Raw genomic sequence first — 57,671 nt, 5'->3', positions numbered from 1 at the left:
GGTGTGGGTGCACAGATTTTACGTGATTTAGGTGTTGAGAAAATGAAGTTGTTGAGTTCTCCACTTCGTTTCAATGCTTTATCCGGATTTAATTTAGAGGTAGTGGAATACATCACTGCCGATCAAATCACAGCAAAATAATCGAGGTTGCTATGGCAATTCGCCGAATTGAAGGTTTATTACATCTCGCAAGCGAAGGTCGTTATGCGATCTTAGTCGGTCGTTTCAACAGCTTCGTTGTTGAACATTTACTTGAAGGCGCAATCGACACTCTAAAACGCCATGGCGTTGCAGAAGAAGCGATTACTGTTATTCATGCACCAGGTGCATGGGAACTGCCGATTGTTGCGAAAAAATTAGCAGCTTCAAATAAATTTGATGCCATCATTGCATTAGGTGCAGTAATTCGTGGCAGCACACCTCACTTTGACTTTGTTGCAGGTGAATGTGCAAAAGGCTTAGGCGTGGTTGCTCTTGAAAGCACAATGCCTGTAATCAATGGTGTATTGACTACAGACAGCATTGAGCAAGCAATCGAACGTTCTGGTACGAAAGCAGGAAACAAAGGTAGCGAAGCTGCATTGACTGCAATCGAAATGGTTAACTTATTAAAGGCAATTTAAAGCATGTCGCAAACACTTCAGGCCGCTTATGCAGCGAAACGCAAAGCACGTCGTTTTGCTGTACAAGGGATTTATGAATGGCAAATGAGTCAGAACCCAGTACATGAAATTGAAGCACGCACGCGTGTAGAAAATGCCATGCACAAAGTTGACCTTAACTATTACCATGAATTACTCACTCAAGTGATTGCTCAACATGAAGCTTTAGATGAGTTGCTCATTCCTGTACTTGATCGTGAATTAAGCGCATTGGATGGTGTCGAGCTTGCAACCCTACGACTCGGTGCCTATGAATTACGAGATCATCTCGAAGTTCCATACCGTGTTGTACTTGATGAAGCAATTGAGCTAGCTAAACACTTTGGTGGCGCAGATAGTCATAAATACATCAACGGTGTATTAGACCGTCTTTCCTCAAAGCTTCGTGAAGCTGAAAAACAACAAGCAAAATAATAGGCTTGATGTTGTATGGCTGAGTTTTCCATTATTGAACGTTACTTTAAACGTACATCAAAATCTGATGTCAGTTTAGGTATCGGAGATGACTCAGCCATCGTTACCCCCCCTCCTTCACAACAATTGGTGATCTGTGCAGATACGCTGGTTGCTGGTCGTCATTTCCCCTTAGACACTGCTGCTCATGCCATCGGCTGGAAAAGTGTCGCTGTCAATTTATCGGACTTGGCGGCAATGGGAGCAAAACCTCATAGTATTTTACTCGCACTGAGTCTCCCGACTGTTGATCATGACTGGCTGGCTGGCTTTAGTCAGGGCTTGTTTGATTGCTGCGATCAGTTTGGTGTCAGTCTGATCGGTGGTGATACCACTCAAAGTGCTCAACTGACCATTAGTGTGACTGCCTTAGGCTGGATTGAACAGGGCCAGGCCATTACTCGCGCAGGCGCTCAAATCGGTGACTATATTTGTGTCAGCGGGCAAATTGGCGATGCCGCGTTTGGATTACAGCATCTAGGCCATAGACTACAACAACGCCTAGATTATCCAACCCCACGTTGTCATTTGGGTCAACAACTCAAAGGTTTGGCATCGAGTATGATTGATATCTCAGATGGATTGGCTCAAGACTTAGGTCATATTTTAAAAGCATCCGATGTTGGTGCAAAATTACAGCTAGATCAGCTTCCGATAGATGCGTCACTCAAACAGCTTGATTTGCAACAGGCTTGGCATTATGCACTTGCAGGCGGTGATGATTACGAATTATGCTTTACAATATCACCGCAAAACTTCAAAGAACTGTCGCGACAACAATTAGATGTTCCGCTTACAATAATTGGCGAAATTACCCAACAAACTGGATTGTTATTTGAGTATATGGGCAAAGCACACCCATTACATGTTCATGGATACCAACACTTTGCATAAGCCTCCCATTCACTTTAACCAAATGACTTGGTTTGACCGCTTCATCGTATTCTGCGGTGTCGGTTTTGGCTCTGGTTTGGCACCTAAAGCACCTGGAACTTTTGGTTCTGCCTTTGCGCTGTTATTTGTCCCACTGTGGTTATATCTGGGTTTGCCTGCAAGCCTCATCGCAATCATATTCATGTCCTTAATTGGCATTTATATCTGTGGTCATACCGCAAAGGTCATCAATGTTCATGATGACGGACGTATTGTTTGGGATGAGTTTGCAGGTCAATCAATCACCCTGTTACCTTTGCTGTATTTACAGCAAATGAATTGGCTGTGGGTCATTGTTGGATTCGTATTATTCCGTATATTTGATGTCTGGAAACCTTTTCCAATTAGTTGGGCAGATCAAAAAGTGTCTGGCGGCTTCGGAATTATGCTGGATGACATTATTGCGGGAATTTGGGCAGCGCTCTGTATTTTTATTCTTCATTTTATATTTTGACTTAAGCCATTGAATTAGAGTTAGTTATGTCAACGACTGTTATTATTCTTGCAGCAGGGAAAGGAACGCGAATGCGTTCACAACTACCAAAAGTATTACAACCACTTGCAGGTCGTCCACTGCTTGGACACGTGATTCAAACGGCAAAAAAACTCCATGCCCAAAATATTATTACCATTTATGGACATGGCGGTGAACTGGTTAAACAAAACTTTGCTGCCGAACAAATCGAATGGGTTGAACAAGCAGAACAACTCGGAACAGGTCATGCCGTGCAAATGACTTTGCCTGTGCTACCGCAAGAAGGTGTCTCACTGATTTTATCAGGCGATGTGCCCTGTATTCAGGCAGATACGCTGCAAAAATTATTGGATGCATCAACCCAAACAGGCATTGGCTTAGTCACACTCACTGTCGATGATGCAACAGGTTATGGTCGTATTGTTCGCAAAGATGGTAAAATTCAAGCCATTGTTGAACATAAAGATGCCAACGAAGAACAACGCCAAATTAAAGAATTTAATACGGGTATTTATTGTGTCAGTAATGCAAAACTGCATGAGTGGTTGCCTCAACTTTCCAATGAAAATGCACAAGGCGAATATTACCTCACCGATATTGTCGCAATGGCAATTGCAGATGGTTTAGAAGTTGCCTCAGTTGAACCAGAACTTGCGTTTGAAGTCGAAGGTGTGAATAACCGCTTACAACTTGCAACTTTAGAGCGTCAGTTCCAACAACAGCAAGCCAAAGAATTGATGCTGCAAGGCGTTCACCTTATTGACCCAAATCGTTTTGATTTACGTGGCAGTTTAAAATGTGGACAAGACGTACAAATTGATGTCAATGTCATCATCGAAGGCGACTGTGAACTAGGCGATAACGTACAACTCGGTGCAGGATGTATTTTAAAAAATACCCGTATTGCTGCGGGCACCAAAGTTCAAGCCTATAGCATTTTTGAAAATGCAGTGGTTGGTGAAAGTGCTCAAATTGGTCCTTTCGCGCGTTTACGCCCAGGTGCCAATCTTGCCAATGACGTACATATCGGTAACTTCGTTGAAGTAAAAAATTCAAATATCGGACTCGGCTCCAAAGCCAACCATTTCACCTATTTAGGTGATGCCGATATTGGTGCGTGTTGTAATATTGGTGCAGGCACCATTACCTGTAATTATGATGGTGCGAACAAACATCGTACTATTATCGAAGACAATGTATTTATTGGTACCAATAACTCATTGGTTGCACCAATCAAAATTGGTCAAGGCGCAACAACAGGTGCAGGATCAACCCTCACCCGAGATGTGGCTGAGCATAGTTTAGCTGTCGAACGATCAAAACAGTTTGAAAAAGCAAATTATCAACGTCCCCAAAAGCTGAAAAAATAAGAGGATAAAATTATGTGTGGTATTGTTGGTGGCGTTGCTGAACGTTGTGTAACCGATATTCTTATTGAAGGCCTTAAACGTCTTGAATACCGTGGCTATGACTCTGCAGGCTTAGCTTTATTAAATAATCAAAAAATCTTACGCGAACGTCGCGTTGGTAAAGTTGCCAACTTGGCTGAAGCCGTGTCAGAACAGCACTTAACAGGAAATGTCGGGATTGCACACACGCGTTGGGCAACTCATGGTAAACCGACTGAAAATAATGCACATCCTCATGTTTCAGGCAACGTGGCTGTGGTTCATAACGGGATTATTGAAAACTACCAAGAGCTGAAAGATGAATTACAAGCGCTAGGCTATGTGTTTAGTTCTCAAACGGATACTGAAGTTGTTGCGCACCTCGTTAACGATGCATTGAAGCAAACAGACAGTCTGTTAGAAGCTGTACAAAAGATTACACCGCGCCTGAAGGGTGCTTATGCACTTGGGATTGTCCATACGGCACACCCAGATGAACTCATCACCGTTCGTGAAGGTTCACCACTCGTCATTGGTGTTGGTATTGGTGAAAACTTTATCAGCTCAGACCAATTGGCTTTATTGCCTGTGACCAATCGTTTCGTGTATTTAGAGGAAGGTGATATTGCTCGCCTTACACGTACTAGCATTGAAGTTTTTGCAAAGGGTCAACGTGTTGAACGCCCAGTCAAAGAGTTGGATGCAACGGTTAGCAATGTATCTAAGGGTGAATATAAGCACTTCATGCTCAAAGAAATTTATGAGCAACCAGAAGCAATTCAACAAACCATTTCTCAAGCATTAAATGGCAACAGCTTACGTGAAGATTTCCTCAGCCATGCCAATGCTGATTTTGACAAGATTCAGCAAGTGCAAATCATTGCCTGTGGTACCAGTTATCATGCAGGGATGATTGCTAAATATTGGTTTGAACAGCTGATTGGCGTACCTTGCCAAGTTGAGATTGCAAGTGAGTTCCGTTACCGTACACCAGTGATTGTGGCAAATACACTGTATATCTGTATTTCACAATCTGGTGAAACAGCCGATACTTTAGCTGCGTTACGTGAAACCCAAAAGCGTGCCAAGGCAAACAACATTGACATCAGCACCATGACGATTTGTAACGTTGCAACCTCATCTATGGTGCGTGAAACAGATCATCATTTACTGACGCTTGCTGGTCCTGAAATTGGGGTGGCATCAACCAAAGCCTTTACTACTCAGCTTGCAGCGTTGATGCTGTTAATCTTGAAAGTTGGTCAAGTCAAAAATCGCCTGTCTGATGCCCAACTGAATGAAATCACCACTGCCTTATGGCATTGCCCGAAAGTAATTTTAGATACCTTACAAGGTGATACTGAGATTCTACGTTTATCGGCATTGTTCGTTGAGAAAAATCACTGCTTATTCTTGGGTCGTGGAACACACTTCCCAATCGCACTTGAAGGCGCATTGAAGTTGAAAGAAATTTCATATATTCATGCGGAAGGTTATGCTGCAGGCGAGCTTAAACATGGTCCACTAGCTTTGGTGGATAATGAAATGCCTGTCGTGATTTTAGCGCCACAAGATGACATGCTTGATAAACTCAAATCGAATATGGAAGAAGTACAAGCACGTGGTGGTGAACTGTTTGTCTTTGCAGATGAAAACAGCGGTATTCATGGTAAAGACCGTCAACATGTTGTACACATCCCTGCGGTAAATGAATGGTTAGCACCGATTGTTTATAGCGTGCCTGTGCAGTTGTTGTCTTACCATGTCGCAGTGTTACGCGGTACAGATGTCGATCAGCCACGTAACCTCGCGAAGAGTGTCACTGTAGAATAATATTTTAACTCGAAGGAGGGTTTACCCTCCTTCGATTTTTCTTTATATTTTTTAGTTAATTAGAATAAAAATCTTAAGTTTAAGCCACGTATCTTGTGGTTTTATGATTCAGTAAAACAATCGAATTAAGAATAATCACGCCTAAAATTGAAATTAGAATTAATTTCCAATCCACAAAGAACAATGAAGCCAACAAGATAATCAGATCAATGCCCAACTGTACTTTTCCTGCGGCAATATTAAAGCGCTCCTGTAAATACAGCGCCAGTAAATTGATACCACCTAGACTAGAACGATGTCTAAAGAGAATCAAAAAACTCACACCCATTAAGACATTGGCAAAAATCGTTGCGTAAATCGGATTAACATCCGAAAGGTGAAAAAATTGTGGGATCATTTCAGTAAATCCCGCCAATAATGCAACAGCAATAAAGGTTTTCACCACCAATGCGATGCCCATTTTTTTATAGGCAAAATAATAAAATGGGATATTGATCAGGAAAAACAAAACACCAAATTTGATGTCGGTAATGTAGTGAAGCAATAAAGATAAACCTGCTGTACCACCTGTCATGATCCCTGCTTGCTGTAATAACGTCATGGCAAACGAAAGAATGAATGTTCCGATCAACATCGCCAATGCATCTTCAATTTTAGAGTGCTGGTCAATCACAGGCATGACTGGACTTACCAGAGATACATTTTGCTCGGTATTCATAATGGTACAACTCAATAGGAGAACAGCTAAAGGGAGAGACGTCTTTCACGGAAAGACATGGCATATTTGATCATTTTTATTGAAATTTCGCAATTTATTCTTATCTTTTTGCCATAAATGCAATTTATATTCAAAATCATGCATTTTGAATATTGTATGGCTGTCAATCTCTCAGTCTGTTATTTTGTATAGAATCAAGCCGCAACCAGCTTAGCCTTTATTTAATCGCGATCCCATTTTCTTTTAATTTTTCAAGCACAATAGAGGTATTCAGATTACTGACGCCAAAGTTTTGTGAAGATAGGATACCGATCAACTTGACCATTTCATCCAAGTTCTTAACTGCAACTTTCAGTGCAAAATCATAACTGCCTGTCAATTTATGAATATCTTTAACCGCAGGCTCATGCATCAGAAATTCAACAAAACGATCATGCGTGGCATCATGATAATTCTGCAGTTTCACTTCAATAATGCCCATGATCGGCGCAGGATCAGCACTCAACGCAATTTGTGCATAATAGCCTGTGATGATTTTTTTCTGCTCCAGTTGAACACGACGGCGTGAACATTGCGAGGTCGACAAACCCACCAATTCAGCGAGCTCCTGATTGGCCAAACGTCCATTCATTTGTAAATGATGAATAATTTTCTGATCAAAATCATCGAGTTCGACTGTCATAAAACGCTCAATTCTGCCTGAAGTCATGGTTTAGCTGATACCGATGCATCAGTTTTAGAAGTTTAACGCCTTTAGATCAATCAGCTCAAGCTTGTGCCAAAATTGTAGCTGACTGAATACGTTGAACGCCTTGTTCTAACATATTGTGCCATGCGTTTTGCAATGAACCATTTAAATCAATAGCTTTACAGGCATCGTCAATCACATAAGTTTTAAAGCCCATCTGTGCAGCATCCAGTGCCGTCCACGCTACACAAAAATCGGTGGCAATCCCCACAATATAGACCGTATCAATTTGATGTTCTTGAAGATAACCCTTTAATCCTGTCGGGGTTTTTCGATCCGCCTCCATAAAGGCCGAATAGCTATCAATATTGACGTGAAAGCCTTTGCGGATAATCAGTTGCGCGGTTGGAATATCAAGATCGGGGTGAAATTCAGCATCGTGTGTGCCTTGTACACAATGTCTTGGCCATAACACTTGAGTTCCATAGGACAATTCAATGGTTTCAAATGGCGCTTTATTTTCGTGATTGTCAGCAAAAGAAATATGCTGATCAGGATGCCAGTCTTGTGTCAGCACCACCGTTTCAAACTGGCGCGCCAGTTGATTAATCACAGGGATAATCTGATCAGCATCAGTGACTGCCAAGTTTCCACCCGGGGTAAATCCATTTTGCACATCAACAACAATTAAGGCACTGTGTTTAGAGTCTGTACGCATCTCATTATTCAATCTAGATCACTTCTTGCTATACCATACGCTGCCAGCCTTCGCCTGACTAGCCATGCATCAACATTTCATAAGATGAAAATCATTCAGGACAAAGATGAATGAAAGTTTTCAGCTGTTTGACTAAAGCATATTGTTCTTATGCCGCTGATCAGTCATAATTTGCATAATTGTCATTCAATCGAATTCATTATTGAACGGCGAATCAAAATACTGCAACCATCCAATATTTCGTTTCAACTAATTCAATCTCGGATGGGAAAATAGGATAGTTTTTTAAAATGACTCAGCTAGCACAGAATATTCAAGGTTCAATTGTCGCACTCGTCACCCCTATGTTTGAAGATGGTCGCGTAGATTGGAAGAGCCTTGAGAAGCTCGTTGAGTGGCATGTCCAACAAGGTACACATAGTATTGTTGCTGTTGGCACAACGGGCGAAGCGTCTACATTAAGCATGGAAGAACACACACAAGTCATCAAAGAAGTGATTCGTGTAGCCAATAAACGCATCCCAATTATCGCGGGCACAGGTGCAAACTCAACTCACGAAGCAATCGAACTCACTAAAGCAGCAAAAGAACTCGGTGCCGATGCGGCATTGCTCGTTACGCCATATTATAATAAACCAACACAAGAAGGCTTATATCAACACTATAAAGCAATTGCTGAAGCAGTTGATATTCCACAAATTCTTTATAATGTTCCAGGTCGTACTGGCGTTGATATGCAAAATGAAACTGTCATTCGTTTAGCCGATGTTAAAAACATTGTTGGGATTAAAGATGCAACAGGCGATGTACCACGTGGTCAAGCCCTCATCGAAGGTTTAAATGGTAAAATCGCGGTTTACTCAGGCGATGACGAAACTGCTTGGGAACTGATTTTATTAGGTGCTAAAGGTAATATTTCTGTAACAGCCAATGTTGCACCAAAACAAATGAGCGAAGTTTGTGAAGCTGCCTTGGCGGGTGATAAAGCAAAAGCGCAAAATCTGAATCAACAAATTGCAAATCTACACAATATTTTGTTTTGCGAATCAAACCCAATTCCTGTGAAATGGGCGTTGCATGAGATGGGATACATTAGTACAGGTTTGCGCCTGCCACTAACCGCTCTCGCAGAACAATATCGTGAACCGCTCCGCACAGATTTAAAAACTGCGGGCATTATTTAATACGAGCAATTTATGATGCAATTACGTCTTGGTGTTGTCCTAGTCATTTCAGCTTTAAGTTTGGCTGGTTGTGGTCGTTTTGCCCTCAATAATCATTCTTTAGATTATAAAAAAGCGCAAGCGCTTGAACCACTCAAGTTCCCTGAGAATGCAACGGTAAGACCATTCACGCCATTGTATCCAGCACCGACGGTTGATCCACTAGCGATTCAACATGCGCCAACATTTGAAAGCAAGACTGGCAACCGTTATGCATTACCTCGCCCAGAGTCAATGCAAACTACAAGCAATACCACTGAAGCGACAGCAACCAGCTTGGGTCGTCCACAACTGGTGATGGATGGTAATAAAAACCCATTACTGAAAGTGGAAGGTCCAACAGCAAGTGCTTGGCAATATGCCTTTGCAACGGTCAGCAGCCTCAACTACAAAGTCATCTCTCAAGCAGATCATGGTTATGAAGCAACCATTCAGGTTGACAATCAAAACTACGTATTGAAGCTTTCTGCTGTTGGTTCAAGCAATACCATTGCCCTCTTCAAACCTGACACCACCTTTGCCGACCCTAAAGTTGCAACTGAAGTGTTAGCTCAGATTTACCAAAATTGGCCAGCCTAGTCGTTTACTAGGCATATTTTTCAAAAGGTTCCTCCATGTTAAAACAAACCTTGCTCTATACTGGTAAAGCAAAATCTGTATACGAGACAGATAACGCTGATCACCTGATTTTGGTCTTTCGTGATGATGCCTCGGCATTTAATGGCGAAAAAATTGAGCAACTCGATCGTAAGGGCAAGGTCAACAACCGTTTTAACGCCTTCATCATGGAAAAACTGGCTGAAGCAGGTATCGAAACGCATTTTGAAAAATTGCTTTCTCCAACTGAAGTGCTGGTTAAAAAACTTCAGATGATTCCAGTTGAATGTGTCATTCGTAACTATGCTGCTGGTTCACTTTGCCGTCGTTTAGGCGTTGAAGAAGGCAAAGAATTAACACCGCCAACATTTGAATTATTCTTTAAAGATGATGCACTTGGCGATCCAATGGTGAACGAATCTCAAGCGATTGCTTTAGGTTGGGCAACGGCGGAACAACTTGAAAAAATGAAAGAACTCACTTACCAAGTGAATGATGTACTGAAAGCATTATTCGATGCAGGTAATATGATTCTGGTTGATTTCAAACTTGAATTCGGCGTATTCCATGACCGTATCGTATTGGGTGATGAATTCTCTCCAGACGGTTGCCGTTTATGGGACAAAGACACCAAGAAAAAACTTGATAAAGACCGTTTCCGCCAAGGTTTAGGTGGTGTGGTTGAAGCGTATGAAGAAGTTGCTGCACGTTTAGGCATTAACTTAGACAATATCTAAGCCTGGCTAGGCATTTAGCACATATAAAACCAGCTCAATCGGGCTGGTTTTTTATTGCCTATTCAAAAATGAGAAACTTCATTTTAAATATCAATATCATATAAATCATCAACTTAAAATTCATAAATATAGCTTTGCGAGTTTTGTTCTAACCTTATGTTTTTATATTGTTTTTGAATTTTTTTTGATGCTCCTACCATGTTCACAAATGTTTACAGAACTTGAGTTAGAAGATCAAAATGAATACTCCTATTTTAAGAAATTTTCCTTTAAGTCTGAGTGCTAGCCTGATTTTGCTTGCTCTATACAGCAATGTGCACGCAGCTGAAAACAATCTAAACGAACCCGAACAAGTCAAAACACTCGCGACCATTGTCGTCACAGGAACCCGTGCCAACAATCGTTCACAAACAGAGTCCTTACAGCCAATTGATGTGATTAGTGCCAAAGAGCTGACCGAACGAACGGGCTCCAATGAACTCGGCACGGCGCTATCTCGAATTATTCCTTCAATTAATTTTCCACGTCCAACCGTGGTGGATGGAACTGAACTGGTTCGGCCTGCTCAACTGAAAGGACTTGCACCTGATCAAGTACTGGTTCTGGTTAATGGTAAGCGTCGCCACACAGGTGCCTTTATTAACCTTGGCGGAACCATTGGTCGGGGCTCTGCCCCAACCGATTTAAATGCGATCCCGATCTCAGCGATTAGCCGTGTCGAAGTACTCCGTGAAGGCGCATCGGCTCGCTATGGTTCCGATGCAATTGCAGGCGTGATTAATATTATTCTGAAATCCAACCCTACACATGGCGAAGCAGGTATTAAATACGGGGTTTATAACAAAGGAGATGGTGAACAGAAGCAATCCTTTGTTTCAGGTGGCACCAAACTGAATAATTATGGTTACGCGATCTTTTCAGGGGAATGGCAGGATAGCCAAGCCACCAATCGTGCTGGCCCTGACCTGCGTGATCCCAAATCAAGTACCTATGGACAGCGTACTTTCCGTTTTGGTGATCCAGATTCCGATGAGGTAAAAGCAGCCTTGAATTTAGGTTATGACCTCAGTGATCATGCCGAGCTGTATTCTTTTGCGACCTATAGCCATCGTAATGCAGAAACTGCTGGATTCTATCGTTTAAGCAACGCCTCCAATAATATTCCTGCCTTGTTTCCCAATGGCTATCTACCCATCATTCAGGGCCAACTCGATGATTTTGGCGCAGTTGCAGGGATCAAAGGCGATTGGTCAGATTGGCATTATGATGCCTCGGTGAATTATGGTTTAAATCGTTATGATGTCGATACCAAGACCATTAATGTCGATCTTTATAAAGACACAGCCACGACACCTTTCGGCTTCCAAAATGGCACACTGAAAAATGCACAAACGGTAGTGAATTTTGATCTTTCTCGAGAGTTTAATCTTGCAGCACTCACCAGCCCACTGAATGTTGCCTTTGGTACGCAATATTTGAATCAAAAGTATCAAATCCAAGCAGGTGATCCAGCGTCCTATTATAAAAGTGGTTCTTCTGGATTAGCGGGCTTTCGCTCTGCCGATGCTGGTGAATGGTCACGCGACAGTTATGCGGCTTATCTGGATTTAGAGGCCAATTTAACTGAAAAACTCTCAGCATCTACAGCCTATCGCCATGAATATTACAATGATTTTGGTCACACCGATAATGCGTCATTGTCTTTACGTTATGCGATTCATCCAGCGATTGCGGTACGTGGTAGCGCCTCCACTGGTTTCCGCGCCCCAAGTCTTGCCCAACAATATTTCACCCAAACCTCTTCACAGCTGATCAATGGTCAATTTGCTGAAGCAGGTACCTTTCCCACCACGTCATACGTTGCTCAACTACTTGGTGCGGAACAACTTAAGCCAGAGAAATCTAAAAACTATAGCGTGGGTTTAGTCTTGACGCCTACAGATCAACTATATGTGACTCTAGATGCTTATCAAATCGACATTGATAATCGGATTAGCCTATCCTCCAATATCAATGCCAGCAGTGCGACCGTTCGCCAATACCTGAATTCAAAAGGGATCACCGACACCAACTTCAACACAATTCGTTATTTCAACAATGCCAGCGATACCCGCACGCGTGGCGTTGACTTAGTTGCGACCTATAAATGGACTGCATTGCCTTATGGCGAACTGAATACCTCACTGGCCTACAACTACAATAAAAATAAAGTGACCCATGTGGATGGCAATCCAGCCATCTTAGATGCGTTGGGCATTAACCTTACGCGTCTGGATCGTCGAGAGCAATACGGTTTATTGGCTGGCAGTACTCCTGAACATAAATTCAGTTTAGCGAATGACTATAAGCTTGGAAACTTCACTGTGAATACCAATGTCACACGTTATGGCAGCTTTAAAACCTTTAGTAATTCTGGCGAAGCCAAAGACCAAAAATTCTCCGCCAAATGGTTACTCGATTTAGCGTTGTCTTATCAATATCAAAACTGGAACTTCACGGTTGGTGGCGACAATATTACCGATGTATATCCTGATAAAGATGTCTACGATATCAACCAACCCACAGGCGGCAGCTTGCCTTATAGCCAGTTCTCGCCTTTTGGCTTTAATGGTGCGTTCTATTACGGCAAGATCAATTATCGTTGGTAGTAATCAAAAACCGAGCCTTCTGGCTCGGTTTCCAGTTTAATTCTGCGCGTTCTGATAAATCAGTTTGCCTTCTTTATAGGTAGCCAGCACTTTAATGTTTTTAATCTCACGACTCGGTACAGTCAGCGGGTTCTGATTCAGAATGACTAAGTCCGCTAATTTACCTTGGCTTAAAGTACCCTTGGTCTGATCCTCAAAGTACTGATACGCAGCCCAATCTGTCATCGACTTTAATGCCAGGTAAGGACTAATGCGCTCATCTGCACCCAAAACATAATTGCTCCGCGTTACTCGGTTCACGGTCGCATCCAGCATCATCATACTACTCGGTGGCACTACAGGTGCATCATGATGCTCCGTAAAGATCAGATGCTTTTTTAAAGCCGTTGCAGTTGGTGAAATATGGGCAGCTCGAGTTTCGCCTAAGGTTTGTTGACGATGCCAATCGCCCCAATAAAAGGTATGCAACGAGAAGAACGAAGGAATAATATCTAAGGCCTTAAGCTGATCCAGCTGATCATCGCGAATCGTTTGTGAATGAATCAATACGCTACGACGATCTGCTAGTCCTTGTTTTGCTGTGGCATCTTTCACTGCCCCAATAAACTGATCAATCGCTGCATCCCCATTGGCATGGGCAAGCACCTGCCAACCATGCTTAAAGGCTAAATTGATATAGTCCTTGACCTGCTGATCATTACTCATGGCAGGATAGCCCTTATACGTCTTATCTTTACCCTCAGGCGGTACCAGATAAGGCTGGGTCAGCCAAGCTGTTTTCCCTTGAGGTGAACCATCTAAACTGATTTTCACTCCACCAATACGAAAATGATGATCATACTCTCGCTGGCTGCCTTGCTTAAGCATATAGTCTTGGCTGGTGGTGATATCTGGATAAGAAACGACATCAATTGGCAGTCGATTTTGCTTGGCTAAAGCGTGCCACATTTCCGTGGTCCCTTGATCCGCCCGTCCTTCTTGTACTGTGGTAAAGCCATTTTTTACGTAAGCATCAATGCCTTTTTCTGCAATTTGGAACATCACCGCAGGGGGTACATCTTTAAAAATTGAGCCAATTACGGTAAATAAAGCGGACTCTTCTAACACGCCATTTGGAACATTTGAATTGGCTTCACGGCGAATCACGCCACCTGCTGGGTTTGGGGTATTTTGATTGATCTTCAGTAATTCAAGTGCTTTATGATTCACAGAGGCCAAATGCCCCGATTGATGCAAAATCATCACCGGTTGGTCTTGGGACACCCGATCTAGATCGGTTGCCGTCGGATGACGCTGCTCATTCAGTTGTGCGTCATCATAGCCATTTCCCAAAATCCAGCCGCCCATAGTTTTAATCACGGATGAATTTTGGACTTTCCAACTATTCAGCACATTCACCAAAGAGTTGATATCTGAGACCTGACCATCAGGCATTGGGTAGAGATTAGCCACCATTTGATGGAAACCGACCATATTCACATGACTATGCGCGTCAATAAAACTTGGCAATAAGGTTTGATTTTTTAGATCAATCGATTGAACTTTTTTATCCGCCAAGCGTTCAGCCTGCTGCTTTGAGCCGACAAAAATAATTTTTCCATCCTTTACCAACAGAGCTTCTGCATATTCAGGACTGTTGCCTGACATGGTCAGAATGGGGCCACCATAAAACAGTTGTTCTGTTGCAGTGACAGGCACTGCCGTGGTTGCACAGCCCACTACAGCCAGTGAAATAGAAGTGAATAAGGCGCAGCGTTTGAGATAAGTACGGTTCATGAATTAAAACCCATATTTTTATTATGTCTTTTTTGATTAAAGCGGATTCCGCTTGTAATAGAAAGCGTTCACTGATTATTTTTGTAATGTTTGGTCAAGTTCCGAGCAGCCCTACATAGGCTCTGCACACGACTTAGTGTGCGGTTCAAAACATTTTTGCCAGTTTATTCGAGACTTTAATCGCAAGATCATCGACATAATGACTATACGGCTGTGCCAACACAATGCTCAATAACACACTTAATAGGCTTGCCAATAATCCTGCATTTAAATAGGAGAAACCCCATTGCACATGCAATAGATTAAACAATGGAATCCCCAAAGCATAAAGTACAGCAAGATGAATTAAATAAATGGAAAATGAGATTTTGCCTAGAAATACCAAAACAGACCGATCAAAAAACTGTGCTAACCACTTACCTTTCAGCACCGCATAAACAATACAAAAGCCGCCAATAAAGTTGAGGTAGTCATATGTTTGTTCACCGAGGAACTGGCTAAAAATCTGATAGCTTGAGCTACTGTTATGGGCGCCACAAAAATACAATCCCAACAAAAATAGCAGTACTGAAACTACTGTACTCAGTTCTGCGGCATAGAGAAACAGTGCCATCCCCAAAACAAAACTGAGAAGACCCAGCAACACGGTTTGCGAGATCATATACGCGGTCACAATGCTGATGATGAGAAATAGACCGCATAGAATTGGCAGCTTGCCATAGAGATAGCAAGCCAGATAAATCACCAGTGACCCAAGCAACTCAATTTGCATAGTCCACAGCACCCAGTTATAACTTGAATCGCCAAATAAGAATGCGCCAATACTGCCTTCATATAAGGCGGTGCCCAGTTGCGGATGTGGGTTGGCGAGTGCGGCTCCCCATTCGGAAACATGCGACACATCCACAGGTACAAAACACACCAGATAAGCGATGATACAAGAGACAAAGGCTGGAATCGCCAAGCGTGGGTAACGTTTGACCAAAGAATTTTTCAATTGTGCTGCGGTATTGTGCTTTTTAAAACTGGATAATGTCAGTACAAAGCCACTTAAAACAAAGAACACAAAAACCGCGCCTGTACCTGAATAAAAGAAGGCCAAGGGCGAGTGATGTAACTGCGCAAAAAAATCATATTGCGGTACAGCACTGACATCAAAATTATGCAGTTGCGGAAAAAAGGTCAGTGATAGATGTGACAACACAACGGCGAGACATGCCAAGCCTCGGATACTTTCCGCAGCATTAATTTTGTTTGTGGTCATGGTGGAGCTTGATCATCCTTGATAAGCGGGATGATGCGACCTTTTATCTGTAGTGTCTAGAGGTCGCTTACAAAAATACAGTGACTGTTCAGCGCATCAACAAGACCAAGCTAAATCAAGAACCGTTTTAGTGTTTTTTCTGCGTTGCTAACCAGCATAGAATCGAGCCTAAACACACCATAAATGCGCCGTACCAGAAAGAAAGGCCTAATGGCGTACTGAGTAAAATTGCCGAGAAAAAGGCAGATAAAACTGGAATAAAATAGGATGCACCAGCCAATAACGTCACATTGCCATGTAAAATCCCAACATTCCAAGCGGCATAACCAAAGCCCATCGCTGCTGCAGCAAAAAACAATGAAATTGAAGAAGACCCATCAAAATCAAAACTGCCGCCCCCCATCAATGCATATTTAATCCACAGCACCACCGAGACGAGGATAAAAAATAGAGTGATACCATTCGTTCCCTGCGCAATTCTCGCTGTGAGTGTGCAGTAGGCAGCCCAGAGTAATGTTCCAATAAAGGCAAGCCCATAACTAAATGGATTGTGCTGGATGTTTTGCAGCATCCCTGCCAAATCCAAGCCCTGCTCGCCACCGAGCACCCAACAGATTCCCAATATTGAAAGGATAAAGCCAGGAATAATCAGGGAATTGGCTTTTTGCTGATTAAAAATAATGGCAGCCACCATAGTAAAGGTTGGCCATAAATAATTGACCATTCCCACTTCAATCGCCTGTCGATTATTACTGCTATAGCCAATCGAAAGCGATAAACAAATTTCATAGGCAACAAATAGAATACTGCCCCAGATCAAATAGGCTTTGGGAAAGCTTTTGAGGCTGGTCCAACCAACCGAGAAAAACAGGAAAATTGAGGCCAGTGTATAAATCAGTGCTGCACCGCCCACTGCGCCAAAATGACTACTGACATCCTTAATCAAGGCAACGATCAAACTCCAGAGCAAGATCGCGACCAATCCAATCAATGTTGCTTTTTTTGCGTTCATTTTTATACAAATAGAATATTGAGGCCAAAGCAGAATCTATCGATGCGATTCGGATTCTTGCTTTGGACAATTTTAAAATGCTCGGTGAATTTCACCGAGTTTTGATTACTGCTGCTGTTGTTCCTGCTGCCAACGACGTTGCTGCAAACGTTCGCCTTCGACTTCACGTTTATTTAAGGCTCGTTCGTACAGTTTGGTACCACGTAATTCTGGAGGCAAATAGTCCTGTAACACAAAGTGTTCAGGATAGTTATGCGGATACAGATAATCCACGCCATAGCCTTGCTGCTTCATCAGCTTGGTTGGCGCATTGCGTAAGTGCAAAGGCACTGGCAGGTTTGCGGTTTTTTCTGCCAGTTCCAAGGCTTTGTTAATCGCGAGATAGGTGCTATTACTTTTCGGACTAGTGGCCAGATACACGGCACATTGTCCAAGAATAATGCGCGCCTCAGGCATCCCCACCGCTTGGACTGAACGGAAACACTCTCCCGCCAGCAACAAAGCATTTGGATTGGAATTGCCAATGTCTTCTGATGCCGCAATCAGCATACGACGCGCAATAAAGACTGGATCTTCACCACCTTTCAGCATGCGTGCCATCCAGTACAGGGTTGCATCTGGATCACTACCGCGAATCGATTTGATAAATGCCGAAACCAGATCGTAATGCTGCTCACCCGATTTGTCATAACGCGCAATATTTTGCTGCGCGACTTTAACGACGATGGCATTGGTTACGATATTCTCAATGTCAGGCTCAAAGGTACTGGCAATCAAATCAATCAGATTGAGTGCCTTACGTGCATCACCTGCCGCAAATTGAATCAGCGCATCATATTCTTCAATCTGGATAAAGCGTTCTTTTAAAAACTTATCCGTTTGAATCGCTTTATTCAGTAGGGTTTGAATCGCCTCAGCACTCAGATTATTCAGGGTATACACCTGACAGCGAGACAGCAAGGCACTATTTACTTCAAAAGAAGGATTCTCTGTGGTTGCCCCAATCAAGGTAATTTTGCCTTTCTCAACCGCATTGAGTAAGGCATCTTGCTGCGATTTATTGAAGCGATGAATCTCGTCAATAAACACCACAGGGGTCAACAAATCCCCACTTTCCGCAATCACCTCACGGAGTTCTTTCACGCCGGTATTGAGTGCAGAAAGGCTGATAAAAGGACGATCTACCGCCTGCGCCAATAACAATGCAATCGTGGTTTTTCCAACCCCTGGAGGCCCCCAGAAAATGATCGAAGGCAGATGCCCTTGATCAATCATCTGACGTAAAGGGGCATTTTCACCCAGCAAATGATCTTGTCCGATAATTTCGGACAAGTCACGAGGGCGTAAACGTTCAGGTAAAGGAATATGCGTATCTGACATCATCACTGGCTTTATGATCTTTTACCCTAGTCTATTGTGTCTAGCTCAAATCTACAATTTGAATCTGCACTCACGCGACATTCTATTGCGCGCTGTTGCTCTGAACCAACTGTTGCATCACGCGATAGCTGGCTTTGATCCGCTCTTCATTGGGAAAATTGGTATTGGCTAACATGACAATTCCAATTTTTTGCTGCGGAATAAAGGCGGCATAAGCACCAAAACCATTACTTGAGCCTGTTTTATTAAAATAGGTCGCGGGTGTGGCAAGCTTCGGTTGTTTAATCGCTGTGATTGCATGACTTTCTAAAGCCATTTTGCTCGAGTTGCCCTGTAAAAGTGTTTCAAGTGGTACTGGATAAGCATACTGTTCCCAGCCCAAACCTTGGGTCATTGCACCCACTTTAAAATAGCCCACATGAGTATTTTCAATCGCTTGGCGAAGTGATTGTTTGAACTGCTGCGGATTGATTTGCGCATCGAGGAATTTCAGCATATCCGCACTGCTACTTTTCACCCCATAAGCTTCTGCATCAAACATGCCTGGTGAAACACGCATGGCTTGATCGGCTTTGTATCCCCAAGCATATTGCGGCATGTGCTGCTCAGGTACTCGAATAAAACTTTGTGTCATTCCCAATTGCGGCAGCAAGGTTTTTTCAATCAGTTCGTTATATGGTTTTTTCATTGCCAAGGCGGTGACATAGCCCATCAAACCGATACTTGGATTGGAATATTGACGAGCAGCACCGATTTTGGTTTTTGCTTGCCAAGTCTGAAAATATTTCAACATATCCTGTTGCTGCACTACCTCATTAGGGAATTGCAACGGAAAGCCACCTGCACTATAAGTTCCGAGATTTAATAATGTGGCACGATTCACTGCTGTATTTTTCAGTTCAGGGAAATATTTGGCAGGATGATCCGACAAAGACAGTTGCCCTTGTGCCTGTGCATAAGCCGCTAAAGTCGCATTAAAGGTCTTACTGACCGAACCAAGTTCAAATAAAGTACTGTTGCTCACTGCTTGCTGATTTTGCTTAGAAGCAAGTCCATAATTCACAAAGTAATGTTGGCCATTCAAGGTCACAGCAACGGCCATACCTGGAATTTTATATTGTGCCAATAAAGGCTTAAATTGCTGATCAACAATGGTTTGAACTTGTTGCTCGGTCAAATTTCCAGCCCAAAGCGCTGAATTGCAGGACAACAGTCCTGTAAGTACAAATAGTTTTTTTAAAGTCATAGAAAAGGCTTTCGGCTGATTCATGATGTGTATCACTTGAAGTTAAAATTTAATTGGCATGAAGTTTAAGTAGCTTGGCTTTAGGTCCATCTTCGATCACCCAGATTGAACCATCTTGCGCCTGATGTAGACCACGAATTCGTTGTTTCATCTCAAGTCGTTGAACTTCTTGGACTGGTTTTGCAGCTAAATCCACCACGATAATTGCTTTGGATGATAAGCCACCAATCAACGCTTTGTGTTGCCACAAAGGAAATTGCTGACCTGAATAAATAATCAAGCTAGACGGTGAAATCACAGGTGTCCAATCGATTTCAGGGGCTTTAAATTCTGGACGGGTATCATGATCAGGAATAGGCAAGCCTGAATAATGGTCGCCATTCGAAACTGTTGGATAGCCATAGTTTTCCCCTTTCACAATACGGTTTAATTCATCACCGCCTTTGGGGCCCATTTCAACCACCCACAGTTGCCCTTGCTGATCGAAAGCCATTCCCAATGGATTACGATGACCCAGCGACCAAATCTCTGCCGTTACACCACCCTGCTGATAAAATGGATTATCTTCCGCAGCAGTTCCATCTGCATTTAAACGTAAAACCTTACCTAAATTACTGTTTAAATCCTGAGCAGGATCAAATTTTTGGCGCTCACCCGAACTGACCCAAAGTTTGCCATCGGAACCAAACTGCATACGATGACCATAATGACCTTGCCCAGACACTTTCGGTACTTGTTGCCAGATGGTTTTTAAATCTGTGAGCTTGGGTTGCTTGGGATCAGATAAATCCAGTTTTGCATGTGCAATCTCTGCACCATAGCCACCTTGACCTTTGCTGGCATAGCTTAAATATAATTCATGATTCTGCTGAAAATCAGGATGCAAAATCACATCGCCTAAACCACCTTGCCCGCCATAACTGACGGTTGGAACGCCAGCGACATTGATACTGCTCTTGGTTTGCGGATCAAATAATTTTAATTGCCCTTTGCGCTCAGTAATCAATAAACGTTGGTCTGGCAAACTTGCCATCGCCCATGGCTCATCAAATTCAGTAACGCTCTCAATCCGATACTTTTGTGCAATGCGCTGGCTTGATGCTTGTTGCGCTGTATTCTGTTCTGGCGTTTTAGAGTTGCTTTCGTTGGCACCACACGCAGCCAAAAATAAAATGCCACTGTAGAGCAAAGGTGTCATCAACAGTTTGTTCATGGCTTATCTCCCTCGTTTATTCTTCATCTTAGGGAACATCGCCAATAAAAATACTGCAAAAGTGTTGTTTTTATGATCATCATGTCTTATTGATTTGCTAAACGCGATTAACGAATCCAACGCACAATATAATCTTCAATTTGTTCTTCATCGATTTCAGTTTCTGAAATACAACGCCCTGCGGCAGACTTTTTCGCCTTGATCACACTTTGACGTGAACCTGTATTGAGGTAATGCCAAGAAGGTAAATTCTTGCCTTCACTTAAGCGACGGTACGCACAGCTCGGTGGCAACCAAGAAATGTTGCTGAGCCGCTCAGGCGTCAGCTGGATACAATCAGGCACTTGCTGCTGACGGTTAGGGTAATCGGAACAACGCGCGGTTTTACAGTCCAGTAATTTACATGCCACTTTGGTATACGCAACCTCGGCTGTCTCTTCATCTTCTAACTTAATCAAACAACATAAACCACAGCCGTCACACAATGCCTCCCACTCCGCATTGCTGAGCTGATCAAGCGGATAGTGTTTCCAAAAGTTGGGACGCAGTTCGACGGACATACAGAGCTTTCAATATTAAAAAATGAGCTTCTTATTATAGCATTCATCTTTGCTTTGCTGACTTCAATCTCTTTTAATTGATTTAACACTTCTTTAAGTATTAAACATTTAAACCACATAAACACCACATTTCGTTCAAAAAACACACGCTATAGTGAACGCATAACGAAAAATTAGGAGGACACGACATGTTCCGTTGGGCCATTATTTTTGCAGTCATCGCACTCATTGCCAGTTTATTAGGTTTTGGTGGCGTGGCAGGTTTATCCAAAGATTTCGCGGTAATCTTATTGGTTGTTGCCGTCATCTTAGCAATCGTCGGCTTCTTATCCAGAGGCAAAGTCTAGTAATTTCGACCTACGCAAAACATAAAAAGAAGAATCTTGGTATTCTTCTTTTTTCATTTTTGATCATCGCTAAAACAAGCGTATTTATTATGTTTTTACGATGCCATCCATTTTCTTTTTTATGTTTTAATCAAGGCATTCTAAAAATACAGATCAGGATTATAGAATGAGCTTCCCGATTAACACACGTGAAATTGAATATACCGCTCCCGATGGTCAACGCCTAATTGGCTATTTCGCTGCACCTGCAATTGATATGCCCGTTGCTGGTGTGATTGTGGCCCCTGAATGGTGGGGTCGTAATGCGTATACCGAGCAACGTGCTCGTGAACTTGCAGAACATGGCTTTGCCGCTTTAGCCATTGATATGTATGGTGATAAGAAAGTTACAACCAATGTGCCACAAGCCTCTGAATGGATGAATCAAACTTTTGAGCATGCTGATACTATTGTTGACCGCGCTCAAGCAGGCTTAAATGCTTTAGCGGCTCAAGCAGAAGTGAATGCCGAAAAATTAGCAGCGGTTGGTTTTTGCTATGGCGGTAAAGTGGTGCTAGATTTGGCGCGTTCAGGTGCAGATATCAAAGCCGTTGCCACGTTCCATGCGATATTAAGTCCGAAAGCTGCTGCTGAGAAAGGCAAAGTTAAAGCCGAGATTTTAGTCCTGCATGGTGAACTCGATAGCATGGTGACCTTGGATAATGTGGCAAGCTTCCGTCAGGAAATGCATGATGCTGCTGTGGATCATGAGGTGATTATTTTTGAAGATGCCAAGCATGGTTTTAGTAACCCGCTTGCAGATGAGCGCGCCAAGGCCAACAATGTTGACTTAGGCTATAACGCGGAAGCAGAACGTCAAAGTCTTGAAGCGATGTATGAGCTATTAGATAAACATTTAAAATGATTTGAAAAGACTAACTATGTGGAATTGAACAAATATATCGTTTGTTAAAACCCTAGATATTTTCTACTCGTGCAAGGCGACATGATGTCGCCTTTGTAAAAGCCAATCTTAATCAGCATTTAATAACGAATTTGTTTGTATACATCAACTCCTCTCCCTATTTCCGCTATACTACGCCTCTGCTTTTTACTGTTCTGATTCATGTCTGACTTCTCATTTTCTGATGCACTACTTACATGGTTCGACCAACACGGTCGTCACGATCTACCATGGCAAGTGGCCGATGATCCCTACAAAGTTTGGGTCTCAGAAATCATGCTGCAACAGACGCAAGTCAAAACTGTACTACAATATTTCGACCGTTTTATTGAGCGATTCCCGACCGTAGAAACCCTAGGAACAGCCGGTTGGGATGATGTCGCACCTTATTGGGCAGGTCTCGGCTACTATGCCCGCGCACGCAATCTGCATAAAGCAGCAGGCATTGTCAGTCAACAAGGGAAATTTCCAAAAACACTCGAACAATGGATTGAGCTGCCAGGCATTGGTCGCTCCACTGCTGGTGCGCTCATGTCACTTGGCTTACGTCAGTACGGCGTGATTATGGACGGTAATGTGAAACGTGTACTGGCACGTTTCCTCGCCATCGAAGATGATCTGTCCAAGCCGCAACATGAACGGGCACTCTGGCAAATTGCGGAACAGCTCTGCCCAGAAGAACGCAATCATGATTATACCCAAGCGATCATGGATTTAGGTGCAACCGTTTGTACTCCGAAAAAACCGCTGTGTTTATACTGCCCAATGCAGCAGCATTGCCAAGCCTATCAACAAGGCATGGAACAGGAACTACCGTTTAAAAAAGCCAAGAAACCTGTTCCCGTCAGAACGGCGAATGTGCTCCTGATTCAGTCTGGTGATGAATGGCTGTGGCAACAACGTGAAGCGCATGGCCTCTGGGGGGGACTGTATTGCCTCCCTATCATCGAGCAAGCAACCGAATTACAACAGATTGAGCAACACTTCAAACTACAAGCTCAAGTATCATCATTGCAGATTAGCCATAGCTTTACTCACTTTACTTGGTTACTGCATGAAAAACTGTTCCACGTGGAACACGATCAAAAAGAACAGTTGAGTATCGAATTAAATGGCATATGGCTAAGTCCAGAAAATGCGATTGCCAAAGGCATTCCAACAGCCATGAAAAAACTGATTACAGCCAAACAAAAGGTTTAACGCCTAAAATGCTGTAGATCAAACGCAAGGAGTTTATGTGCGTCATTCGATTTCCTATACCGTTGTTGGCGTGTTGATGATTCTACTTTCAGCATGTACCACTGCCCCCAAAAAACCAACGCCCTTGCCCAATGCACAGGTCAATAAACTTAAAATGATGCGTTTAGACAGTCGCCTGCCAGTCCCAGTTAAAGGTGTAAGTCGAAACGAATTACGGGATACTTGGGGTGCGGCACGTAGTCAAGGTCGTAGCCATGAAGGCATCGATATCATGGCAGAGCGTGGTACGAAAGTGTATAGTGCGACCGAAGGCTTAGTTGCTGATTTACGTAATAATAATTTAGGCGGCAAAGTGATCTGGATTATTGGGCCAGCAGGCTCTTGGCACTATTATGCGCATCTGGATGGTCATAAGCGTGGCCTCAATGTTGGCGACTATGTGCGTAAGGGTGACCTGATCGGTTATGTAGGAAATACCGGCAATGCTCGTTATACCTCTCCGCATTTACACTACGGAATTTATTTAAATGGCAAAGGGCGTGGTGCAGTCAATCCATACCCGTATTTACGTTAGGAATCTACAATGTCAGAAGCATTGATTGAACGTCTGGTTGAATTTGCAGAGTCTGGAAATCAACAGAAAATCATCATGGGTGGTACCAGCTATCAAGGTTGGATCATGGAAATTACCGAAGATGCTTTGTTGATTAGTACAGGCTTTGCCGATAAATCAGGTAAAGACTTTTGGCTTAAGTTTACTGATTTAAATAGCGCAGAACTGTATTATTGGGATACTCGCCCAAATGAATGGGTGGCATTCAAACTTTAAATTATACTGTTCAAATAACAACAAGGAGCATCAAATATGTCAACTCAACGCTGTGGCTGGTGCTCCGATGATCCTCTCTATATTGCCTACCATGATCAGGAATGGGGCAAGCCGCAACATGATGAAAACCATTTGTTTGAGATGCTCTGTCTGGAAGGACAGCAAGCAGGACTTTCTTGGATCACGGTACTGAAAAAACGCGAACACTACCGCTCACATTTCTTTCAACATTCCATCGCAGACGTCGCAGCACTCACAGATGATCAACTCGAACTCAAACTCAGTGATGCAGGTTTAATTCGTCATATCGGCAAACTGAAAGCCATCCGCGACAATGCTATTGCTTGGCTCAAGCTTAAGGATGAAGTCGAAGATGTCCCTGCTTGGTTATGGAGTTTTGTCGATCATCAAACCGAAAATAATGATGTGGCGAATTACCGCGAAGCACCCGCACAAACTGAACTTAGCCAAAAACTATCCAAAACCCTAAAAAAGCGTGGTTTTAAATTTGTGGGCCCGACCACCTGTTATGCTTTTATGCAAGCGGTTGGTATGGTCAATGACCACGAAAATCATTGCCAATTTAAATAACAAATCATCATCGATTTTCCTTGAATGGGAGTTCCAATGAGCAATAATCAAATTCGCGCTTATGCTGCAATGCAAGCAGGCGAGCAAGTGGTGCCGTACCAATTTGATGCGGGAGAATTACAAGCCCATCAAGTTGAAGTCAAAGTTGAATATTGTGGTCTGTGCCACTCCGATCTATCCGTGATTAATAATGAGTGGCAATCATCGGTTTACCCTGCGGTGGCTGGACATGAAATCATTGGTACTATCATTGCATTGGGATCAGAAGCCAAAGGACTACGCGTCGGTCAACGTGTTGGCATTGGCTGGACAGCTGAAACCTGTCAAGCCTGTGATCCATGTATTGGGGGTAATCAGGTCCTATGTACTGGTGAAAAAAAAGCAACCATCATTGGCCATGCAGGCGGTTTTGCCGATAAAGTCCGTGCAGGTTGGCAATGGGTCATTCCCCTTCCAGACGATTTAGATCCTGAAAGTGCTGGCCCGCTACTGTGTGGTGGCATCACGGTATTTGATCCCTTACTGAAACACAAAATCCAAGCCACACATCATGTGGGTGTGATTGGTATTGGCGGTTTAGGTCATATCGCGATTAAATTACTCAAAGCATGGGGCTGTGAAATTACGGCTTTCAGCTCTAACCCAGATAAAACTGAAGAACTCAAAGCCATGGGAGCCGATCACGTGGTCAATAGCCGTGATGCCCAAGCCATCAAAGCACAACGTGGCAAGTTTGATTTATTACTCAGTACGGTGAATGTCACCCTGAACTGGCAAGCCTATCTCAATACTTTGGCACCAAAAGGTAGTCTACATTTCCTAGGTGTGACTTTGGAACCGATCCCTGTTTCTGTCGGTGCCATCATGGGTGGTGCCAAATCTGTCACCTCATCACCAACGGGCTCACCGTTAGCCCTGCGCCAACTTTTACAATTCGCTGCGCGCAAAAATATCGCACCACAGGTTGAGTTATTTCCAATGTCACAGCTAAATGAGGCGATTGAACGACTGCATTCAGGCCAAGCACGTTATCGCATCGTACTCAAAGCAGACTTCGACTAATTCATACTCTGCCGTACCCAATCCGCCAACTGTTGAATCGCTTGGCGGATTTCTGCTGTTAAAGCATGACCCGCATTTAAACGCAAAAAGTGTTGATAACGGCGGTCTTCACCGAAGACTTCACCAGGTACGATATTGATCCCTTTACCTTGTGCCAAATAATACAATTCCAAACCGGTAATACTATTGGGCAGTTGCATCCATAAAGCATAGCCACCTTGTGACTGGCTTAATCCAATCGGAACCCCCTGAAACACGTCGAGAATATAAGCCCGATACTGTTCAACTTGCTGCATCAGTTTAGGTCTTAATTGATCCAAATGTTCTCGATAACCACGACTGTAAATAAAATCGGCTAAACCAAGTTGCAAAGGCGTATTCACCCCCACATTGTTGGCCAATAATTGGGGTCTTAAATATTGCAGCTGTTGACCTAAGCAAAACCAACCGACGCGATAGGCGGTTGATAATGACTTGGAGACCGAGCCACACCAGATCACATAGCCTTCCTGATCCCAATAGCGAATGGGTAAAGGTCGTTCCTTTTGAAAGCTGCATTCGCCATAAATATCATCTTCCAAAATAAAACATTGATATTTTTGTGCCAGTTGAGCAATGTGCTGTTTCTGTTCATTGCTGAGACAATAGCCCAAAGGATTCTGAAAATTGGCGGTGAGTAAACACAGTTTGGCATCACCCTGTTTCATAAAAAATTCTAAGCGCTCTAGATCAATACCACGATGATCCGCTGGAATCTCAATAATTTTACGTTTCAGGCTAGCCAGCATTTGCAGCTGACCATTAAAAGTGGGCGTCGGTACTAAAATACTATCCCCCTCTTTGCTGATCTGTTGAATCAGTAGCGATAAGGCAGGCATACAACCGTTGGTAATAAAAATATCATCGGTCGCAACATAGATACCATCCTCACGCCAATGATCAGATAAGGCTTTACGAAGTTGCTGATGTCCCTGTTTATTACAATATAAAAAATCTTCAGGCTGACAGTGTTTCAGTGCACGTTGCAAGGAACGGCGTAAGCCATCCACAGGAATCAAATGTGGGGATAATTGAATCGCGCCCAAAGGCGTTAAATGGTTCTGGATCGAAGCGGTTTGAATCTGGTTTTGCAGGTCTAAATTTGAAACCTGCCGGGCTTTGGACTCAAAGTTCGGACTGTCTGGTACGGCACTTTGATATTGTCTTGAATTGACAAAATAGCCCGATTTGGCTTTTACATAGATCAGCCCTTTTGCTTCCAGCAATTCGTAACATTGCTGTGCCGTACTTAAACTAATACTTTGCTGACGTGCAAATTCCCTTAAAGAACTCAACTTTTGTTGGGGCTGTAACTCATGCTGATAAATCTTGTGCGCCAATTGTTCTGCCAAGCGCTGATAGTGAAAAGTCATATCTGTACTGCTTTTTTATAAATTTCTGTATCTGTATTGGTTTATACAACACCTTTAAGCTATAAAAATCAACAGCCAAAGGATAAGACCATGAAAAATAATATCTTATTTATATTAAGCGCCGTTTTATTTACAGGCTGCAATCTGACTGACCAAGCCAGCTACCAGCAACAACAGGTGTGTAAATCGCTTTCTCAGGGCTATCTGCAAATTCAGAACCAACCGACCTATGAGTTATGGAAAATGGAGAAAAGCGACGCGCCAGAACAGACCCGTATCATCAAAATGACCTATAAGAAACCCAATGAAAATGGTCTGATGCTCTCAAGCAACTTTCTGCCAACGGTCGAACTTGAATGCAAGTTACAACAGCAACATATTGTTGTTTCAGTGATACAAAAAACTGGACCATCAATTCCAGTGCTGAATGTACAACTGCAAAATGATGCTATTGGCAAACCGAGAAGCCCTGACTTAGTTGCTCAGTCAAAAACTCAATAAATAAACGGACACGTTTCGGCAAGTGCTCTTGTTGATAATAAACAGCATGGATGCTTTGATAAGAATGTTCGATTTGATCTTCAAATAGGGCTTCAAGACGCCCTTCTCGAATGTCCTGCCAGATTTCAAATTCAGAGAGCCGAGCAATACCCTGCCCACGTAAACACAGTTGTCGGACGGTTTCACCACTGGATGCTCTTACTTTAGGTTGTGCTTGAAAATACTCACCCTCAATTTTAATCGGCCAAGTGTTGATATAGGTTGGACGGGTAAAACCAATCACATCATGTTCAGGCAATGCTTGAGGTTGTAAAGGCGTGCCCTTGCGTTTTAAATATTCGGGACTGGCAACAATATAGATACGACTTTTACACACCAATTTTGCGTGTAAGCTGGAATCATGTAATTCACCAAAGCGAAACGCCACATCGGTTTTATGTTCGAGTAGGTCAATCACCAAATCATTACTATTCAACTCGACTTCAATATTGGGATAACACTGCCGAAACTTATGTACCAATGGCGTAATCACATGCAGAATAAAAGGTGTGGCTGAGTCAATCCGAATCACTCCCGAAGTATCTTGATCTGATTTTTGTAATGCTTCTTCGGCTGCATTCAAATCACTCAGGATTTTACGGGCCTGTTGTAAAAACTGCTGGCCTTCTTGGGTGAGTTTTAATTTTCGCGTGGTTCGTTCTAGTAAAGTGACTTCGAGCTTGGACTCTAAACGGCTGAGCGAGCGACTCAGTCCTGATGCCGTCTGTCCCAGTCGTTCAGCAGCGGCAATAAATGAACCTGTATCGACGATGGTCATAAAAGCAAGTAGTTCTTCTACCGTAGATTTCATTACCACCCTCTCAATTATTGATATTTAGTCAACTGTATTTTGCAAATTCATCTATGTTTTAGCAACAATAATCATCGCAAAATAACAGCCATCCACAAAACAGCTCTTTTGAGCATGAAAAAAGATTAGGTGAAAAATATGCGTATCCCTCAATTCGGTTTAGGTACTTTCCGTCTTAAAGAACAAGCAGTCATTGACTCAGTTAAAACCGCCCTGGAAGTGGGTTATCGTGCCATTGATACCGCACAGGTTTATGAAAATGAAGCAGCAGTGGGTCAAGCCATTGCTGAAAGTGGTGTAGCTCGTCAAGACCTGTTCCTCACTACAAAAATCTGGGTCGACAATTTTGCTGAAGATAAATTCATTCCCAGCTTAAAAGACAGTCTGCAAAAACTACGTACTGATGCCGTTGATCTCACCTTGATCCACTGGCCAGCTCCAGCACTGGGTGTCTCCATCCCAAGCGTGATGCAATTGTTATTAGAGGCGAAACAACAGGGTTTGACTAAACAAATCGGGATTTCAAACTTTAATATCGCCTTGACCCAACAAGCGATTGATAGCATTGGTGTAGAACACATTGCCACCAACCAGATTGAACTCAGTCCTTATTTGCAGAACCGCACCTTGGTCAATTTTTTACGTGAGCAAAATATTGATGTGACTTCATACATGACTCTGGCTTATGGCAAAGTACTGCAGGACCCAACCTTAATTGAGATTGCTGCACAGCATCAAGCAACCACCGCACAAGTCGCTTTGGCTTGGGCCTTACAAAATGGTTTTGCGGTGATTCCATCATCAACCAAACGTGAAAACCTGATCAGCAACTTAAAAGCGCAAGACTTAACTTTAAGTGCAGAGGAAATGCAGTTGATCGCTCAACTTGAACGTAATGGTCGAGAAGTAAGTCCTGAACCATTTGCGCCTGAATGGGACAAATAACATGAGCAGCCGCATCAACCTTCCTTTGCTGGCACTGGCGATTGGTGCCTTTGCAATTGGCACAACAGAGTTCTCTCCAATGGGGCTGTTGCCCAATATTGCCAATGATCTTGGGGTATCGATTCCAAGTGCGGGCATGTTGATTACAGGTTATGCACTGGGCGTGATGCTCGGAGCACCGATCATGACTTTATGGTTTGGTGGCTTTGCCCGTCGTAATGCACTGATTCTACTGATGGCAATCTTCACCATCGGTAATCTGATCGCAGCCTTTGCACCCAATTACATGAGCTTAATGGGTGCCCGATTAATTACCAGCTTAAACCACGGTGCCTTCTTCGGGATTGGTTCTGTGGTGGCGGCCAGTGTTGTTCCAGCAAATAAACAGGCCAGTGCGGTGGCAACCATGTTTATGGGCTTAACCATCGCTAATATTGGCGGTGTACCACTCGCAACATGGGTGGGACAAAACATTGGTTGGAGAATGTCTTTCCTCGCAATTTCAGCCCTTGGTGTCATCACTATGCTGTCACTTTGGAAAGCCCTTCCTGTTGGATCGGTTGGACAAAAGCCAAATGTAAAAATGGAGTTAAGCGTTCTTACACGCCTACCCGTGGTATTGGCATTGCTTACAACCGTGTTTGGTGCCTCAGCGATGTTCACCTTGTACACCTATATCGCACCAAGTCTGGTTGAGTTCACTCATGCCTCTCCGACCTTTATCACTATAATGTTGGTCTTGATCGGAATTGGTTTTTCAATCGGGAACCATTTCGGTGGGAAGTTTGCAGACTTATCGATTGATAAAACCTTGATTGGTTTCTTGGTGCTACTGATCGCGTTGATGGTCATCTTCCCAATCCTTGCCCAAAGCCAATTGGGTGCAGCAATCGGTTTAGTGATCTGGGGTGCAGCAGCCTTTGCCATTGTTCCGCCATTACAAATGCGCGTGATGTCGGTTGCACATGAAGCCTCGGGCCTTGCTTCTTCAGTGAATATTGGTGCATTTAACTTAGGCAATGCCATTGGTGCCGCAGCAGGCGGTGCCGTGTTAAGCCTCGGCTTAAACTATACGGCAGTCTCCGTTATTGGTGCCGTACTGGCAGCTATTGGTTTAGTCTTGGTTTTCATTCAAATGAAATTAGCAAGCAAACCAGAGACGCCATTACAACAATGTCCTCAAGCTTAAGCTCAAATAAAAAAGCCTGATTTAAATCAGGCTTTTTTATTATTTCAATAAATCTGGTAACTTCGGTTGCGCATATAAAGGATTATTCACTTCTTTTTTCATTTTCATCAGCATTTGATAAGGCTGCTGCTGCACAAACATATTCACAAAGCTCAATGGAATTGCCCCTGCAGGATCGGCATAGCCACTGGTCGTCACTTTTACTTTGTTATTTGGCAGTCGCTGGAACGTCCAATCACCCGCGTATTTGCTTAACCGTACCACATCAGGCTGCTCAGGGTAATTATTCTGAATGGCATTGTTTTTAATACTAATGCTGCCATCCGCATTCTTAGTCATTTTGCCTTTAATCACCACATCACGATCTTTTAAAGGAAATGGAAAGTCCAGAACCATATACAAGGTGAATTCACCTTTCTTATCATCACGTGACAACATTTGTGCCTTGCCCACATACGGCACCCATTGCGGTGTACGTTCTACATCCAGTACTACTGCTACAGCACGTTCTAAAGGCACATCAAATGTGGTTTCAGCTTTATATTGGATAATCGGATTGTTTTCTGTTTGGTACGTCCAAACCTTAATATTGTTCCGATGCAAACTGAGTTTGGCTGTATCTGTTGCTGCAGTCACTGCAAAGCTGCTGAGACTGAGCAATGTGGCAAGAACGATATGTTTTTTATTCATGTCATGCTCAATTGTTGTAATAAGGGCGAGAGCTTGTTTCACTCCTCTCGGAAAGAAAGCTCAACAAGCTCTTTTATAGTACAAAAAAGGAACGTTTTAAACTTCAATCTCGTTAAAGCCTAAAACATCTTTCATATCATATTTACGCGCTTCACGGCCAACCACCCACGCTGCTGCACGGACCGCACCTGAAGCAAAATTCATACGGTTGGTGGCTTTGTGTGTCACTTCCACACGCTCACCTTCACCAATAAACATCACTGTATGTTCACCAACGATATCGCCACCACGAATGGTTTCAAAACCAATGGTCTGGCGATCACGAGGACCGGTATAACCTTCACGTCCATAAACCGCTACTTCTTTCAAGTTACGGCCCAAGGTATCGGCAATCGCCTCACCCATCATAAAAGCAGTACCTGATGGTGCATCAACTTTATGGCGGTGATGCGCTTCAATGATTTCGATATCCACCGTATCGCCAAACACCTTTGCCGCCAGCTCCAACAGTTTGATCGAAACGTTCACCCCAACTGAATAATTGGCAGCGTACACCACAGGTGTCTGTGTTGCTGTTTCATCAAGGAATGCCTTTTGCTCATCTGACATTCCCGTGGTGCCAATTACCATTGCCACACCCGCTTCACGGCATAACTTTAAGTGCTGTTCAGTCGCAACAGGTGCAGTAAAATCAATCACCACATCACAGTCTTTCAGCACTTCACTCAAACTTCCCACGATCTTGACACCGATGTTGCCAATGCCTGCAAGTTCCCCTGCATCTGCACCCACCAAACTGCTTTCAGGGCGCTCAACAGCTGCTGCCAGTTGGTAGCCTGCTTGTTGTACCGCTTGAATCAGAATACGCCCCATGCGTCCGCCTGCACCCAAGATTCCAATGCGTGGAGAAGATGACATAATTTTTCCCAGTCTTTTATTTAAACAATTCAGCTACTATAGCAAAACTCTGTGGCTGCGCTAAAAATTTCCAATAAAAAAACCTGCCGCAGCAGGTTTTTTTATTGATGTCTAATTAATCAAATAGACGATCAAAGAACGATTTTTTCTTTGGAGAGGCAGCATGCCCATCACCATCAAAAGACGCTTGTAATTCTTTCAATAATTCACGCTGACGACTGTTTAAATTCACAGGCGTTTCAACCACAATACGGCAGAGTAAATCACCGACCATGCTGCTACGTACAGGACGAACGCCCTTACCACGCAAGCGGAACAATTTACCTGTTTGTGTACCTTCTGGAATTTTTAAGCTGACACGACCATCAAGGGTCGGGATTTCAATTTCTTTACCTAAAGCTGCATCTGCAATGCTGACAGGTACATCCATATAAAGATCTGCGCCATCACGTTGGAAAATTTCGTGTTCACGAACCACGACTTCAACGTATAAATCGCCAGCTTGACCATCACGGATAGCCTCACCTTTACCAGTTAAGCGTACGCGATCGCCATTGTCCACACCCGCTGGAATAGTAACTTCAAGGGTTTGCTGACGATCTGCAACACCTGAACCATGACAGCTATTACATGGATTCTTGATGATTTTACCTTGACCACGGCAGGTGCTACAGGTTTGCTGAACTGAGAAGAAACCTTGTTGCATGCGCACTTGACCTGCACCATGACAGGTACGACAAGTTTCTACATCGTTTGGATTTTTAGATCCTTTCCCATCACAGGTTTCACATGGCGCTGGCGCAGTGAAGGTAATGGTTTTTTTCACGCCTTTTACAGCTTCTTCAAGTGTGAGTTCCATGACATAACGAAGGTCTGAACCACGGCGTTGACGTTGTTGACGACCACCGCCACCAAACGCTCCACCAAAGATATCGCCAAACTGACTAAAAATATCTTCTGCACTAAAGCCGCCGAAACCGCCACCTGCACCACCGAAGCCACCTTCAAAAGCACTATGTCCAGCACGATCATACATGCTGCGCTTTTCTTCATCAGAAAGGACTTCATAGGCTTCCGCAGCTTCTTTGAACTTTTCTTCTGCTTCAGCGTTGTCAGGGTTACGGTCTGGATGATACTTCATCGCCAACTTACGATAGGCTTTTTTGATCTCATCATCACTTGCGGTTTTCGAAACGCCTAAAACCTCATAATAATCACGTTTAGCCATGGTTGGCGGTGCTCCTCACGGAATTTACTTAAATCTAAAAAACAAATAGGCTCTGTCGACTTCGGAAATAAAAAGTCAACAGAGCCTTAATAGGGGCTGTACAATAAATTTACAAGGTCTATTGCAATAAAAAAGCAATAAATTTAGAAAACAGCTTTATTCTTAAAGTACTTTGCAATACCTTTCAGCCAAGCATTCAATAAGAATAACCATGCAATTGAACCAAACACCACACCAGCAACCGTCATTGCAGTCACCCAAAGTGCGCTGTTCCAAGCAAAAAAGAACAGTGGAATAAACCATAACGCTGCAAAGAAAGCCATCAGCAAAAACAACATCACATTACGCATAATCCAAAGTGCATGCGCATGTATCCATACTTCGGCATTATCCACAATCGCAACTTTTCGTGCTAATAGGTACGCAAATACAGCAAACACTATCGTAAATAATGCAAGAAACATGAACACATAAGAAATCGCCACATAGCGGCGATGCTGCTCAATACCGTCTTGCCCCATGCTCTCTATCACCTCATTCACAGCATTATGCAAAATTTGTCATGCTATGAAATTCAATTATTTTTTGGTCTTAAAATATAGGTGCTACTATATTGAAATTTTCAATCTTTCGCACCTTTATTCACAAAATAATTACGATAGTTGTGTTGTTTTCTTCACCTTAAACCATGCTGCATACAGTGCAGGCAGGAAAAATAGGGTTAATAAGGTGGCAACAATCAAACCACCCATAATCGCAACCGCCATCGGACCAAAGAAAATGCTGCGTGATAAAGGGATCATCGCCAGCACCGCTGCCAGTGCCGTCAACACAATTGGACGGAAACGACGCATGGTTGCACCAATCACCGCATCCCAAGGTGTATGTCCCGCATCAATATCCTGCTCAATCTGATCAATCAAAATCAGCGAGTTACGCATAATCATCCCAGACAGGGCAATGGTGCCAAGCATTGCCACAAAACCGAAGGGTTTATTGAATAACAGTAGGAACGCAACGACACCAATCAAACCCAATGGTGCTGTCAGTAATACAATGGTTGCCCGTGACATGCTACGCAGCTGGATCATCAATAAGGTCATCACCACAGCCAAGAACAATGGCATACCTGCATTCACCGAATTTTGCCCCTTAGCCGACTCTTCAACCGTACCCCCTACTTCCAGTAGATAACCACTTGGTAGATCTGCGCGTAAGCTCTGCATCTGATCAGCCAACTGTTGCACCACAGTTGCAGGTTGTAAGTGCGTGCGGATATCGGCACGAACGGTAATGGTCGGCAGACGATTACGATGCCAAATTAAACCTTCTTCAAAGCGGGATTCAATATTGGCAATTTGCGCCAACGGAACTGTTGTCCCTTTACTGGTTGGCACCGCCAAGCTCGCTAAAGATGCGACTTCAACACGTTCAGATTTATCACCACGTAACCGAATTTCAATCAATTCACGTTTTTCGCGATATTGATTCATTACCGCACCCGTCACCGAAGCATTGAGGAAATTGGCTAAATCCACACTGGAAACGCCCATTTGACGTGCACGATCTTGGTCAATTTCGATTGCAATGATTTTACTCGGTTCGCCCCAATCCAGATGCACATTGGTGGTATTTGGATCTTCGCTCAGGACTTTAGCCACTTTCTGTGCCCATTGACGTACTGTGCCGAGGTCTTCACCCGATACACGATACTGCAATGGATAACCCACAGGTGGACCATTTTCCAATAACGATACCCTTGTCCGCACTTGAGGCAATAACTGCTTAATCTGCTTGTCTAAAGAGCGACGGATTTCATCACGATCATCAAGGGAGGAAGCCAACACAACGAATTGAGCGAAACTGGCTTGCGGTAATTGCTGGTCTAGCGGTAAATAGAACCGCGGTGAACCTGTTCCCACATAGGCCACATAGTTATCAATGCCCTTTTGCTTGGACAGGAACTGTTCCACCTTGTGTACCGCCTGTTCAGTTGCGGTCAGTGATGCCCCCTCTTCAAGTTTTAAATCCACCAAAATTTCTGCACGATTCGATGGCGGGAAGAATTGTTGCGGCACTAACTTAAACATCGCGACAGACAATACAAAGATGCCTACTGTCACTGCAATCACGGTTTTACGATAGGTAATACAGATTTCAACCACACGACCAAAAGCTTGATAAAACTTGGATTGATACGGATCATGATGCTGACCATGTGCTTCTACCACGGGTGCAGGTTGCTTACGCAGTCGCGCCCATAAACGTAGATACCATGCCGCCTGCTGATTCTGTTTGCTAAAATCGGGTAATAGCTTTTCACCTAAATAAGGCACAAATAAAACTGCGGCAATCCATGACACAATCAGCGCAATGGTCACCACTTGGAAAATAGAACGGGTGTATTCACCTGTCCCCGATTGAGCTGTCGCAATCGGCAAAAAGCCTGCTGCGGTAATCAAGGTTCCCGTCAACATTGGAAAGGCTGTGGTTTGCCACGCAAAACCTGCCGCTTTCAATCTGCTATAGCCCTGCTCCATTTTAATCGCCATCATTTCAACAGCGATAATGGCATCATCGACTAGCAACCCTAAGGCCAGAATCAATGCACCCAAGGAAATCTTATGCAGCCCTACATCAAATAGATTCATGCCTGCAAAAGTCATCGCCAATACCAGTGGAATAGACAGTGCTACCACCAAACCAGTACGGAAACCCAGCGAGAAGAAGCTCACCAATAACACGATAATTACCGCTTCCGCGAGAACTTTTAAGAACTCCTGAATACTGCGTTGTACCGCCACAGGTTGATCAGACACTTTTTGCAGTTTCATGCCCAAAGGTAAGCTTTTTTGCAGACGGTTAAATTCGGTTTCGAGATTTTTACCTAGCGCAATGATGTCACCACCTTTACGCATTGAGACCGCAATCCCGATCCCGTTCTCCCCCATAAAACGCATGCGTGGCTGCGCAGGTTCGCTAAAACCGCGATAGACCTCGGCAACATCACCCAGTTGAATGGTTCTGTCACCGACCAGTAACGGCATTTTTTTCAGGTCATCGACACTATGTAAATGTCCACTGACCCGAATTTGAATACGGTCGGTACCTGTTTCAAAGAAACCCGCACCCGCCATATCGTTTTGCTTCTGAATGGCTTCCTGTATCGCGGTGACAGGCACACCTAATTGCACTGCCTTGGTATTGGACAATTCAATCCAGATTTTCTGGTCTTGTAGTCCCACCAGATTAACCTTGCTGACATCTTTGACCCGTTGCAATTGCAGTTGCAAACGGTCGGCATATTCTTTCATCACCGCATAGTCAAAGTCTTTGCCTGTCAGTACATAGATATTGCCGAAGGTGTCTCCAAACTCATCATTAAAAAAAGGCCCTTGTACACCGCTCGGTAACTGCGACCGAATGTCGTTGACCTTCTTGCGCACGTTATACCAAACATCAGGAATAGCACTGGACGGCAAACTGTCTTTCGCGACAAAGGTCACCAAAGACTCACCCGGCCGTGAATAGGCCATGATGCGGTCATATTGCCCCGTGGTCATCAATTCCTTTTCGATTCGGTCCGTCACCAATGTCGAGACTTCTTTTGCGGTTGCCCCAGGCCAATAGGTCTGTACCACCATCACCTTAAAGGTAAACGGTGGATCTTCACTTTGCGAAAGTTTGGAATAAGACATGATGCCTACGATGCCGAGCAACAGCATAAAATAAAGGATAATCCCCTTATTTTTGAGTGCCCATTCTGAAAGGTTAAATTTCATGTTTAACCTCCCGCTTTTACAGTGACTTCACGATTATCACGATCGACTGGATGAATTTTTTGCTGGTCACGCAGTAAATGTACACCACCGACCACAACCCAATCCGTTGCTTTTAAACCTGACACAACTGGCACACTATCTCGACCATAAGTACCTAAAGTCACAGGGACTTTGCGTATGCTTTGATTGGCATTCACCACCCAAACATAGGCTTGTTGATCATTGGCGGTCACACTGGATAACGGTACGCTCAACACGTTATTTTCATTTGCGACAAAGAATACCCGTGCACTTTGCCCGAGTTGAATCGTCGACTGCCCTTCGAGTAAAGAAACTTTCACAGTAAAGGTTCGAGATTGGTCAGCCGCAGGTGAAACCTCGCGTACTTTGGCTGCAAAACGCGCATCTGGTTGCGACCATAAAGTGACCCATACCGGTTGCCCAACCTTGATGGTACTGACTGCCTGTTCAGGCACACCAAACACCACTTCACGTTCACCATCAATCGCCAACTGATAAACAGCTTGCCCTGCTGCAATCACCTGTCCAATCTCAATTTGACGTTGGGTAATCACGCCATTTTTATTGGAAACTAACTGGTTATAGCCGGTTTGATTAGATGACACTTCATAGTTTGAACGTGCTTGTTGCAGGCTTGCTTGTGCAGCTTCATATTGATTCTTCACTGCATCAAATTGCGAACGGCTGACCGCATTGACCGGTAAAAGTTGCTGATAACGCTGATATTCTTCAGCCGCAATCTTTGCTGCTGCCTGTGCGCTGTCTAATTGGGCCTTGGCTGCATTCATCTGCAACTGCGCATCTTTAACATCCAATTTCGCCAGCACCTGTCCCACTTTGACCCGATCACCCACATCAACATAACGTTCGGTAATCTGCCCCCCGACACGGAAGGCCAAAGCAGTTTGCTGTCTCGCCTGCACATCCCCTGCATAGCTTTTTTGATCGACATGATTACTGCTCGGTTGCGTCACCATGACATAGGGAATTTCCTCAGTCTTTGGCACCTCTTTTTGACATGCGCTGAGGAGTACACTACTGACAATGAGTAACCCCAATATGATACGATTGATCTGATTCATCTCTTTGCGCTCTTATTCAAATTGATTTTTAAGGCGTGATATGAGCATTATCATAGATTGTTTATTTTTTAATTAATATACCCATGAGTACACTAATTAAAAATTAAAGCTAGAATTTTGATTTTTAAATTAATTAAAAGAGAACGATAACGTGCAAATCAACAGTGGTCGCCCTAAAGATTTAGAAAAAAGAGCCAAGATTTTACAGGCTGCAAAATCTATATTTTTAAAAATGGGCTATCACGCCACCAATATGAATCAGATTGCCAAAGAAGCGGGTGTGACCAAACTCACGGTGTATAACCACTTCCAAGATAAAGGCAATCTGTTTATCTGTGCGATTGAAGAAAGCTGTGAAGAATCGATTCGAACCAAACAGATTGAACTGACCGCAGATGCTGATTTTAAACAAGCACTGGTGCTCATGTGTCAGCGTGCATTAAGTATTATTTATCTGCCTGAAGCGCTAAAGCTGGATTGCCTGCTATTTGAATTAGCCGCAGAGCAAAGCCCCTTAACCAAGCAATTTTTTGATGCATCACATACCCGCATGTGCAATGTCTGGTGTGATTTCTTTGAACAGGCCATCGCCTTTAAATTTATTCGCGCAGATGAACCGCTTAAGCAAACTGAGCTGATTATCTCGCTGATGTTGGGTATCCGTCATCAGCAAGTGTTGCTGGGTTTAGCCCCTGTACCAAGCGCAACTGAAATCAATCAGATGATTGAACAGGCAATCGAAATTTTTATGCTTAAATATCAATCAATAAATTAGAGAAAATTCACATTTTTTTACGTTCTGCTCTTGGAATGTCTCTCAATCGCGCTATAGTCGAATGAGAACAACAGGAGAATTAGAATGATTCAGCAAATCACTGCTCCACTACGTGAAGATGTCCGTTTACTCGGCAATTTACTTGGAGAGACCTTAAAGCAACATGCTGGGCAAGATTTGTTTAATCAGATTGAGCAAATTCGCGCATTAGCCAAAGGTGCACGTGACGGCCAGATCGAAGCAGAAAAACAGCTCGAACAATTGTTTCTCGGTTTAAAAGATGAAGAGATTTTGCCGCTGACCCGCGCATTCTCACATTTTCTCAATTTCGCCAATATTGCTGAACAATATCATGTGGTACGTAGCCGCCGTCAGGCCGAGTTCGATGAGCACGCGCCTAGCCCAAACCCGCTGCCACATTTATTCGAAAAATTCAAAACCCAACAAATCAATGCACAGCAATTATTCCAACAGATCTGTGATTTAAAAATTGAACTGGTACTGACAGCACACCCAACCGAGGTCAGCCGTCGTACCCTGATTCAAAAATATGATGATATTACCGACTGTCTTTCACAGTTAGATCAACAAAAACTGACACCAAGAGAACGCCAACAGACCATCGCGACACTGAAGCAATTGGTCAGCTCAGCATGGCAAACCGATGAGATTCGTCAGCATCGCCCAACCCCTGTCGATGAAGCCAAGTGGGGCTTTGCCACTATTGAGCAGTCGCTCTGGAATGCAGTACCAAAATTCGTACGTGAACTAAATGAACTAACTCAACAACACTGCGAACACGCTTTACCATTGAGCATTGCACCGATCCGTTTTGCTTCATGGATGGGCGGTGACCGCGATGGCAATCCGAATGTCACCCATCAAGTCACACAAGAAGTGCTGTGGTTATCACGTTGGCAAGCCGCTGATTTGTATTTGCGTGATATTGAAAATCTGCGTTGGGAACTGTCGATTCAAAGTTGTTCTGAGGAACTGACTCAAGCATTGGGCTATGAACACCCTGAACCCTATCGTGAATATCTGCGCGACACCCGTGAACGTTTAAAAGCCACCCGCTATTGGTTGGGACAACGCTTACAAGGTGCTGAAGCCGATGACAGCAATATCATCAAAGATAAAGATGAACTATTAGCTCCGTTACTGCTTTGCTATCGCTCATTAATCGACAGTAATCTGGCTGAGATCGCCAATGGACAGTTGCTGGATTTCATTTATCGGGTCAACTGTTTCGGCATTGAATTGCTCAAACTGGATATTCGTCAAGAATCAGGCCGCCACCGTCAGGCCATTTCAGCCATTACCGAATATCTGGGTCTAGGTAATTTTGAATCGTGGACTGAACAAGCACGTCAGAATTTCCTGATCCAAGAACTACAAAGCAAACGTCCATTATTACCGAAATTTTTCAATGAGCCAGAAGGTAGCCTGATTCAGCATCCTGACGTACTGGAAGTATTTGCCACCATGCGTACCTTGGCAGAACAGCCAACCGAGAGCTTGGGTGCCTATATTATTTCGATGGCAGAATATCCAAGTGATGTGCTCGCAGTTTTATTGTTGCAAAAGGAAGCTGGGATTCAACATCCGCTACGCGTCGTGCCTTTATTTGAAACCTTAAAGGATCTGGATGGTGCAGCCAAAACCATGACGACCTTGTTCAATATGCATTGGTATAAACAGCATATTCAAGGCAAACATGAGGTGATGATTGGCTATTCAGATTCAGCCAAAGATGCAGGCTTTATGTCCGCCAACTGGGCGCAATACCGCGCTCAAGAGGAATTGACTGCTATTGCCAAACAGCATGGTGTGCAATTGACCTTGTTCCATGGTCGTGGTGGTTCAATCAGCCGTGGTGGTGCACCAACCCAGCAAGCCCTGTTCTCACAACCCCCAGGTTCAATTTCAGGCGCGATCCGAGTCACTGAACAAGGTGAGATGATTCGCTTCAAATTCGGTCTAGAAGGTATTGCGCTGCAAAATCTGGAAATCTATACCGCTGCAACTTTAGAAGCGACTTTGCTCCCACCACCTGAACCGAAAAAACAATGGCGTGACTTGATGAATCAAATGACTGATTTATCCGTCAAAGTCTATCGTCAAACTGTGCGTGAAAATCCAAACTTTGTCAGCTATCTGCGGACGGTTACACCAGAGCTGGAATTACAAATGCTGCCATTGGGTTCACGCCCAGCCAAACGTAAAGTCAGTGGTGGTATTGAATCACTGCGTGCCATTCCATGGGTGTTTGCATGGACACAGATCCGGTTGATGCTACCTGCTTGGTTGGGTACAGGTACGGCGATTAATCAGGTGCATGAACAGCATAAAAACACCTTGAATGAGATGCTGGAACAATGGCCTTATTTCCAGACCCTGATTGATATGCTGGAAATGGTGTTGTCTAAATCTGATGCCGATATTGCCCTGTATTATGAGTCACATCTGACCCAAGATCAGGACTTAAAGGTTCTTGGCGTGGAATTGCGTCAACGTCTGCAAAATGCGGTGGATACCCTGCTAAGCTTAAAGGGTGAATCTAAATTACTCAGCAATAATGAAGTACTGGATCAATCCATGCAGGTACGTAAACCATATTTATTACCACTGCATTTATTGCAAGCAGAGTTGATGAAACGTCGTCGCCTTTACTTACAGGAACACCAAACTGAACATAACCCTGTCGATCATGCCTTAATGGTCAGTATTGCAGGGATTGCTGCGGGTCTGCGCAACACAGGTTAAGTCACAAGTCAGCCTCGCCATCGATAGAAATCACAGCTATTGATGGCGAGATTGGCAAAATATGCCATCTGAATTTAAAAAAAGAGAAAAAAATCAAAAAATATTTTGAAAATAAGAGAGTTAACTTTTCAAAGCATCAGCACGAAAATAAATAATAAAACCGCTAGCTTATTTTGAAATAAATTTTACCAAAAGGTAAAAACACAAACTCGCAATGCCTGTTCTGGCAATATTCTCAATGGCTTATAGGTGAAAGCTCGTTTTAAGACAGGGTATCATACGCGCTGATATCACATAATGAGTCTAATTTATGTCAAGTTGGTTTCCAAAATGGCAGCCGTATCAGGGGAAGATCGATCATCGCCCTGTTGCGACAAATGAATATTTACCGCCCTTACAAAGTGCGGTGCTTGGGGTTCAACACGCATTTGCAATGTTTGGTGCAACGGTTCTTGCACCCTTATTAATGGGCTTTAGTCCTAACCTAGCCATCTTAATGTCAGGGATTTGTACCATCATTTTCTTCCTGATCACAGGTGGACGAGTACCAAGCTATTTAGGCTCAAGTTTTGCCTTTATCGGTGTGGTTGCTGCGGCAACAGGCCATATCACGGGCTCAGGTGCCAACCCTAATCTTTCTGTTGCATTAGGCGGTATCGTTGCCTGTGGTATTTTTTATGCCTTGATCGGTTTTGCGGTCATGCTGACAGGCACACGCTGGATTGAAAAACTGATGCCCCCTGTGGTGACTGGTGCGATCGTCATGATCATTGGGCTTAACCTTGCACCTGTGACTATTAAAGGTGTTGCGGGTCAACCATTTGAGATGTGGATGGCACTCATCACTGTACTCAGTATGGGCATCATTGCAGTCTTTACCAAAGGGCTATTACAGCGTTTATTGTTACTCGTTGGCCTACTGATTGCCTATGCGCTTTATGCCATTGCAACCAATGTTTTAGGCTATGGCAAACCAATTGATTTCTCCCAAATCGCAGCGGCACCATGGTTCGGTATTCCAAGCTTTTCACATCCAACTTTTGATTTAAATGCGATTCTGATCATTGCACCAGTTGCACTGATTTTAGTGGCAGAGAACTTAGGTCATATCAAAGCGGTGGGAGCAATGACAGGTGAAAACCTGACTCCGCAATTGGGCAAAGCTTTTGTTGCTGATGGTTTAGCCACCACTTTATCGGGTAGTGTTGGTGCGCCTGGCATGACCACATATGGTGAAAACATTGGTGTGATGGCAGTCACCCGCGTTTATTCTACGATTGTGTTTGTGATTGCTGGTGTATTTGCTATTTTCTTGGGCCTTTCTCCAAAGTTTGGCGCAGTGATCAGTACCATTCCAACCGCAGTTCTGACGGGCGCTTCAATTGTGGTGTTTGGCTTGATTACCATTGCAGGTGCGAAAATCTGGATCGAAAATAAAGTCGATTTCTCAAACAATAAAAATCTGATCATTGCCTCGGTCACCATTATTTTAGGTGCAGGTAACTTTGAATTATTATTTGGTAGCTTTAATTTAGGTGGCATTGGAACCGCAACTTTTGCTGCGATTTTCCTGAACCTGTTATTCAGTTTAAAAGATAAAAATTAAAACCTTGAAGGCAGCGCAAGCTGCCTTTTTTAACACAACAACGATGCCCTATCTTTATTCAGCATTTTTAGTATGATGGTTTTTTATATTTCAATACGTTGCCATCATGCGTTTTGATTTTTTTGATTTACAACTATTCCTGCATATTGTCAGCACAGGCAGCCTCACCAAAGGGGCAGAACGTTCTGCAATTTCTCTGCAAGCTGCCAGCGAACGGATTAAAAAACTCGAACAATATTTCGATACCCCTCTCTTTCTTCGCCATACTACAGGTGTTGAGCTCACCAGTGCTGGTCATGCATTGGCCGAGCATGCTCGATCCTTGATCCGGCAAAAAGACCAACTTGAACAAGAGATGCAACGCTTTCGACAACGACAGCCTGAATCCTTAACCTTATGGTGCAATTCTTCTGCACAAAGTGAATATCTGCCTCCGCTGTTACCGCAATATCTGATGCGTCATCCAGACATCAATATCGATCTGCATGAAGCTGAGAGTTCAGAGATTATTGCCGCACTCGGCAAAGGCATCGCCAAGCTTGGACTAGTTTCCAGTTTCTTTGATATTCGACCTTTACAGACACAGGAATTTGCCAGTGATCCTTTGGTGCTGATTTGCCCAGCCTCACATGCTCTCGCACAACATACACAGTTGAATTTGGTCGATGCCTTACACTTTGGCTTTATTGGGCTGATGCCGCATCATTCTTTGCAGCAATCGATTGAAACCCAAGCCAAGTTACTGGGCTTTAATATCCAGTACCGTTTGCGCTTACCCAATTTTGCCGCGATTGCCGAGGTAGTTGCCAAAGGCGTTGGTATCGCCATTATGCCTGCCCGTGCAGCACAGCGTTTAGAGCCAGACTATGATTTTCATACGGTACAGCTATTGGGTGCATGGGCCAATCGGAAGCTGTTGTTGGCAACGCAGGATTTCAGTCAACTGCCCGAGACTTATCAGCAATTTGCAGATTTTTTATTACAGCATCGTCCTTAGTTCACAGTAAAATTAATGCGATAGCATATAGCCACCTAAGGCGACCAGCCCCATAAAAAACAGACGGCGAAAACGTTGTTCATTCAGTTGATAGCGAATTTTTTTACCCAACCACATCCCGACCAAAGCTGCGACCAATGCCACAGCCGATAAACGATAGTCCAGTGTGATTCCCTGCATTGGGTTATGGTGTAGAAATACTGCCAAGCAAATGGTGGAAACGGTAAAGGTTAATCCTAAAGCCTGAACCAACTCATCACGGTTCAGATGTAAAGACTGCAAATAAGGTACCACAGGAATAATCACCACACCTGTCGCCACCGTGACCGCACCACCGATATACCCCACCAAGGGAGATAACCAACGTTCATGCGCTGCCAAATGAGGTAGTTTTTTGACACATAGACCATAGAGGCCATAGAGCACCAGCATACTGCCTAATAAAATTTCGCTGGTCTTGCCATGACTTTGGCTTAAAGTCGGTAAAAAACTCCAAACCGAACCAATCACAATCCCAAACAGCAAAGACCAGAAACGGCGCACAAAAGTCCAAACCCGACCTTCAGCAAACAGCTGCCAGATATTGGTAATCATTGAGGGAACAATCAGTAAGGATGCCGCCTGAAACGGACTCATGGCAATCGTAAGCAGTCCCATGGAGACCGCAGGTAAACCTAAGCCGATCATGCCTTTAATCATGCCCGCAAAGATAAATACCATTACAATAATTGCTAAAAAAGTCACGTCCGAATCTCCGATCTTGCATCGGAGTTATGCTACGAAAAAAATGGACGCTTGCCCTATCCTTATTTTTAGAAGTAGGCCTCAGGCAGAGCTTGAGGCGGTTCTATATTTATCTTCCAGAACATTGCTAATAATGCTTTCGATCATCCAGACTCGATACAGGCTATTAAAAACGTAGCTCTGTCCATCTATTCGTAATTCCAGTACAGGAAAATCAGGCTGATGCTTTTGCTGACACAGTTCATCATTCTGTTTCAGTAATGCCTCCACATCTTGCTCAGTGATTTGTCCAATCTCTAAACGCTTTTGCATGCGCTGAAAATGGGCCTTAAACGACAAGTCTTTACCACGCGTCCATACCCCTTCAAAAATCTGATGGATACAATCCACCTGCTGTTCCTCAGGCACGCTATAAAACAGCCGAGCCATTTCATAAGTCGCTTCTTTAGTTGGACGGCAGAATGGGGTAAATGCCACTTGAGTACGCTTGGAAACACGCGTCGCCAGACTCCAGTCAAACCAGTCTCGCCCGTGATAACTCAAGGGATAGACCTTCAACTGGATATTATAATAATTGGCTAGCTCTTCTTTGATATAGGCCAATAACAACCAACTCATAGGATCTTCAAGCGCAATATACAGATCTAACTCAGGATGCAAAGCTTGGACTTCTGCTAATGCCTCGCCATCATTAATCAAATGCTCACGCCATTCGATATGATTGATCAAGAAAATTGGATTTCCTGTTAGTAATTTTTGTTGTTTCAGACGGCGGGTCAAACGGAGTAAGTCATCAACGGCCTGATATTTACGTTCACCAAACTCGAAATAACTGGCCGCAACAGGCACATCTTTAAAAATACGTTCAGGATAATCTTGAGGGCTTTGATGCTGGCTCGCCATTGCATACAAGGTACGCAATTTTCCATATTGTTGCTGCCATAGCATATGGAACACATCTTCAAGCAAATGTAAGAAGTTCTGTTCTCTTAACGGAGTATTTCTAAGAATGGTTTCAGCTTGTTGTAATGCTTCTGCGCTTGGAATTTCAGGGGTGTCATCAAAGCCAAAACGATGTTGCTTGGCGAGAATTTTGGCGTCATTTAGACAATAGCTTTGCCAATCCTGCTTGGACATCTCGTTCGGAGGTTCTGCGTCTTGCCTCGAAATAATCACTTTTAAAGGTTTCAGCTCATCACTCAAAATTTCATTGAGCTGATCCAATTGTTGTACCGCAAGATAGCTATAAACATCGTCCAGACGCAGGTAAATACTTAAACCCTGTTCCGTGGGTAACACCGCCTGCCGCGAAGGTTTCTGATAGAACCAACTCGATCGGATCGGGTCAAACCAACGACGTAACAAAGACATGTCGATAGCCTCTAATGGTCATAAATTTATAAATGGAAAATTTTTCTCAAACTTGGGTTGGAACAAGTGAGTCAATAAGTGTATTCAGTATCTTATAAAATAACAAAAAAGTCCCCCTTAATTGAAAGAGGGACTGAATGGGATTACAAAACTCGTACTGCGCCTTTGGCTGCACTGGTCGAATGCATTGCGTAAATCTTCAATGATTTAGACACTTTACGTTTACGCTCTTCTGCTGGATGCCAACCTTTTGCTTCCTGAACAGTGCGACGATGAGCCATAGTCGCATCATCAACATTCAAATGAATGGTACGGTTTGGAATATCAATTTCAATGGTATCGCCATCTTCAACCAAACCAATCGCACCACCTTCTGCTGCTTCTGGAGAAACGTGACCAATCGACAAACCTGACGAACCGCCCGAGAAACGACCATCGGTAATCAAGGCACAGTCTTTACCTAAACCTTTCGACTTCAAGTAACTGGTTGGATACAACATTTCTTGCATCCCTGGTCCACCACGTGGTCCTTCGTAACGAATCACTACGATATCGCCCGCAACGATTTTATGATCCAAAATTGCTTCAACCGCTGCATCTTGGCTTTCAAAAACGCGTGCTGTACCTGTAAATTTAAGAATCGACTCATCAACACCCGCTGTTTTTACGATACAGCCATCTAGAGCGATGTTGCCGTAAAGAACTGCTAAACCACCGTCTTTAGAGAAAGCATGTTCAGCATTACGAATCACGCCTTTCTCACGGTCGCCATCTAAAGTTGAATAATAACGATTTTGTGAGAATGCCACTTGCGTTGGAATACCACCCGGAGACGAGCGATAGAATTCATAAATGTCCGCATCTTCTGTACGGATAATATCCCACTTGTCTAGTGCATCTTTCAGCGTAGGCTCATGCACAGTTGGGCATGAGGTATTCAGTAAATTCGCACGATCCAGTTCACCCAAGATCGCCATGATGCCACCTGCACGGTGTACATCTTCCATATGCACGTCTTGTTTAGCAGGTGCAACTTTTGACAATACTGGCACTTGACGTGACAAACGGTCGATATCATCCATGGTGAAATCAACTTCAGCTTCATGTGCAGCCGCAAGTAAGTGCAATACTGTATTGGTCGAACCACCCATCGCGATATCAAGCGTCATGGCATTTTCAAATGCGGCTTTGGTTGCGATTGAACGTGGCAAAATACTGTCATCATTTTGTTCATAATAACGTTTCGCCAGTTCAACCACTAAACGACCTGCTCTTAAGAACAATTTTTCACGGTTGGCATGCGTCGCCACGATTGAACCGTTGCCTGGTAAAGATAAACCTAAAGCTTCGGTTAAGCAGTTCATTGAGTTAGCCGTAAACATCCCTGAACATGAACCACAAGTAGGACATGCTGAACGTTCAAACGCAGCAACTTCTTCATCGGTGTAGCTTTCGTCTGCTGCAACCACCATGGCATCAACAAGGTCAATCGCCTTTTCATCACCACGGAATTTGACTTTACCCGCTTCCATTGGACCACCAGACACGAACACCACGGGGATATTCAAGCGCATCGCAGCCATTAGCATTCCCGGTGTGATCTTGTCACAGTTCGAGATACACACCATGGCATCGGCACAATGGGCATTGACCATGTATTCCACAGAATCGGCAATCAAATCACGTGATGGCAGTGAATACAACATCCCGTCATGGCCCATGGCAATCCCGTCATCGACAGCAATGGTATTAAATTCTTTTGCCACACCACCAGAAGCTTCAATTTCTCTCGCAACAAGTTGACCTAAATCTTTAAGATGCACGTGACCTGGAACAAATTGGGTAAATGAGTTGACCACCGCAATAATTGGTTTGCCAAAATCTTCATCTTTCATACCGGTCGCACGCCATAAACCACGCGCGCCCGCCATATTTCTTCCATGTGTTGATGTTTTCGAACGATAATCAGGCATTTTGTATTCCCAACAAGTGTGTGCTCGAGAAGAATAGGACATTCTCTCTGGCGAAATGATACTGAGCTCTTTGCATCATACTACAAGTTATCGTTTAACAGATGACCAACAGGCCTATCTTTTTTGCACAAAAGCAATTCAGGCGGTGAATTAGGGACTCGTCGCTTTTTCGCTTATAATTTGAGACAAGTTTTATTTGGATTCCATTTGTGAAAATCATTTTTGCTGGTACGCCTGAATTTGCGGCAACCGCATTGGCGGCATTATTAAAAACATCCCACCAGATTATTGCTGTTTATACTCAACCTGACCGTAAATCAGGACGCGGGCAAAAATTAACACCTTCTCCTGTTAAACAATTAGCACTTGAGCACGGTTTACCTATTTATCAACCTTTGAACTTTAAAGCGTCTACGGAAGAAGGCTTGGCCGCTCGACAAGAGCTTGCAGCACTTGGCGCAGATGTGATGGTGGTTGCTGCCTATGGCTTGATTTTACCGCAGGCGGTTTTAGATACACCGAAATACGGTTGTTTAAATATCCATGGTTCATTGCTACCACGCTGGCGTGGTGCTGCCCCGATTCAACGTGCGATTGCCACAGGGGATGCTGAAACTGGCATTACCATCATGCAAATGGCGGCTGGTTTAGATACTGGCGATATGATGTATAAAACCTATTGCCCAATTACTGCGGAAGATACCACTGCCAGCTTACATGACAAATTGGCTGTTCAAGGTGCAGAAGCGATTTGTACGGTACTTGAGTCTGAACAAAGCTTGCAGGATTTTATTGAAAAACGCGAAGTACAAGATGAAGCACTGACCGTTTATGCGCACAAATTAGTTAAAGCCGAAGCGCGTATCGATTGGACTGTAAATGCAGTTCAAATCGATCGTAATATTCGTGCCTTTAACCCTTGGCCAGTCGCTTTTATTCAGCTCGATGAAAACAATGCCTTACGTGTGTGGGGTTCAATGCTTTCTCAACATCAAAAAACTGATGCACAAAGCGGTGAGATCCTTGCGATTGATAAACAAGGCGTTCACGTAGCCTGCGGCGACAATAGCTCGGTGTGCTTAACCAGTTTGCAATGGCCAGGTGCTAAAGCTCTCAATCCTGTACAAATTGCCCAAACCCAAAAATTACATATTGGACAAATTCTCCCATGAGCCAATCGTCTACAAAAAATTTAAATCTGCGTGCACAAGTGGTCAAAACACTGTTGGCTGTTCAAAATGGGCAATCTTTGTCTTCTGTTTTGAATCAACATATCAATATCGTTTCTGAACGTGACCGTGGTTTATATCACGAACTTACTTTAGGCTGTTTACGCCAATGGTTTTCTTTAAAAGCAATTACCCTGCCATTACTGACAAAACCATTAGACAATGAAGCGCTAGAAAGTTGTTTATATCTTGGTTTATATCAAATTTTATGTACGCGTATTCCTGTACATGCGGCGATTTCAGAAACGGTAAATGCGGCTAAGCAACTCGGTTTTGAGCCAATGAGTGGTTTGGTCAATGCGATTCTGCGTCGTGTTTCACGTGAAACAGCTGAATTTGAAACCGCGTTGAATAATACACATGGCTTACCAAGCTGGTTATTCAAGCGACTTAAAAAAGATTGGCCTGAGCAAGCAGAGTCTCTATGCCAAGCCTTAAAACAAGTCGCACCACTGACGTTGCGCATCAATGAACGCCAAGTCAGTCGTAACGAATATTTAGAGATTTTGGACGAAGAGCAGATTGATGCTCGTCCTTGCACGCTTTCAGATGTTGGTATTGTTCTAGAGCAAACGGGCAATATTACCCATTTACCGGGTTTTGAAGAAGGTGGTTTTTCTGTTCAGGATGAACATGCCCAATTGTGCGCGACGCTTTTACCAAACTTAGATCACAAAGTTGTTGTCGATGCATGTGCTGCCCCAGGGGGTAAAACTGCGCATATTCTTGAGCGCTTTAACCCTAAAAAATTGATTGCGCTTGATCATGATGCCAAACGTTTACTGCGTGTTTCTGAAAATTTAGAACGTCTTGCCCTAGATCAGGACAATGTTGAGATTATTACCGCTGATGCGACCACGTGGCAGGCACAGGAACTGGTTGATTGTATCGTGTTGGATGCACCTTGTTCTGCAACAGGTGTGATTCGTCGCCACCCCGATATTCGTCTGCTCAGACAGTCGACCGATATCACGCAAACGGCTACGCTACAACAACAGATTTTGCAGCAGATGTGGCAACAGCTTAAAGTCGGCGGCACTTTGCTGTATATCACCTGCTCGATTCTAAAAGCTGAAAATGAGCAGCAAATGGCGGCATTCTTTGCAGAACATGCTGATGCAGAAGAAATCAAAATCGAAGCCGATTGGGGCATTGAACAGACCCATGGTCGTCAGCTGTTTCCTTCTGCCAACGCTGGTGATGGTTTCTATTATTGCCTGATTAAAAAATTGGCATAATAAAAAAAGCAGGCTTAAAGCCTGCTTTTTTTAAATCTATTTTTAAAGCGTATGCTGATCTTTGACTTCTTCCAGAACGTCATCCAATTCTTCTGGGTTTTTAGTTAAGTGCAGAATAGACAATGCCAATCCACCCCATAAAAACACCATTGAAATCACCATCATGATGATTGCTGAAGTATTCATATTTGTTCTCCTAGCGATCTTTGATTCGGCTGAGTACAATTGCAACGACAGCACAGAAAATCACGCTGCCCCATCCAAAGATACCTTGTAAGCTCATGCTATAACTATCGTAACCGTTTTTCACCAAGCTAAATACGGTCATGCTTAAGGTGGTTAACAAGATCAACGATGTGATCACCGTTAAAGTGAAATCCCAACCTTTGCCCAATTGAACAGTCGAAATACGATTCACATGATCACGCAGTTCACGCAAGGCAGAACGTTTAAACCAAGCAATACTAATAATCGAAATCAATGCACCACCAATAATACCGATGTTATTGATGAAGTGATCGACGATATCTACTAGTTTAATCGCATTCACACTAGAGAATAAGATCACTGAAACAAGTGCACTACCACCACCAATAATCGTTACAGCTTTGGTACGGCCCCATTTCAACTTGTCCTGCATTGCAGCAATCGGCACTTCCAAAATACTCACCATGGAAGAGATACCCGCAACAAACAGCGAAGAGAAGAATAAGAAACCAAATAAATCTGCACCCGCACCTAAACTTGAAATAATTTTAGGGAATGCGATGAATGCTAGACCGATACCACCACTCACAACATCGTGTACTTCTTTACCTGCCGCATGTGCCATAAAGCCCAACGCAGCAAAAATACCAATACCCGCCAAAATCTCTGTTGATGCGTTAGCAAAACCAACGATCAAGCCTGAACCTGTTAAGTTAGTTTTAGGTTTTAAGTAAGAGGCATACGTCACCATGATCCCGAAGCCAACAGACAACGAGAAGAAAGTATGACCATAGGCAGCTAACCAAACTTTATAGTTCATCATCGCTGACCAGTTCGGAGTAAAGAATGCATTTAAGCCTTCTACCGCACCAGGTAAACGTAATGACTGAATCACAAGAACAGTAAACAAGACAAATAACAACGGCATGAAAATCTTATTCGATAATTCAACGCCCTTCTTAACACCGCCATACAAAATGATTAAAGTCAGTGCCCAAATCCCAACGATTGGCCAGAACAAATGACTCACAAATTGTAGATCGAAGCCAGTTGCTTTCGAAGTCTGCAAATACGTATTGAAGAAGAAGCTTTCTGGGTCACTGCCCCACGCCTGACCAATTGAGAAGTAGACATAACTACCTGCCCAAGTCAGTACGCTGGCATAGTACAAACCAATGATGATACAGACACAGACTTGCCACCAACCGAGTGTCTCTCCGCCTTTAAATAGCGCACGATATGCTTTTGGTGGTGAATTACGCGCACGATGACCTGTTGCATAATCCAAGAATAAAAGAGGTAAACCAGCGGTAATCAACGCCAGTAAATAAGGGATAAGAAACGCCCCACCGCCATTTTCATAAGCAACGTAAGGGAAACGCCAAATGTTACCTAAACCTACAGCTGAACCAACAGCTGCAATAATAAAACCAGATCGTGATGTCCAGTTTTCACGAGAATCTGCCATAAAACACCTAAATTGTCCTGCTGGCCGTTCCATGCTGCCCTAGGTTTTTATTATCCAACAGACATGAAAAGTGCCATAAAAAATCTTGTTTTGCTTGCATGAAATTTCAACCTTGTGGGTCTCCGTTTACATGGACAAACAAAGCAAAAACCAAACCATCTTCCTTAAAGATTGGGCTTTGTTTTTCTGCTTTTAATAGCCGAACAATACCTGTTTTTATTTCTTTTTACTGTAAATTCTGAAAAAAAAGTCATCTTTTTTGAACAACTGATTATTTTTCAACAGACTGTAATTTTGACCTTGCAGTCAACTTATAAAAATCAAGTACATAAAACAATCAAGCGAAGCTTGAACTTCGCTTGGGCCACAATCTTTTTTATTGTTTAATGGCTAATAATCTTTCCTCTTGCATATCCCGAATCGCAGAATGAATACCTTCGCGACCTAAGCCAGAATCCTTCACACCGCCATAAGGCATATTATCGACACGGAAAGTCGGGACATCGTTAATAATCACACCTCCAACATGTAAATGGTCCCATGCATACAGCATTTTATTGAGATTTTGCGTATACACACCTGCTTGCAAACCAAAACGGCTTTGGTTAATGGTGGCAATGCCCTGCTCAAAATCTTTGAATTTTTCTAAGATCGCGACAGGACCAAACGCTTCATCCTTATAAATTTCTAGCTTGGCATCTACATTTTCCAGCAAAGTGGGTTCAAATAGCATGCCTTGTAGACTTCCTCCTATCAGTATTTTTGCTCCTTTCTTCTCAGCTTTATCCAGCCATTTTTTCAAGCGAACAGCTTCAGCTTCCTTAATCATCGGACCAACTACAGTACTACTTAAACCTGGGTCATCTGCCTTGATTTTCTTCAATTTTGCGATAAATTTCTTTTTCAGGTCAGCATAGATATCGGCATGCGCTAAAATCCGCTGCACACTGATACATACTTGTCCTGCATGACCATAAGCCGCAGCAATTAAACGGTCAATTAAAGCATCATCAATCACGGTATCCGCATCGATCAGAACCGCAGCATTGCCACCCAGTTCCAAAGTCACTTTCTTACGACCAGCGCGTGCTTTCATGTCCCAACCGACCTGATCTGAACCTGTAAAGCTGAGTAATTTAAAGCGGTCATCAGTCACCAGAATATCTGCTGCTTGGCGGTCACATGGCAGTACCGACCATGAACCTTTCGGAAGATCTGTTTCCGCCAAAACCTTGGCAATCATTAAAGCACTGATTGGGGTCAAGCTTGCAGGTTTCAGCACAAATGAGCAACCTGCTGCAATTGCAGGTGCAATCTTATGAGCGACCAGATTTAAAGGGAAATTAAATGGACTAATTAAGGAAATTGCACCGATTGGCACCTGTTTAACCATGCCACGAAAACGTGCGGCAGCAGGCGTAACAGCTAAAGGCAGCATGTGACCATCATCAAGCTGCGTGACTGCATCTGCTGCCAATTGGAAGGTATTAATCAGACGTTCCACTTCTGCACTGGCTGCACCACGAGGTTTACCGCCTTCAGCAATCAGAATCTCAGTGAGTTGCTCACGTAATTCATTAAAGCGTTTTACACAATGCAGCAAGATTTGCTGTTTTTGAAAAGGCTTGAGTGCTGCCATTTCCGCTTCTGCTTTTACCGAAGCCGAAATGGCTTTTTCTAGGACCTTAGCGTCAGCCAATGCCACACGCGCATAGACCGTATTTCGATACTTATCATGCACTTCTAACCATTGCCCTGTGGTAACAGCCTTTCCTGCTACATACAACGGGTAATCCAGCACGCTTAATGTATCTGTCATTATTATCGATTCCTTTATAAAAATTTAAAATTAGACTACTGCATATTTCCCAAGATCACTATATGATTCGCCCATTCGCTGATGAATTCACAACAATTCATTACGGTTTTTGATACTTATTAGGACAATCCAATGAAAATATTAAAAATATCAATGCTGGCTTTAGGGACGAGCTTTTGTGGTGTAGCGCAAGCGGATTTAATTGGTATAAAAGGTGATCTCAGCTATTGGAATTACAACGGTGAAGCCAATATGGCTGCGCAAACGTCAGCACCAGATCAAGACCTTGATCGTAAAGGTTCTGCACAAGTTTCGCTTGCATTTGAACACCCGATTCCACTAATTCCAAATGCAAAAATTCGCTATGTGAATTTAAAATCGCAAACGGAAAATGAAGTTGCGGGTCAGCCAGTTTATGATCTGAATATCGATCATACCGACTTCATTTTGTATTATGAAATCTTAGACACCATCGTAAATGCCGATGTCGGTCTAGGTGCAACTAACCTCAATGGTGATATAAAAACACTAGGTTTAAGCAAAACAGATATCGATAAAACAGTCCCTGTGATTTATGGATCTGCTGGCGTAAAACTACCTTTCACAGGTTTAAGTGCCAAAGCTGAATTGTTGTATAGCAACTTTAACGATACCAAAATCACCGATGCTCAAGCTGAATTACAATACAACTTTATTGATAATTTGTTGGTCGATGTAGGTTTAAAAGCGGGTTACCGTATCCTCGATATCAAGCTAGATGATTACGAAAAAAATGACCTTAAATTTAACTTTAAAGGTCCTTATATTGGTTTAGATATTCACTTCTAAGACTTGAATGAAACAGAAACGGAATCGATGGATTCCGTTTTTTTATAGCGCATCATTTCATCAATCTCTGTTCATGTACGCCAAAACCTACAACAATCGCAGAGATTAGCGAATATCCCAATACAAACTTTTCGCCTATCATACAAATCATAGAGAGACAGGAAGTCTCATTGAGAATAATAAAACACACAGGACGTGGTCGTTAATAGGATATCAACGACATAAACTGAATATGAAGAAGCCCCGTCAGGATGATGGGGCTTCTTTTTATCTATCATTTTTCAAAGCAATTTAAAGACTTTTTAAGTAGGCAATCACTTCACTATGCTCTGCCATTTCAGCAAGCTGTAGGGCCGTATATTCGCCTTTATACGCCACATTTGCACCCTTACTCACCAACAGCTTCACTACGGCCAAATGAGCATTCTCAGCAGCAGCCTGTAATGCACTATAACCGTCATCATCGGTCTGATTTGGATCTATTCCCTCAGCCAATAATTGCTCTACTTGTTCCATATCACCCAGAGATGCCCAATACACCAGCTCAGGAAGATGTAGTTCTTCATCATCTTCAGGGAGTAGGGAGAAAGAGTTTATTTTCATCGGAAATACCTAATTTTTTTATTTAAGATAAAGTGTTTTATACTGATCAGCTAGCTCCTTAGCCTTCTTCATTTCTTGGATATTAAAAATTTGAGTAAAGTTCTTTAAATTTTTAATTGCCTGGTCATTTTCTGTTTCCGCTGAAACACTAATCCATGCGTAAGCTTTATAATAATCTTGCTCAACACCTAAACCTTGAGCAAATAATAAACCATACTCATTTTGAGAAAAAGAATAGCCTGCTTTTGCTGATTTTTCATACCAAAAAGCAGCTTTAGTATAATCTTGCTTAACAAAGTTCCCTTTGCGAAAAGCATTACCTAAATTAAATTGAGATTGCAAATCTCCTGCATTCGCAGCCTTTTTAGTATATTCAAAACCCTTTTCAGGATTTTTTTGTACCCCAATACCTTCATAATACATAATCGAAAGATTTGCTAAGGAGGGAGCATAACCTTTTTGAGCAGATTGATTAAATAAGTTAAAAGCCTTTTCTACATTCTTTGGGACACCTAAGCCTTGAAAATACAAACTTGCTAAATAGTGTATTGCTTGAACATTTCCAGTTTTTGCTGATTTTTCAAAACTGTCAAAAGCAACTTTATAATTCTTTTGATAATAAGCTTTTAGACCTGTATCCAAGTCATTGATTGCAAAAGCCATACTTGAAATTAATAAGCTAACAACCAATACCAACAAGCCTTTTTTCATATCTACTCCATGTCCCTAGACAAATATAAAGGGATATTAGCACAAGCCAATTTATTTATTCTTCTCAATAAAAAACACCCCCTAACATTAGTTAGGGGGTGTTTGATATTTAAAAGCTGGCGATGACTTACTCTCACATGGCAAGTGCCACACTACCATCAGCGCTAAGAGGTTTCACTTCTGAGTTCGGGAAGGGATCAGGTGGTTCACTCTTGCTATTGT

The 57,671-nt window shown here is 43.3% G+C and carries 54 protein-coding genes and 1 rRNA gene (1 of these 55 running past the window's edge); 28 read left to right on the top strand and 27 right to left on the bottom strand.

Features of this window, described 5'->3' with window-relative positions:
* The 7 genes in view from ribBA to glmS are tightly spaced (at most 26 nt apart) and all read left to right on the top strand, a layout consistent with a single transcriptional unit that may run on beyond the window.
* Positions 1-141, top strand: the final stretch of a protein-coding gene (gene ribBA, locus GBI66_RS05040) for a bifunctional 3,4-dihydroxy-2-butanone-4-phosphate synthase/GTP cyclohydrolase II (protein ID WP_151715376.1). It extends 981 nt beyond the left edge of the window; 141 of the gene's 1,122 nt are visible here — the last part of the coding sequence; its start codon lies beyond the left edge, outside the window; its stop codon occupies positions 139-141.
* Between the two features lie 11 nt (positions 142-152).
* Positions 153-623 (top strand): 6,7-dimethyl-8-ribityllumazine synthase, encoded by a 471-nt coding sequence (ribE, locus tag GBI66_RS05035; RefSeq protein WP_004803462.1) that lies wholly within the window; start codon positions 153-155, stop codon positions 621-623.
* Positions 624-626: 3 nt separating this feature from the next.
* Entirely contained in the window at positions 627-1,076 is a 450-nt protein-coding gene (nusB, locus tag GBI66_RS05030) for a transcription antitermination factor NusB (RefSeq protein ID WP_004803459.1), read from the top strand.
* Between the two features lie 15 nt (positions 1,077-1,091).
* A complete protein-coding gene (gene thiL / locus GBI66_RS05025; protein WP_151715375.1) occupies positions 1,092-2,009 on the top strand; it encodes a thiamine-phosphate kinase in 918 nt (305 codons plus the stop codon).
* Entirely contained in the window at positions 1,987-2,502 is a 516-nt protein-coding gene (locus tag GBI66_RS05020) for a phosphatidylglycerophosphatase A (protein WP_151715374.1), read from the top strand. The genes thiL and GBI66_RS05020 overlap by 23 nt, the downstream gene beginning before the upstream one ends.
* Positions 2,503-2,528: 26 nt before the next feature.
* A complete protein-coding gene (gene glmU, locus GBI66_RS05015) occupies positions 2,529-3,893 on the top strand; it encodes a bifunctional UDP-N-acetylglucosamine diphosphorylase/glucosamine-1-phosphate N-acetyltransferase GlmU (protein WP_151715373.1) in 1,365 nt (454 codons plus the stop codon).
* Positions 3,894-3,905: 12 nt separating this feature from the next.
* Positions 3,906-5,744, top strand: a complete 1,839-nt coding sequence (gene glmS, locus GBI66_RS05010) for a glutamine--fructose-6-phosphate transaminase (isomerizing) (protein WP_151715372.1) — start codon at positions 3,906-3,908, stop codon at positions 5,742-5,744.
* Positions 5,745-5,823: 79 nt separating this feature from the next.
* Here glmS and GBI66_RS05005 read toward each other — a convergent pair whose 3' ends face one another.
* The 3 genes from GBI66_RS05005 to pncA all read right to left on the bottom strand — a co-directional run bounded on the left by GBI66_RS05005 (position 5,824) and on the right by pncA (position 7,868).
* On the bottom strand, positions 5,824-6,462 hold the full coding sequence (locus GBI66_RS05005) for a YitT family protein (RefSeq protein ID WP_005186078.1): 639 nt from the start codon (positions 6,460-6,462) through the stop codon (positions 5,824-5,826).
* A gap of 217 nt (positions 6,463-6,679) precedes the next feature.
* Positions 6,680-7,144: an Lrp/AsnC family transcriptional regulator gene (locus GBI66_RS05000; protein WP_005186081.1), complete on the bottom strand. Its 465-nt coding sequence runs from the start codon at positions 7,142-7,144 to the stop codon at positions 6,680-6,682.
* Positions 7,145-7,229: 85 nt separating this feature from the next.
* The gene (gene pncA / locus GBI66_RS04995; RefSeq protein ID WP_151715371.1) at positions 7,230-7,868 is read right to left on the bottom strand and encodes a bifunctional nicotinamidase/pyrazinamidase; all 639 of its coding nucleotides are present in this window, start codon (positions 7,866-7,868) and stop codon (positions 7,230-7,232) included.
* A 290-nt stretch (positions 7,869-8,158) separates the two neighbouring features.
* On the opposite strand from pncA, the gene dapA reads away from it, so the two are divergent.
* The 4 genes from dapA (at position 8,159) to GBI66_RS04975 (ending at position 13,073) form a co-directional block, all read left to right on the top strand.
* Positions 8,159-9,052, top strand: a complete 894-nt coding sequence (gene dapA / locus GBI66_RS04990; protein ID WP_005186086.1) for a 4-hydroxy-tetrahydrodipicolinate synthase — start codon at positions 8,159-8,161, stop codon at positions 9,050-9,052.
* 15 nt (positions 9,053-9,067) lie between these two features.
* Positions 9,068-9,670, top strand: a complete 603-nt coding sequence (locus GBI66_RS04985; protein WP_151715477.1) for a lipoprotein-34 precursor (NlpB) — start codon at positions 9,068-9,070, stop codon at positions 9,668-9,670.
* Between the two features lie 35 nt (positions 9,671-9,705).
* Positions 9,706-10,425, top strand: a complete 720-nt coding sequence (gene purC / locus GBI66_RS04980) for a phosphoribosylaminoimidazolesuccinocarboxamide synthase (RefSeq protein WP_005186090.1) — start codon at positions 9,706-9,708, stop codon at positions 10,423-10,425.
* 239 nt (positions 10,426-10,664) lie between these two features.
* Complete coding sequence (locus GBI66_RS04975; protein WP_151715370.1) at positions 10,665-13,073, top strand: TonB-dependent siderophore receptor; 2,409 nt, start codon at positions 10,665-10,667, stop codon at positions 13,071-13,073.
* A gap of 36 nt (positions 13,074-13,109) precedes the next feature.
* On the opposite strand, the gene GBI66_RS04970 is transcribed toward GBI66_RS04975, so the two are convergent.
* From GBI66_RS04970 to GBI66_RS04940, 7 genes are all read right to left on the bottom strand, one after another.
* On the bottom strand, positions 13,110-14,849 hold the full coding sequence (locus GBI66_RS04970) for an amidohydrolase (protein WP_151715369.1): 1,740 nt from the start codon (positions 14,847-14,849) through the stop codon (positions 13,110-13,112).
* Positions 14,850-14,994: 145 nt separating this feature from the next.
* Entirely contained in the window at positions 14,995-16,113 is a 1,119-nt protein-coding gene (locus GBI66_RS04965) for an acyltransferase (protein ID WP_151715368.1), read from the bottom strand.
* A 127-nt stretch (positions 16,114-16,240) separates the two neighbouring features.
* Positions 16,241-17,125: an aromatic amino acid DMT transporter YddG gene (gene yddG, locus GBI66_RS04960; protein WP_151715367.1), complete on the bottom strand. Its 885-nt coding sequence runs from the start codon at positions 17,123-17,125 to the stop codon at positions 16,241-16,243.
* A gap of 105 nt (positions 17,126-17,230) precedes the next feature.
* The gene (locus GBI66_RS04955) at positions 17,231-18,505 is read right to left on the bottom strand and encodes a replication-associated recombination protein A (RefSeq protein ID WP_032857357.1); all 1,275 of its coding nucleotides are present in this window, start codon (positions 18,503-18,505) and stop codon (positions 17,231-17,233) included.
* 82 nt (positions 18,506-18,587) lie between these two features.
* Entirely contained in the window at positions 18,588-19,775 is a 1,188-nt protein-coding gene (gene ampC, locus GBI66_RS04950; RefSeq protein ID WP_151715366.1) for a class C beta-lactamase, read from the bottom strand.
* A gap of 25 nt (positions 19,776-19,800) precedes the next feature.
* Positions 19,801-20,964 (bottom strand): PQQ-dependent sugar dehydrogenase, encoded by a 1,164-nt coding sequence (locus tag GBI66_RS04945; protein WP_151715365.1) that lies wholly within the window; start codon positions 20,962-20,964, stop codon positions 19,801-19,803.
* 107 nt (positions 20,965-21,071) lie between these two features.
* Positions 21,072-21,524, bottom strand: coding sequence for a YcgN family cysteine cluster protein (locus tag GBI66_RS04940; protein WP_151715364.1), 453 nt, complete (start codon positions 21,522-21,524; stop codon positions 21,072-21,074).
* A gap of 188 nt (positions 21,525-21,712) precedes the next feature.
* Here GBI66_RS04940 and GBI66_RS04935 point away from each other — a divergent pair, with 188 nt between their 5' ends.
* From GBI66_RS04935 to GBI66_RS04905, 7 genes are all read left to right on the top strand, one after another.
* Entirely contained in the window at positions 21,713-21,871 is a 159-nt protein-coding gene (locus GBI66_RS04935) for a DUF1328 domain-containing protein (RefSeq protein WP_004656956.1), read from the top strand.
* A 166-nt stretch (positions 21,872-22,037) separates the two neighbouring features.
* Positions 22,038-22,775, top strand: coding sequence for a dienelactone hydrolase family protein (locus tag GBI66_RS04930; RefSeq protein ID WP_151715363.1), 738 nt, complete (start codon positions 22,038-22,040; stop codon positions 22,773-22,775).
* 201 nt (positions 22,776-22,976) lie between these two features.
* Entirely contained in the window at positions 22,977-24,014 is a 1,038-nt protein-coding gene (gene mutY / locus GBI66_RS04925; RefSeq protein WP_151715362.1) for an A/G-specific adenine glycosylase, read from the top strand.
* A 76-nt stretch (positions 24,015-24,090) separates the two neighbouring features.
* Positions 24,091-24,588, top strand: a complete 498-nt coding sequence (locus tag GBI66_RS04920; RefSeq protein WP_276518004.1) for a M23 family metallopeptidase — start codon at positions 24,091-24,093, stop codon at positions 24,586-24,588.
* Between the two features lie 9 nt (positions 24,589-24,597).
* On the top strand, positions 24,598-24,843 hold the full coding sequence (locus tag GBI66_RS04915; protein ID WP_005186132.1) for a hypothetical protein: 246 nt from the start codon (positions 24,598-24,600) through the stop codon (positions 24,841-24,843).
* Positions 24,844-24,879: 36 nt separating this feature from the next.
* A complete protein-coding gene (locus GBI66_RS04910; protein WP_151715360.1) occupies positions 24,880-25,434 on the top strand; it encodes a DNA-3-methyladenine glycosylase I in 555 nt (184 codons plus the stop codon).
* Between the two features lie 36 nt (positions 25,435-25,470).
* Positions 25,471-26,496: an NAD(P)-dependent alcohol dehydrogenase gene (locus GBI66_RS04905; RefSeq protein WP_005186139.1), complete on the top strand. Its 1,026-nt coding sequence runs from the start codon at positions 25,471-25,473 to the stop codon at positions 26,494-26,496.
* Here GBI66_RS04905 and GBI66_RS04900 read toward each other — a convergent pair.
* Entirely contained in the window at positions 26,493-27,908 is a 1,416-nt protein-coding gene (locus GBI66_RS04900; protein ID WP_151715359.1) for a PLP-dependent aminotransferase family protein, read from the bottom strand. The genes GBI66_RS04905 and GBI66_RS04900 overlap by 4 nt on opposite strands.
* A 90-nt stretch (positions 27,909-27,998) precedes the next feature.
* Between GBI66_RS04900 and GBI66_RS04895 the strand changes: the two genes are divergently transcribed.
* Complete coding sequence (locus GBI66_RS04895) at positions 27,999-28,409, top strand: hypothetical protein (RefSeq protein ID WP_151715358.1); 411 nt, start codon at positions 27,999-28,001, stop codon at positions 28,407-28,409.
* On the opposite strand, the gene GBI66_RS04890 is transcribed toward GBI66_RS04895, so the two are convergent.
* Complete coding sequence (locus tag GBI66_RS04890) at positions 28,357-29,259, bottom strand: LysR family transcriptional regulator (protein WP_005209634.1); 903 nt, start codon at positions 29,257-29,259, stop codon at positions 28,357-28,359. The genes GBI66_RS04895 and GBI66_RS04890 overlap by 53 nt on opposite strands.
* A 138-nt stretch (positions 29,260-29,397) precedes the next feature.
* Between GBI66_RS04890 and dkgB the strand changes: the two genes are divergently transcribed.
* A complete protein-coding gene (gene dkgB, locus GBI66_RS04885; protein ID WP_151715357.1) occupies positions 29,398-30,204 on the top strand; it encodes a 2,5-didehydrogluconate reductase DkgB in 807 nt (268 codons plus the stop codon).
* A 1-nt stretch (position 30,205) separates the two neighbouring features.
* Positions 30,206-31,393 (top strand): MFS transporter, encoded by a 1,188-nt coding sequence (locus tag GBI66_RS04880; protein WP_151715356.1) that lies wholly within the window; start codon positions 30,206-30,208, stop codon positions 31,391-31,393.
* A gap of 39 nt (positions 31,394-31,432) precedes the next feature.
* Here the strand turns inward: GBI66_RS04880 and GBI66_RS04875 are convergent, their stop codons facing one another.
* The 6 genes from GBI66_RS04875 to GBI66_RS04850 all read right to left on the bottom strand — a co-directional run bounded on the left by GBI66_RS04875 (position 31,433) and on the right by GBI66_RS04850 (position 39,114).
* Positions 31,433-32,083: an START domain-containing protein gene (locus GBI66_RS04875; protein ID WP_005186155.1), complete on the bottom strand. Its 651-nt coding sequence runs from the start codon at positions 32,081-32,083 to the stop codon at positions 31,433-31,435.
* A gap of 96 nt (positions 32,084-32,179) precedes the next feature.
* Complete coding sequence (gene dapB / locus GBI66_RS04870) at positions 32,180-33,001, bottom strand: 4-hydroxy-tetrahydrodipicolinate reductase (protein WP_005209638.1); 822 nt, start codon at positions 32,999-33,001, stop codon at positions 32,180-32,182.
* 115 nt (positions 33,002-33,116) lie between these two features.
* Positions 33,117-34,229 (bottom strand): molecular chaperone DnaJ, encoded by a 1,113-nt coding sequence (gene dnaJ, locus GBI66_RS04865; RefSeq protein WP_005186161.1) that lies wholly within the window; start codon positions 34,227-34,229, stop codon positions 33,117-33,119.
* A 143-nt stretch (positions 34,230-34,372) separates the two neighbouring features.
* Positions 34,373-34,750 carry a hypothetical protein gene (locus GBI66_RS04860; protein ID WP_005186164.1) on the bottom strand — a complete coding sequence of 126 codons (378 nt, stop codon included), beginning with the start codon at positions 34,748-34,750 and terminating at the stop codon, positions 34,373-34,375.
* 132 nt (positions 34,751-34,882) lie between these two features.
* Positions 34,883-38,011, bottom strand: coding sequence for an efflux RND transporter permease subunit (locus tag GBI66_RS04855; protein ID WP_151715355.1), 3,129 nt, complete (start codon positions 38,009-38,011; stop codon positions 34,883-34,885).
* A 2-nt stretch (positions 38,012-38,013) separates the two neighbouring features.
* Positions 38,014-39,114 (bottom strand): efflux RND transporter periplasmic adaptor subunit, encoded by a 1,101-nt coding sequence (locus tag GBI66_RS04850; RefSeq protein ID WP_005209642.1) that lies wholly within the window; start codon positions 39,112-39,114, stop codon positions 38,014-38,016.
* A 151-nt stretch (positions 39,115-39,265) separates the two neighbouring features.
* On the opposite strand from GBI66_RS04850, the gene GBI66_RS04845 reads away from it, so the two are divergent.
* The 4 genes from GBI66_RS04845 (at position 39,266) to GBI66_RS04830 (ending at position 45,258) form a co-directional block, all read left to right on the top strand.
* A complete protein-coding gene (locus GBI66_RS04845; protein ID WP_151715354.1) occupies positions 39,266-39,889 on the top strand; it encodes a TetR/AcrR family transcriptional regulator in 624 nt (207 codons plus the stop codon).
* An 84-nt stretch (positions 39,890-39,973) separates the two neighbouring features.
* Positions 39,974-42,655, top strand: coding sequence for a phosphoenolpyruvate carboxylase (gene ppc / locus GBI66_RS04840; RefSeq protein WP_151715353.1), 2,682 nt, complete (start codon positions 39,974-39,976; stop codon positions 42,653-42,655).
* A 310-nt stretch (positions 42,656-42,965) separates the two neighbouring features.
* Positions 42,966-44,261 (top strand): solute carrier family 23 protein, encoded by a 1,296-nt coding sequence (locus GBI66_RS04835; RefSeq protein ID WP_004803411.1) that lies wholly within the window; start codon positions 42,966-42,968, stop codon positions 44,259-44,261.
* A 106-nt stretch (positions 44,262-44,367) separates the two neighbouring features.
* Positions 44,368-45,258 (top strand): LysR family transcriptional regulator, encoded by an 891-nt coding sequence (locus GBI66_RS04830; RefSeq protein WP_151715352.1) that lies wholly within the window; start codon positions 44,368-44,370, stop codon positions 45,256-45,258.
* A gap of 12 nt (positions 45,259-45,270) precedes the next feature.
* Here GBI66_RS04830 and GBI66_RS04825 read toward each other — a convergent pair whose 3' ends face one another.
* The 3 genes from GBI66_RS04825 to ilvD form a co-directional block, all read right to left on the bottom strand.
* A complete protein-coding gene (locus GBI66_RS04825) occupies positions 45,271-46,002 on the bottom strand; it encodes a sulfite exporter TauE/SafE family protein (protein WP_151715351.1) in 732 nt (243 codons plus the stop codon).
* A gap of 81 nt (positions 46,003-46,083) precedes the next feature.
* Complete coding sequence (locus GBI66_RS04820) at positions 46,084-47,373, bottom strand: hypothetical protein (protein WP_151715350.1); 1,290 nt, start codon at positions 47,371-47,373, stop codon at positions 46,084-46,086.
* Between the two features lie 143 nt (positions 47,374-47,516).
* Entirely contained in the window at positions 47,517-49,346 is a 1,830-nt protein-coding gene (ilvD, locus tag GBI66_RS04815; RefSeq protein ID WP_151715349.1) for a dihydroxy-acid dehydratase, read from the bottom strand.
* A 209-nt stretch (positions 49,347-49,555) separates the two neighbouring features.
* On the opposite strand from ilvD, the gene fmt reads away from it, so the two are divergent.
* Entirely contained in the window at positions 49,556-50,518 is a 963-nt protein-coding gene (fmt, locus tag GBI66_RS04810; RefSeq protein WP_151715348.1) for a methionyl-tRNA formyltransferase, read from the top strand.
* Positions 50,515-51,813: a 16S rRNA (cytosine(967)-C(5))-methyltransferase RsmB gene (gene rsmB, locus GBI66_RS04805; protein ID WP_151715347.1), complete on the top strand. Its 1,299-nt coding sequence runs from the start codon at positions 50,515-50,517 to the stop codon at positions 51,811-51,813. The genes fmt and rsmB overlap by 4 nt, the downstream gene beginning before the upstream one ends.
* Before the next feature lie 42 nt (positions 51,814-51,855).
* On the opposite strand, the gene GBI66_RS04800 is transcribed toward rsmB, so the two are convergent.
* The 3 genes from GBI66_RS04800 to GBI66_RS04785 all read right to left on the bottom strand — a co-directional run bounded on the left by GBI66_RS04800 (position 51,856) and on the right by GBI66_RS04785 (position 55,307).
* Positions 51,856-51,999 carry a methionine/alanine import family NSS transporter small subunit gene (locus GBI66_RS04800; RefSeq protein WP_151715346.1) on the bottom strand — a complete coding sequence of 48 codons (144 nt, stop codon included), beginning with the start codon at positions 51,997-51,999 and terminating at the stop codon, positions 51,856-51,858.
* A gap of 10 nt (positions 52,000-52,009) precedes the next feature.
* Complete coding sequence (locus GBI66_RS04795; RefSeq protein WP_151715345.1) at positions 52,010-53,488, bottom strand: sodium-dependent transporter; 1,479 nt, start codon at positions 53,486-53,488, stop codon at positions 52,010-52,012.
* A 376-nt stretch (positions 53,489-53,864) separates the two neighbouring features.
* The gene (locus GBI66_RS04785; protein ID WP_151715344.1) at positions 53,865-55,307 is read right to left on the bottom strand and encodes an aldehyde dehydrogenase family protein; all 1,443 of its coding nucleotides are present in this window, start codon (positions 55,305-55,307) and stop codon (positions 53,865-53,867) included.
* Between the two features lie 132 nt (positions 55,308-55,439).
* Between GBI66_RS04785 and GBI66_RS04780 the strand changes: the two genes are divergently transcribed.
* The gene (locus GBI66_RS04780; protein ID WP_151715343.1) at positions 55,440-56,135 is read left to right on the top strand and encodes a TIGR04219 family outer membrane beta-barrel protein; all 696 of its coding nucleotides are present in this window, start codon (positions 55,440-55,442) and stop codon (positions 56,133-56,135) included.
* A 291-nt stretch (positions 56,136-56,426) separates the two neighbouring features.
* Here the strand turns inward: GBI66_RS04780 and GBI66_RS04775 are convergent, their stop codons facing one another.
* The 3 genes from GBI66_RS04775 to rrf all read right to left on the bottom strand — a co-directional run.
* Complete coding sequence (locus tag GBI66_RS04775; RefSeq protein ID WP_151715342.1) at positions 56,427-56,738, bottom strand: ankyrin repeat domain-containing protein; 312 nt, start codon at positions 56,736-56,738, stop codon at positions 56,427-56,429.
* A gap of 18 nt (positions 56,739-56,756) precedes the next feature.
* The gene (locus GBI66_RS04770) at positions 56,757-57,449 is read right to left on the bottom strand and encodes a tetratricopeptide repeat protein (RefSeq protein WP_151715341.1); all 693 of its coding nucleotides are present in this window, start codon (positions 57,447-57,449) and stop codon (positions 56,757-56,759) included.
* A gap of 114 nt (positions 57,450-57,563) precedes the next feature.
* Positions 57,564-57,671: ribosomal RNA gene (gene rrf / locus GBI66_RS04765) — 5S ribosomal RNA — on the bottom strand; the annotation flags it as partial.

Source organism: Acinetobacter sp. TUM15071 (genome assembly GCF_008980925.1).
GTDB lineage: Bacteria > Pseudomonadota > Gammaproteobacteria > Pseudomonadales > Moraxellaceae > Acinetobacter > Acinetobacter dispersus.
This window is presented reverse-complemented; position numbering and strand designations above follow the sequence as displayed.

Coding starts and splice junctions, on each gene's coding strand:
- GBI66_RS04855 (WP_151715355.1), bottom strand. CDS start 38,011: ATGAAATTTAACCTTTCAGAATGGGCACTCAAAAATAAGGGGATTATC.
- GBI66_RS04905 (WP_005186139.1), top strand. CDS start 25,471: ATGAGCAATAATCAAATTCGCGCTTATGCTGCAATGCAAGCAGGCGAG.
- GBI66_RS04860 (WP_005186164.1), bottom strand. CDS start 34,750: ATGGGGCAAGACGGTATTGAGCAGCATCGCCGCTATGTGGCGATTTCT.
- GBI66_RS04820 (WP_151715350.1), bottom strand. CDS start 47,373: ATGTCTTTGTTACGTCGTTGGTTTGACCCGATCCGATCGAGTTGGTTC.
- GBI66_RS04890 (WP_005209634.1), bottom strand. CDS start 29,259: ATGAAATCTACGGTAGAAGAACTACTTGCTTTTATGACCATCGTCGAT.
- GBI66_RS04935 (WP_004656956.1), top strand. CDS start 21,713: ATGTTCCGTTGGGCCATTATTTTTGCAGTCATCGCACTCATTGCCAGT.
- rsmB (WP_151715347.1), top strand. CDS start 50,515: ATGAGCCAATCGTCTACAAAAAATTTAAATCTGCGTGCACAAGTGGTC.
- nusB (WP_004803459.1), top strand. CDS start 627: ATGTCGCAAACACTTCAGGCCGCTTATGCAGCGAAACGCAAAGCACGT.
- purC (WP_005186090.1), top strand. CDS start 9,706: ATGTTAAAACAAACCTTGCTCTATACTGGTAAAGCAAAATCTGTATAC.
- ribE (WP_004803462.1), top strand. CDS start 153: ATGGCAATTCGCCGAATTGAAGGTTTATTACATCTCGCAAGCGAAGGT.
- GBI66_RS04835 (WP_004803411.1), top strand. CDS start 42,966: ATGTCAAGTTGGTTTCCAAAATGGCAGCCGTATCAGGGGAAGATCGAT.
- GBI66_RS04915 (WP_005186132.1), top strand. CDS start 24,598: ATGTCAGAAGCATTGATTGAACGTCTGGTTGAATTTGCAGAGTCTGGA.
- GBI66_RS04940 (WP_151715364.1), bottom strand. CDS start 21,524: ATGTCCGTCGAACTGCGTCCCAACTTTTGGAAACACTATCCGCTTGAT.
- GBI66_RS05005 (WP_005186078.1), bottom strand. CDS start 6,462: ATGAATACCGAGCAAAATGTATCTCTGGTAAGTCCAGTCATGCCTGTG.
- ilvD (WP_151715349.1), bottom strand. CDS start 49,346: ATGCCTGATTATCGTTCGAAAACATCAACACATGGAAGAAATATGGCG.
- GBI66_RS04900 (WP_151715359.1), bottom strand. CDS start 27,908: ATGACTTTTCACTATCAGCGCTTGGCAGAACAATTGGCGCACAAGATT.
- GBI66_RS04930 (WP_151715363.1), top strand. CDS start 22,038: ATGAGCTTCCCGATTAACACACGTGAAATTGAATATACCGCTCCCGAT.
- GBI66_RS04830 (WP_151715352.1), top strand. CDS start 44,368: ATGCGTTTTGATTTTTTTGATTTACAACTATTCCTGCATATTGTCAGC.
- ampC (WP_151715366.1), bottom strand. CDS start 19,775: ATGAATCAGCCGAAAGCCTTTTCTATGACTTTAAAAAAACTATTTGTA.
- GBI66_RS04880 (WP_151715356.1), top strand. CDS start 30,206: ATGAGCAGCCGCATCAACCTTCCTTTGCTGGCACTGGCGATTGGTGCC.
- GBI66_RS05000 (WP_005186081.1), bottom strand. CDS start 7,144: ATGACAGTCGAACTCGATGATTTTGATCAGAAAATTATTCATCATTTA.
- GBI66_RS04770 (WP_151715341.1), bottom strand. CDS start 57,449: ATGAAAAAAGGCTTGTTGGTATTGGTTGTTAGCTTATTAATTTCAAGT.
- GBI66_RS04910 (WP_151715360.1), top strand. CDS start 24,880: ATGTCAACTCAACGCTGTGGCTGGTGCTCCGATGATCCTCTCTATATT.
- dnaJ (WP_005186161.1), bottom strand. CDS start 34,229: ATGGCTAAACGTGATTATTATGAGGTTTTAGGCGTTTCGAAAACCGCA.
- GBI66_RS04955 (WP_032857357.1), bottom strand. CDS start 18,505: ATGTCAGATACGCATATTCCTTTACCTGAACGTTTACGCCCTCGTGAC.
- GBI66_RS04800 (WP_151715346.1), bottom strand. CDS start 51,999: ATGAATACTTCAGCAATCATCATGATGGTGATTTCAATGGTGTTTTTA.
- GBI66_RS04795 (WP_151715345.1), bottom strand. CDS start 53,488: ATGGCAGATTCTCGTGAAAACTGGACATCACGATCTGGTTTTATTATT.
- GBI66_RS04945 (WP_151715365.1), bottom strand. CDS start 20,964: ATGAACAAACTGTTGATGACACCTTTGCTCTACAGTGGCATTTTATTT.
- dapA (WP_005186086.1), top strand. CDS start 8,159: ATGACTCAGCTAGCACAGAATATTCAAGGTTCAATTGTCGCACTCGTC.
- GBI66_RS04895 (WP_151715358.1), top strand. CDS start 27,999: ATGAAAAATAATATCTTATTTATATTAAGCGCCGTTTTATTTACAGGC.
- ppc (WP_151715353.1), top strand. CDS start 39,974: ATGATTCAGCAAATCACTGCTCCACTACGTGAAGATGTCCGTTTACTC.
- GBI66_RS04850 (WP_005209642.1), bottom strand. CDS start 39,114: ATGAATCAGATCAATCGTATCATATTGGGGTTACTCATTGTCAGTAGT.
- dkgB (WP_151715357.1), top strand. CDS start 29,398: ATGCGTATCCCTCAATTCGGTTTAGGTACTTTCCGTCTTAAAGAACAA.
- GBI66_RS04780 (WP_151715343.1), top strand. CDS start 55,440: ATGAAAATATTAAAAATATCAATGCTGGCTTTAGGGACGAGCTTTTGT.
- thiL (WP_151715375.1), top strand. CDS start 1,092: ATGGCTGAGTTTTCCATTATTGAACGTTACTTTAAACGTACATCAAAA.
- dapB (WP_005209638.1), bottom strand. CDS start 33,001: ATGTCATCTTCTCCACGCATTGGAATCTTGGGTGCAGGCGGACGCATG.
- GBI66_RS04785 (WP_151715344.1), bottom strand. CDS start 55,307: ATGACAGATACATTAAGCGTGCTGGATTACCCGTTGTATGTAGCAGGA.
- GBI66_RS04965 (WP_151715368.1), bottom strand. CDS start 16,113: ATGACCACAAACAAAATTAATGCTGCGGAAAGTATCCGAGGCTTGGCA.
- GBI66_RS04920 (WP_276518004.1), top strand. CDS start 24,091: ATGATTCTACTTTCAGCATGTACCACTGCCCCCAAAAAACCAACGCCC.
- glmS (WP_151715372.1), top strand. CDS start 3,906: ATGTGTGGTATTGTTGGTGGCGTTGCTGAACGTTGTGTAACCGATATT.
- mutY (WP_151715362.1), top strand. CDS start 22,977: ATGTCTGACTTCTCATTTTCTGATGCACTACTTACATGGTTCGACCAA.
- GBI66_RS04985 (WP_151715477.1), top strand. CDS start 9,068: ATGCAATTACGTCTTGGTGTTGTCCTAGTCATTTCAGCTTTAAGTTTG.
- GBI66_RS04975 (WP_151715370.1), top strand. CDS start 10,665: ATGAATACTCCTATTTTAAGAAATTTTCCTTTAAGTCTGAGTGCTAGC.
- GBI66_RS04875 (WP_005186155.1), bottom strand. CDS start 32,083: ATGAATAAAAAACATATCGTTCTTGCCACATTGCTCAGTCTCAGCAGC.
- GBI66_RS04775 (WP_151715342.1), bottom strand. CDS start 56,738: ATGAAAATAAACTCTTTCTCCCTACTCCCTGAAGATGATGAAGAACTA.
- GBI66_RS04970 (WP_151715369.1), bottom strand. CDS start 14,849: ATGAACCGTACTTATCTCAAACGCTGCGCCTTATTCACTTCTATTTCA.
- GBI66_RS05020 (WP_151715374.1), top strand. CDS start 1,987: ATGGATACCAACACTTTGCATAAGCCTCCCATTCACTTTAACCAAATG.
- pncA (WP_151715371.1), bottom strand. CDS start 7,868: ATGCGTACAGACTCTAAACACAGTGCCTTAATTGTTGTTGATGTGCAA.
- glmU (WP_151715373.1), top strand. CDS start 2,529: ATGTCAACGACTGTTATTATTCTTGCAGCAGGGAAAGGAACGCGAATG.
- yddG (WP_151715367.1), bottom strand. CDS start 17,125: ATGAACGCAAAAAAAGCAACATTGATTGGATTGGTCGCGATCTTGCTC.